Source organism: Colwellia sp. KS18-150, assembly GCF_057551365.1.
Genome location: NZ_BAAJMC010000002.1, coordinates 230,687 through 288,357, shown reverse-complemented (window position 1 = coordinate 288,357; position 57,671 = coordinate 230,687). Strand labels below are relative to the sequence as shown.

At 38.0% G+C, this 57,671-nt stretch carries 46 protein-coding genes (2 of these 46 running past the window's edge); 32 read left to right on the top strand and 14 right to left on the bottom strand.

Features of this window, described 5'->3' with window-relative positions:
* Positions 1-1,011, bottom strand: the 5' portion of a protein-coding gene (locus AC27IF_RS04575; protein WP_487052757.1) for an efflux RND transporter periplasmic adaptor subunit. It extends 264 nt beyond the left edge of the window; only the first 1,011 of its 1,275 coding nucleotides appear in the window; the start codon lies at positions 1,009-1,011; its stop codon lies beyond the left edge, outside the window.
* A gap of 362 nt (positions 1,012-1,373) precedes the next feature.
* Between AC27IF_RS04575 and AC27IF_RS04570 the strand changes: the two genes are divergently transcribed.
* From AC27IF_RS04570 to AC27IF_RS04535, 8 genes are all read left to right on the top strand, one after another.
* Positions 1,374-3,413, top strand: a complete 2,040-nt coding sequence (locus tag AC27IF_RS04570; RefSeq protein WP_487052552.1) for a methyl-accepting chemotaxis protein — start codon at positions 1,374-1,376, stop codon at positions 3,411-3,413.
* A 139-nt stretch (positions 3,414-3,552) separates the two neighbouring features.
* Positions 3,553-5,070 carry a S10 family peptidase gene (locus tag AC27IF_RS04565; protein WP_487052551.1) on the top strand — a complete coding sequence of 506 codons (1,518 nt, stop codon included), beginning with the start codon at positions 3,553-3,555 and terminating at the stop codon, positions 5,068-5,070.
* 523 nt (positions 5,071-5,593) lie between these two features.
* Complete coding sequence (locus tag AC27IF_RS04560; RefSeq protein ID WP_487052550.1) at positions 5,594-7,411, top strand: tetratricopeptide repeat-containing diguanylate cyclase; 1,818 nt, start codon at positions 5,594-5,596, stop codon at positions 7,409-7,411.
* A complete protein-coding gene (locus AC27IF_RS04555; RefSeq protein WP_487052549.1) occupies positions 7,411-8,586 on the top strand; it encodes a hypothetical protein in 1,176 nt (391 codons plus the stop codon). Before AC27IF_RS04560 ends, AC27IF_RS04555 begins: the two co-directional genes overlap by 1 nt.
* A gap of 27 nt (positions 8,587-8,613) precedes the next feature.
* Positions 8,614-10,764, top strand: a complete 2,151-nt coding sequence (gene ovoA, locus AC27IF_RS04550; protein ID WP_487052548.1) for a 5-histidylcysteine sulfoxide synthase — start codon at positions 8,614-8,616, stop codon at positions 10,762-10,764.
* A 267-nt stretch (positions 10,765-11,031) separates the two neighbouring features.
* Entirely contained in the window at positions 11,032-11,370 is a 339-nt protein-coding gene (gene glnK / locus AC27IF_RS04545; protein WP_487052547.1) for a P-II family nitrogen regulator, read from the top strand.
* 10 nt (positions 11,371-11,380) lie between these two features.
* Positions 11,381-12,661, top strand: coding sequence for an ammonium transporter (locus AC27IF_RS04540; RefSeq protein ID WP_487052546.1), 1,281 nt, complete (start codon positions 11,381-11,383; stop codon positions 12,659-12,661).
* A 232-nt stretch (positions 12,662-12,893) separates the two neighbouring features.
* Positions 12,894-14,930 carry a glycoside hydrolase family 97 protein gene (locus AC27IF_RS04535; RefSeq protein ID WP_487052545.1) on the top strand — a complete coding sequence of 679 codons (2,037 nt, stop codon included), beginning with the start codon at positions 12,894-12,896 and terminating at the stop codon, positions 14,928-14,930.
* Positions 14,931-14,999: 69 nt separating this feature from the next.
* Here the strand turns inward: AC27IF_RS04535 and AC27IF_RS04530 are convergent, their stop codons facing one another.
* On the bottom strand, positions 15,000-15,779 hold the full coding sequence (locus tag AC27IF_RS04530) for a peptidylprolyl isomerase (protein ID WP_487052544.1): 780 nt from the start codon (positions 15,777-15,779) through the stop codon (positions 15,000-15,002).
* A gap of 132 nt (positions 15,780-15,911) precedes the next feature.
* Positions 15,912-16,799 (bottom strand): glucosaminidase domain-containing protein, encoded by an 888-nt coding sequence (locus AC27IF_RS04525; RefSeq protein ID WP_487052543.1) that lies wholly within the window; start codon positions 16,797-16,799, stop codon positions 15,912-15,914.
* A gap of 127 nt (positions 16,800-16,926) precedes the next feature.
* On the opposite strand from AC27IF_RS04525, the gene AC27IF_RS04520 reads away from it, so the two are divergent.
* The 3 genes from AC27IF_RS04520 to AC27IF_RS04510 are packed head-to-tail and all read left to right on the top strand — an operon-like array spanning position 16,927 to position 21,663.
* Positions 16,927-19,761 (top strand): response regulator, encoded by a 2,835-nt coding sequence (locus tag AC27IF_RS04520; protein WP_487052542.1) that lies wholly within the window; start codon positions 16,927-16,929, stop codon positions 19,759-19,761.
* Positions 19,762-19,776: 15 nt separating this feature from the next.
* Positions 19,777-20,676: an RT0821/Lpp0805 family surface protein gene (locus AC27IF_RS04515; RefSeq protein WP_487052541.1), complete on the top strand. Its 900-nt coding sequence runs from the start codon at positions 19,777-19,779 to the stop codon at positions 20,674-20,676.
* A gap of 60 nt (positions 20,677-20,736) precedes the next feature.
* Positions 20,737-21,663 (top strand): Dyp-type peroxidase, encoded by a 927-nt coding sequence (locus AC27IF_RS04510; protein ID WP_487052540.1) that lies wholly within the window; start codon positions 20,737-20,739, stop codon positions 21,661-21,663.
* A 142-nt stretch (positions 21,664-21,805) separates the two neighbouring features.
* Here the strand turns inward: AC27IF_RS04510 and AC27IF_RS04505 are convergent, their stop codons facing one another.
* A complete protein-coding gene (locus AC27IF_RS04505; protein WP_487052539.1) occupies positions 21,806-22,780 on the bottom strand; it encodes a hypothetical protein in 975 nt (324 codons plus the stop codon).
* A 254-nt stretch (positions 22,781-23,034) separates the two neighbouring features.
* Between AC27IF_RS04505 and AC27IF_RS04500 the strand changes: the two genes are divergently transcribed.
* The 17 genes from AC27IF_RS04500 (at position 23,035) to lpxC (ending at position 43,897) form a co-directional block, all read left to right on the top strand.
* Positions 23,035-24,831, top strand: a complete 1,797-nt coding sequence (locus tag AC27IF_RS04500; protein WP_487052538.1) for an acyl-CoA dehydrogenase C-terminal domain-containing protein — start codon at positions 23,035-23,037, stop codon at positions 24,829-24,831.
* Positions 24,832-25,333: 502 nt separating this feature from the next.
* Positions 25,334-25,792, top strand: a complete 459-nt coding sequence (mraZ, locus tag AC27IF_RS04495) for a division/cell wall cluster transcriptional repressor MraZ (RefSeq protein WP_487052537.1) — start codon at positions 25,334-25,336, stop codon at positions 25,790-25,792.
* Between the two features lie 36 nt (positions 25,793-25,828).
* Complete coding sequence (gene rsmH, locus AC27IF_RS04490; protein WP_487052536.1) at positions 25,829-26,779, top strand: 16S rRNA (cytosine(1402)-N(4))-methyltransferase RsmH; 951 nt, start codon at positions 25,829-25,831, stop codon at positions 26,777-26,779.
* An 8-nt stretch (positions 26,780-26,787) separates the two neighbouring features.
* Entirely contained in the window at positions 26,788-27,111 is a 324-nt protein-coding gene (gene ftsL, locus AC27IF_RS04485) for a cell division protein FtsL (protein ID WP_487052535.1), read from the top strand.
* A 46-nt stretch (positions 27,112-27,157) separates the two neighbouring features.
* Positions 27,158-28,930 carry a peptidoglycan D,D-transpeptidase FtsI family protein gene (locus AC27IF_RS04480; RefSeq protein ID WP_487052534.1) on the top strand — a complete coding sequence of 591 codons (1,773 nt, stop codon included), beginning with the start codon at positions 27,158-27,160 and terminating at the stop codon, positions 28,928-28,930.
* On the top strand, positions 28,920-30,488 hold the full coding sequence (locus AC27IF_RS04475) for a UDP-N-acetylmuramoyl-L-alanyl-D-glutamate--2,6-diaminopimelate ligase (RefSeq protein ID WP_487052533.1): 1,569 nt from the start codon (positions 28,920-28,922) through the stop codon (positions 30,486-30,488). Before AC27IF_RS04480 ends, AC27IF_RS04475 begins: the two co-directional genes overlap by 11 nt.
* The gene (locus AC27IF_RS04470) at positions 30,485-31,987 is read left to right on the top strand and encodes a UDP-N-acetylmuramoyl-tripeptide--D-alanyl-D-alanine ligase (protein WP_487052532.1); all 1,503 of its coding nucleotides are present in this window, start codon (positions 30,485-30,487) and stop codon (positions 31,985-31,987) included. Before AC27IF_RS04475 ends, AC27IF_RS04470 begins: the two co-directional genes overlap by 4 nt.
* Positions 31,987-33,066: a phospho-N-acetylmuramoyl-pentapeptide-transferase gene (gene mraY / locus AC27IF_RS04465; protein ID WP_487052531.1), complete on the top strand. Its 1,080-nt coding sequence runs from the start codon at positions 31,987-31,989 to the stop codon at positions 33,064-33,066. The genes AC27IF_RS04470 and mraY overlap by 1 nt, the downstream gene beginning before the upstream one ends.
* A gap of 25 nt (positions 33,067-33,091) precedes the next feature.
* On the top strand, positions 33,092-34,525 hold the full coding sequence (murD, locus tag AC27IF_RS04460) for a UDP-N-acetylmuramoyl-L-alanine--D-glutamate ligase (RefSeq protein WP_487052530.1): 1,434 nt from the start codon (positions 33,092-33,094) through the stop codon (positions 34,523-34,525).
* A 4-nt stretch (positions 34,526-34,529) separates the two neighbouring features.
* The gene (ftsW, locus tag AC27IF_RS04455) at positions 34,530-35,762 is read left to right on the top strand and encodes a cell division protein FtsW (protein WP_487052755.1); all 1,233 of its coding nucleotides are present in this window, start codon (positions 34,530-34,532) and stop codon (positions 35,760-35,762) included.
* The gene (gene murG / locus AC27IF_RS04450) at positions 35,762-36,919 is read left to right on the top strand and encodes an undecaprenyldiphospho-muramoylpentapeptide beta-N-acetylglucosaminyltransferase (protein ID WP_487052529.1); all 1,158 of its coding nucleotides are present in this window, start codon (positions 35,762-35,764) and stop codon (positions 36,917-36,919) included. The genes ftsW and murG overlap by 1 nt, the downstream gene beginning before the upstream one ends.
* A 14-nt stretch (positions 36,920-36,933) precedes the next feature.
* Positions 36,934-38,379 (top strand): UDP-N-acetylmuramate--L-alanine ligase, encoded by a 1,446-nt coding sequence (gene murC, locus AC27IF_RS04445; RefSeq protein ID WP_487052528.1) that lies wholly within the window; start codon positions 36,934-36,936, stop codon positions 38,377-38,379.
* Positions 38,380-38,381: 2 nt separating this feature from the next.
* Positions 38,382-39,320: a D-alanine--D-alanine ligase gene (locus AC27IF_RS04440; RefSeq protein WP_487052754.1), complete on the top strand. Its 939-nt coding sequence runs from the start codon at positions 38,382-38,384 to the stop codon at positions 39,318-39,320.
* Between the two features lie 9 nt (positions 39,321-39,329).
* Positions 39,330-40,217, top strand: a complete 888-nt coding sequence (locus tag AC27IF_RS04435; RefSeq protein ID WP_487052527.1) for a cell division protein FtsQ/DivIB — start codon at positions 39,330-39,332, stop codon at positions 40,215-40,217.
* On the top strand, positions 40,210-41,445 hold the full coding sequence (gene ftsA / locus AC27IF_RS04430; protein WP_487052526.1) for a cell division protein FtsA: 1,236 nt from the start codon (positions 40,210-40,212) through the stop codon (positions 41,443-41,445). Before AC27IF_RS04435 ends, ftsA begins: the two co-directional genes overlap by 8 nt.
* 89 nt (positions 41,446-41,534) lie before the next feature.
* A complete protein-coding gene (gene ftsZ / locus AC27IF_RS04425; RefSeq protein WP_487052525.1) occupies positions 41,535-42,698 on the top strand; it encodes a cell division protein FtsZ in 1,164 nt (387 codons plus the stop codon).
* A gap of 278 nt (positions 42,699-42,976) precedes the next feature.
* Entirely contained in the window at positions 42,977-43,897 is a 921-nt protein-coding gene (gene lpxC / locus AC27IF_RS04420; RefSeq protein ID WP_487052524.1) for a UDP-3-O-acyl-N-acetylglucosamine deacetylase, read from the top strand.
* A 343-nt stretch (positions 43,898-44,240) separates the two neighbouring features.
* On the opposite strand, the gene AC27IF_RS04415 is transcribed toward lpxC, so the two are convergent.
* Positions 44,241-44,717: a DUF721 domain-containing protein gene (locus AC27IF_RS04415; protein ID WP_487052523.1), complete on the bottom strand. Its 477-nt coding sequence runs from the start codon at positions 44,715-44,717 to the stop codon at positions 44,241-44,243.
* Positions 44,718-44,796: 79 nt separating this feature from the next.
* Between AC27IF_RS04415 and AC27IF_RS04410 the strand changes: the two genes are divergently transcribed.
* The 3 genes from AC27IF_RS04410 (at position 44,797) to mutT (ending at position 49,031) form a co-directional block, all read left to right on the top strand.
* Complete coding sequence (locus AC27IF_RS04410) at positions 44,797-45,735, top strand: peptidoglycan DD-metalloendopeptidase family protein (protein WP_487052522.1); 939 nt, start codon at positions 44,797-44,799, stop codon at positions 45,733-45,735.
* Positions 45,736-45,811: 76 nt separating this feature from the next.
* A complete protein-coding gene (gene secA, locus AC27IF_RS04405) occupies positions 45,812-48,508 on the top strand; it encodes a preprotein translocase subunit SecA (RefSeq protein WP_487052521.1) in 2,697 nt (898 codons plus the stop codon).
* Positions 48,509-48,608: 100 nt separating this feature from the next.
* Positions 48,609-49,031 carry an 8-oxo-dGTP diphosphatase MutT gene (gene mutT, locus AC27IF_RS04400; protein ID WP_487052520.1) on the top strand — a complete coding sequence of 141 codons (423 nt, stop codon included), beginning with the start codon at positions 48,609-48,611 and terminating at the stop codon, positions 49,029-49,031.
* Between the two features lie 90 nt (positions 49,032-49,121).
* On the opposite strand, the gene yacG is transcribed toward mutT, so the two are convergent.
* From yacG to AC27IF_RS04355, 9 genes are all read right to left on the bottom strand, one after another.
* The gene (gene yacG, locus AC27IF_RS04395; protein WP_487052519.1) at positions 49,122-49,358 is read right to left on the bottom strand and encodes a DNA gyrase inhibitor YacG; all 237 of its coding nucleotides are present in this window, start codon (positions 49,356-49,358) and stop codon (positions 49,122-49,124) included.
* Positions 49,359-49,437: 79 nt separating this feature from the next.
* Positions 49,438-50,199, bottom strand: a complete 762-nt coding sequence (zapD, locus tag AC27IF_RS04390; protein ID WP_487052518.1) for a cell division protein ZapD — start codon at positions 50,197-50,199, stop codon at positions 49,438-49,440.
* A gap of 129 nt (positions 50,200-50,328) precedes the next feature.
* Positions 50,329-50,937 (bottom strand): dephospho-CoA kinase, encoded by a 609-nt coding sequence (gene coaE / locus AC27IF_RS04385; protein WP_487052517.1) that lies wholly within the window; start codon positions 50,935-50,937, stop codon positions 50,329-50,331.
* A 3-nt stretch (positions 50,938-50,940) separates the two neighbouring features.
* The gene (locus tag AC27IF_RS04380) at positions 50,941-51,825 is read right to left on the bottom strand and encodes a prepilin peptidase (protein ID WP_487052516.1); all 885 of its coding nucleotides are present in this window, start codon (positions 51,823-51,825) and stop codon (positions 50,941-50,943) included.
* A gap of 209 nt (positions 51,826-52,034) precedes the next feature.
* Entirely contained in the window at positions 52,035-53,282 is a 1,248-nt protein-coding gene (locus tag AC27IF_RS04375) for a type II secretion system F family protein (protein WP_487052515.1), read from the bottom strand.
* Between the two features lie 138 nt (positions 53,283-53,420).
* Positions 53,421-55,124 carry a type IV-A pilus assembly ATPase PilB gene (gene pilB, locus AC27IF_RS04370; protein ID WP_487052514.1) on the bottom strand — a complete coding sequence of 568 codons (1,704 nt, stop codon included), beginning with the start codon at positions 55,122-55,124 and terminating at the stop codon, positions 53,421-53,423.
* A gap of 234 nt (positions 55,125-55,358) precedes the next feature.
* Positions 55,359-56,039 (bottom strand): hypothetical protein, encoded by a 681-nt coding sequence (locus AC27IF_RS04365; RefSeq protein ID WP_487052513.1) that lies wholly within the window; start codon positions 56,037-56,039, stop codon positions 55,359-55,361.
* 27 nt (positions 56,040-56,066) lie between these two features.
* A complete protein-coding gene (locus tag AC27IF_RS04360; RefSeq protein ID WP_487052512.1) occupies positions 56,067-56,486 on the bottom strand; it encodes a pilin in 420 nt (139 codons plus the stop codon).
* A 76-nt stretch (positions 56,487-56,562) separates the two neighbouring features.
* The gene (locus AC27IF_RS04355; protein ID WP_487052511.1) at positions 56,563-57,000 is read right to left on the bottom strand and encodes a pilin; all 438 of its coding nucleotides are present in this window, start codon (positions 56,998-57,000) and stop codon (positions 56,563-56,565) included.
* A gap of 662 nt (positions 57,001-57,662) precedes the next feature.
* Between AC27IF_RS04355 and rplM the strand changes: the two genes are divergently transcribed.
* A protein-coding gene (rplM, locus tag AC27IF_RS04350; protein WP_487052510.1) for a 50S ribosomal protein L13 crosses the window boundary here: on the top strand, positions 57,663-57,671 show its 5' portion. 420 nt of this gene lie beyond the right edge of the window; only the first 9 of its 429 coding nucleotides appear in the window; it begins with the start codon at positions 57,663-57,665; the stop codon falls past the right edge of the window.

Genomic DNA, 57,671 nt, shown 5'->3' with positions numbered 1-57,671 from the left:
CAGTTTTTTCGGTGTTTCATCAATGAAGCGCACTCGCCCAGTAACCTGATTATTCAGTATTTCGGGGGAAATTGTTACCAGACGAGCGCTAAACTTTTGCTGCTCAAAACTGACATCGACATCCATGCCTATAGCTAAATCGTCAGCGTAGCTTTCAGGAATATCTATTTCTACTTCAAAGTTACTTAAATCAACTACCAAGAGAATAGGTTGGTTTTTAGCAAGAAAAGTTTTATTTTCAGTACTTAAGTTACCGACAATACCATTCACTGGTGAGGTGATAGTTAAGGCGTCTACTTGACGTTGTAGCTCGGCAACATACAATGTTTGTTGATGTAACTCTAACGAAATGGCTTTACTTTCAAAGCTAAGACTTTCTTTGTTCAACTCGGCATCTTGCACTGCATGTTGATATTGCAGTGAGGCATTTTCTAAATCGTCTTGAGCCTTTTCAAAATCGATTTGATTAATAACACTTTTTTCATAACCAAGATCAGAGCGTCGTTTTTCTCTTTTTGCCGTGGTTAATTTTACGTTGGCAAGATCCACCGCTTTTTGATCTATTAACTGTTGTTTTTTGGCTTGAATTTTTTGTCTTGCTAAGCTTGATTGTAATTTTTCTAAGATAGCTTGTTGCTGAAACAATTGATTCGTTAACTCAGGACTGTCTAACTGTGCTAACACTTGACCTTTAGTCACTTCATGACCAGCTTCCACAGCCAAGGTTATAGTACCGTCTGCTGGGCTATATACTGTTGGACGGACGGCTGCGATCACTCGCCCTAATACAGAAATGTCGCGGACGAAATCTCCACGGGTTATTGTGGCAATGCGTACTCTATCGAGTGAGACTGACTTTTGTGCTTGGCTCCATCGGCTAAAAGCCGGTGCGGTTTGCCAAATAAGTGCAATTAATAGTAAGACGCTAATTGAAATTATTAATAAGCGCTTGGTTTTTTTTTGTGGTGCTGCAATCGAGACATCTTGATTGCTCGTATCTTTAATCATAATAATTATTCCCCCGAATAGTTACTGTTAAGTAGTAAGGTTTACAAAAAAGGTTTAAATAAACTAAAAAATTAAATTTATTTACTTTTTATTGGGGGAGTAATAAATAGGTGATTTATGCCAAGTAGCGTGTCATTTTACTTGGCTGTAACCAGCAGATATAACGGCATTAAGGTTTGTTTTGGCGAGGTTAATCTTTGATTGCTAGAATAATTAAGACGTTTTTTAGAAAAATAATTTAGCTTGCCTATACTGAAATAGCTAACTAATAACATTTTCATAAGACTTGATTTACTAGTCGATAATTTATTATTATCAATAACTGGTCGGATGTTTGTTCTTTATTTTTTATAGAGTTGTTACCTATGCTTTTTAATATAAAAGTTTTAAAAGTTGCCCATAAAGTAATTATCGGATTTGCGGTGATTTTACTATTACTACTTTTTTCTAGTATCAGCTCTGTGGGAATTTTAAGTGATATCAAAACAGCAACCGCTAAAGTAGATGATTTCGCACTACCTATCCAAAAGCATGCAAACACAGTACAAAAACAGTTATTAAAACAGGCTAAATCTTCAGCTTTTATCGCTACATCAGCCACTGTTGATGACGTTGAGCAGTTGAAATCTTCATTTGCACAGCAAGGAAAAATATTAGCTGAGCAAGAAAAAATCATTGCACAAATGTTGTATGTATTTCCCAATATCACCAATTTGAATAGCTTTAATTTAGCCTATCAGCAGTATAAAGAAGCTGTGTCATCAATGTTTACTCATCGCATTGCAGAAATTAATCAAACGCAAGCCTTTGTTAAGCAACAGCAAGCTCTTGATGATGTTCTTTATGAAACAGGCGCATTTTTGGGGGACTTAACCTATTTAGAAGACCCTGACAATCAAGCTCAAATTGACCGTATAGTTGGTTCAGCCAGCCAAGTTGAAGGGTTTATTTTCAATTTGACCGATGCCACTAAAACCATATTTTCTATCAATACGATTGAAGAAGTTGCAGAGTCACAACAAACAATCGAGTTTGCGATTAGCAATGTAGAGCAGTATTCAGTGTTCCTAGTTAACTTAGGGCAAGAATATAATACCGATGGCTTAATTGAACAGTTTATCGATGAGTTTGATAAAGCAAAAACTATGTTACGTGGTGAAGGGAATTTATTTCAGTTAAAAATCGCCCAACTTGAACAAAGAAACTTACTTAATGCTGCTTTTATTGCTTCTGAGCAACATATAAATGCGTCAATAAATGCCATTGATATCTTCTTACAAGCGGTAGATCAGAACTTATCAAGATTACAGGCTGATATTTTCGACAATGTAGAACAAGGTAATTTAGAAACACTGATTATTTTCGTTATTTTGTTTGCGGCCGGTGTCATGATCGCTTTAACCACCATTAGAGCAATGATTGGACCGTTAAAAGGAATTAACAAAGTGTTATCGCAAATTGCCAAAGGAGACTTATCGCGCCAGCTTACCGTGCGTTCAGAAGATGAGTATGGCGAATTATCGAAAAACGTTAACTTAGTGGTTGCAGATTTAAGAGCATTAATCACTAATATTTCAGATAACACTCACTTGTTAAATGATGCTGCAGAGCAATCGAGTAAAAAAATAGCGCAGGTTACGGATTCTTTAGCGACCCAAAAACAAACCATTGAGCAAGTGACTATACAAACAGATGAGTTAGGGCAAAGTGCTGATCATATTTTAGCAAAAGCAAATAATGCCGAAGAAAAAATGACCAGTGCTTTGAAACAAAGCGATGAATTGGAAGGAACGGCGAATACCACTAACGAGCGAATGCAAAATTTAGTGGCAATGTTAGATAGCACTTCCAAGGTGATGACCGTTTTGCAAAAAGAGTCTACTAACATTAGTGGTATTTTAGATACTATTCGTGGCATTTCTGATCAAACCAATTTATTAGCATTAAACGCTGCAATTGAAGCTGCTCGAGCAGGAGAAGCAGGGCGAGGCTTTGCTGTTGTTGCTGATGAGGTGCGTTTACTTGCCAGTAGAACTCAGGAATCGGCCACTGAAATTCAAACCATGATTGAATCACTACAAAGCCAAACAGAAAAAGCGGTTTTAGATATTTCTCAAGGAAAAGATGAAGCGAATAATTGTCAAGATCACACCAATCAATTACTACAAACCTTATTACATATAACCAGTGCCATTGAACAAATGCATGAAATGAGTAGCGATATCTCTCAATCAGCTACGCAGCAAAACAGCTTAAGTAATGACATTAATCAAAGTATTCAAGAAGTTGTGAACTTAAGTCAGCAAAGTAGTGATAAGTCATCATCAACCTTAACTTACAGTAATCAAGTTGCTGATTTAGCCGCTAAGTTAGACGATTCTATCGGAACTTTTAAAGTCTCTTAACTTAGCAATAGCTTAAATGGGTTAAGATAATCAGCCCTAGGTTATTCATCGACGTATTTTGCAATTTAGTCTTAATTATCTGATTATTATCAAAAGGCATGCTAGTTTAATCAAGATAAAATTATTTTAGGGCTAATTAATGAAACTTCTAATAAAATTCAGTGTTGTGCTTTTCGCGACAAGTGTTTTGTTCACCCAAAATTCGCATGCGGAAAATGAGCGTACACTGGTTGTTGATGAACAACAAACTACCAAACATACCACCAAGATTAATGGTGAAAAAATTAAGTACTCTGCAACTACAGGAACTCAGCCTGTATGGGATAAAGAGGGGCATGCCAGCGCAAGTTTATTTTATACCTATTACCAGCGTACTGATATTGACAGTCAGGCAGAGCGTCCTTTATTAATCTCCTTTAACGGTGGACCGGGTTCAGCATCTGTGTGGATGCATGTCGCTTATACTGGCCCTCGAGTTCTTAATGTTGATGATGAAGGTTACCCATTACAACCTTATGGCGTTAAAACCAATCCTTATTCAATTTTAGATAAAGCAGATATTGTTTTTGTCAATCCAGTCAATACGGGTTATTCACGAGTTTTGCCTAACAAAGACGGTAAAATGCCCACCAAAGAACAACAAAAGAAAATGTTCTTTGGCGTCAATGCTGATGTTAGTTATTTAGCCGATTGGATCACAACATTTGTTTCTAGAAACAATCGCTGGCGCTCACCTAAGTATTTAATTGGTGAAAGTTATGGAACAACACGGGTTTCAGGGTTAGCTTTAGCGCTACAGCAAAGACAGTGGATGTATATTAATGGTGTTATCTTAGTTTCACCGACCGACATTGGTATTAAGCGTGATGGTCCGGTGAAAGCTGCTAACCGCTTACCTTATTTTGCTGCCGCCGCTTGGTATCATAAAGCGCTGACTTCTGAGCTTCAAAGCAAAGGTTTAATTGAGTTATTGTCAGAAATAGAAACTTATACTGTTAATACCTATATGCCTGCTTTGGCAAAGGGTGGTTTCATTAGCGAGGAAGAAAAACAAGCTGTTGCAACGCAAGTTGCAAAGTATTCAGGGTTATCCGTTTCTGCTGTACTGGCTAATAATCTTGATATTGACAATAATTTCTTTTGGAAAGAGCTACTGAGAACACGTAAACAAACGATTGGACGTTTAGATTCTAGGTATTTAGGCATAGATAAAAAAGTCGCAGGCTCGAGACCTGATTATAATGCAGAGCTAACCTCATGGTTGCACAGTTTCACACCAGCAATTAACTATTATTTACGTGAAGAATTAAACTACAAAACCGACATTAAATATAACATGTTTGGTGATGTTCATCCTTGGGATCGAAGTAATAACCATACCGGTGAAAACTTACGTTTAGCCATGGCACAAAACCCTTATTTGAATGTGATGATCCAATCAGGCTACTTTGATGGTGCGACTAATTATTTTGATGCCAAATATACCATGTGGCAGTTAGACCCAAGTGGTCAAATGCGCGATCGTTTATCATTTAAGGGCTATGAGTCTGGGCATATGATGTATTTACGTCGTGAAGACTTAAAGCAATCGAATCAAGATATTCGGGAGTTTATTCAGCAAACCTTACCAACTAAGACACAAGCGGCCAAATATTAATCATTAGGCGTATTCATAGCTAGTGGGTTGCAAAATCCGCTAGCTATTATTGAGACTGTCGCCATGTTCTTAGTCAGAGAATATACAATCTCATCGAATTAAAAGTCTCATCATTTACTTGCTATCATTGAGCAAAGTATCCATACCTCTTTACCGTTCTGGTAATATGTAACGCCTGAAAGGGAGAAAAGCTTCACTCGTATTGGCGTTTGTACTCAACATTCGCGAAGAATTACTAAATGGCTTTTCAGCTCCCCCATTTTAATAAGCCTTTCAACAGCGAATAATTTATTGAATGAAAAACTAGCGATTTACATCGAACTACTGGTTCTTTATGGTAGAGTATTCATGAGTGGGCAATTAGTGAGTCCAACGAAGTGTGAATTTTGAAATGTAAAATTACATGTTTTAAGGAAGAATAGCTTTGTTGTTTGCTTTTAGAGCGATATTTTTAATTATTATCATTACTGCTACTTCTGTCGTTAATGCTCAGGCATTAAATGATTTATCGAGGCTGAAAAATATGAGCCACGAATTAAATCAATACCCCTGGAAAACCTATCAAGAACTTTTATCTCAAGAACAATATAGTGCAGATATGTCTGCCAACTATTATCTTTGGTGGCTTTTACGCAAAGCCCAAGCTGAAAATATACTTTTCATTTTTGATGATTTCCAGAGCACAGTTGCCAAAGCGCAGCAGCTGATAGATCAAAACACACAAGCTCTACTTATCTCTCACTTTACTATTTATAGAGGTGTCATTAGCCAACGCAAAGGTGAGTATAAACGTGCGCAAATGCTACTAAATACCGCTATGAAAATTGCAGAAGATAATAATTTTACTTACCTTGTGGTGAGAGCTAAGCAAGAATTAGCTTACACCCGAAGCTTAACTGAGCTTTATGAGTTGTCATTAACTGAACTACAGCAAGCCTATGTTGAAGCTGTGGCTTTATCTGATGTTTACATGATTGCCAAAATTAATGAAGTTTATGGTGCCATCTATGGCTATATGGATGACTATGAAAAATCGATTGAATACAGTAAGAAAGCATTAACGAGTTATCAACAATTAGCCTACCCTTCTGATATATCTGAAGCACTTAATGGTATTGCCGCAACTTATCGTTATTGGAAAAAATATGATCTAGCTATCGAGTATTATCAGCGTTTACAAAAGGCCTTAGAATTTAGCCCTGAAAATATTGACGGTAAATTTTACGCTGCTTATGGAATTTCTATGAGTCAAGCGGGTCAACGACATTGTGATAAAGCCATCGCGTCTATTGATGAAACAATTGCGATGGCAGGATTAATTGATTATAAAGCCGAACTATATAAGCGCAAAGCTGAATGTTTAATTGAACAATCTCGGTTAGATGAAGCAGAGATTGCACTTGATAAAGCGTCAGTCATATTTGCAGATATTCCGGAATTAATTGGCACACATTGGCAAATTGATGTGCTGAAAATACGTGCTGAATTAGCTCAAGCGAGTGGGCATAGTAGCCAAGCTTATGAATTATTAAAAGATTTTAATGAAAAACAAGTGATATTAATTAAGAAGAACTCTTCTGATAGGTTAATTCGTGTGCGAGGAGCATTAGAGCAAGATAAGCAAAACGCTGAAATTGCTCTATTACAACAAAGAGCTAAAGTGCAAGACTTATTGTTTGAGCAACAAAAACAAGAAAATACTTTTCAAAGTTATGTGATTGCTTTTGTTATTTTATTAATTTTTATGGCGTTAATTTTTGTCTTTTATCAACGCCAACATAATAAAAAATTGTTAGCACTTTCAATACGTGATCCTTTATCAGATTTATTTAATCGTCGTTATGCTTTCAGTTTCTTAAATAAATTAGTTAGCTCAATAAACCATGATAAAAATAGTGTTTCAATTATGGTGATAGATATTGACAACTTTAAGCAGGTTAATGATATGTATGGCCACCCCTTTGGCGACTACGCTATTCGAGAAATAGCTAAGATTGGCAAAGAAACATTAAGAGTGGAAGATGTCATGGGTCGTGTTGGTGGTGAAGAGTTTTTATGTATCTTGCCGAGAATTAATGCTGAGCAATGTCTGAAAATAGCTCAGCGGTTTGTGGAAAATGTGAATAATCATCAATTTATTGTCGACTCAAAAGCTGAGAATATCGAAACAGTTAATATCACCATTAGTATTGGTGTTTCAGCCACTTCAGAGCAAGGAGAAGACTCAACTCAGCTATATGTTCAAGCCGACAAAGCACTATATCAAGCTAAAAGTAACGGTAAAAATTGCGCAGTACAATATCGTGACTATATGATGCTTTCCAGTACGATAGTTATGTAATGAATGCAGAACGAAAAACACTAAAAAACGATTACAACTTACCTACAGCTCTATTTAAAAGTGCCATTACATTATTGCAAAATTATCTAGAGCATCTAGGTTATCGAGCGCAAATTCATTTCGAGTTAGAAGGGTGCTATCAACTTCATAAATCAGCCAACCTTAATAAGGCTGAGTTGAATTACAATCTTATCAACCAGCATTTACAAAAACTAAATATTGATGGTGAACTGGTTAGCGAATACTGGCGTAATCAATGGGAATATGTGTCTTTATTTAATGGACAGACACCATTAAAAGAAGCAGAGAACCTTGCTCAAGCCTTACAACAAATACCACAGTTGCTACCCATATTGTACGGCTATCAAGGGCTTGAGAAGGCTTTAATTCAACCTGTTGTTTGGGGGGGAGATCAAGGGAAATTAGCTCTTGGCTCTGCGCAAATATTTAGTGATGATACGCGTGCCGTACATATTCCCAATGCAGTGCAACTAAACGTTAGCGTGTTAAATACTAATGCTGAAAACTTATTAGTTTGTGATGGCTTTGGCGAATACTTACAACATTGTTTTTTAAATACTAGTTTAGAAAGCGCTTTACTCTATTTACCAGAAGAAGCAGCTTTTGATCGTTTCGCTTTAAAAACGCGTTATGGCCTAGCACAAGAATTATGCTCCCCGATAGACATTTCTGGCGGTCATCAAGGGAGTGTTGCCTTATATAAAAAACTTGGCAAACATAACCAAGAAATGGGCGAAGAGCCACTGTTGTATAATCAATTTAATCAAGTTATCTCAGTACAGCAAGATTGGCATAAAACTGCTCGTATCGAGCACAGGTTAGGTGCTTCTAGCTTACAATATAATCCTTACCTTAATATTATTTATGCCTTAATAAACGTTGTTGATGCTGTCCATGCTTTTGAGCAACAAAAACTTTCTATCCCTCAAGCTTTTACAGCCATTGATTTACCGACAAGTTTATATGGCACTGACGAAGAGATGGGCGCTGTAGAGTTATTTGAACAAGGTCGTTGGTTCAACGAGAGCCTTAATAAGATTCAAGAAAAATATATTTATTTGAAATCAATGCCAAGACTTGACTGTCCTATACAATTAGGCGATAAAATAAAACAAGCTATTCTAGCTAAATACCAAGTTTCATTAGCTCACTAACGGGCCAATATAAATAAGATATTGAATATGGATGTTATTAATAAAAAAATCATTAGACCGCCGAGTCTCAATGGCAACAATATCAGCGATAAGCGGAGAGAATTAAAAAATTATTTTTTGCAAACTTGGGCTGATTATGAGGCTTTATTTGCATTAATTAATAATGATGATGCTTATTTTTTAAGACCCGAGCCGTTACGTCACCCGCTTATATTTTATTATGGCCACACCGCGACTTTCTATATTAATAAGCTCATCTTAGGTAAGTATATTACTCAACGCATAAACGGCAGGCTTGAAGCTATTTGTGCTGTTGGTGTTGATGAAATGAGTTGGGATGATCTGAATAGTGAGCATTATGATTGGCCAAGTGTTGCAGAAGTTAAGGATTACAGAAAACAAGTATCAACACTAATTGAAGAGATTATTGATACCATGGAGCTGACGCTTCCCATTAAACAGAATTCATTAGCTTGGATTATATTAATGGGCTGTGAACATGAGCGTATTCATATAGAAACATCCTCAGTGATTATGCGCATGCTACCGCTAACTCATTTAACCGCTGATGATTTATGGCCAACATGCAGCGAAACTGGGATGGCACCTGAGAATGAGGTTATTGACGTTGTCGGGCAAACAGTTTCTTTCGGCAAGCCCGAGAATGATTGTACTTTTGGTTGGGATAATGAATATGGTTTTGATGAAATTGATCTAAATACTTTTTCAGCCAGTAAGTATTTAGTGTCGAATCAAGAATATTTAGCTTTTGTTAAAGATGGCGGTTATCAAAGTAGGGAGTTATGGACTAAAGAAGGTCAGCAATGGCTAACGTTTTCTCAAGCGACTATGCCGCGATTTTGGCTTGAAAAATTAAATTGTGCTGGAGAAAAAAGCTATTATCAGCGTAACTTTCTTAATGAGATCCCATTACCACTAAACTGGCCAGTAGAAGTAAATTACCTTGAGGCGAAAGCGTTTTGTAATTGGAAAAACAATAGCCAAGTCGATGCTAATATTCGACTACCTACCGAAGGTGAGTGGTTATGTTTGCGTGAGCAAGTGCCGGGAGATTTAGCTAATTGGCAAAAGATACCCGGTAATGTCAATTTATCTCAGTATGCATCCTCATGTCCTGTTGACCTATTTGAGCAAGGAAATGGGTTTTTCGATATTGTAGGTAATGTTTGGCAGTGGACAGAGTCAAGCATTGATGGCTTTCAAGGTTTCAATGTACACCCACTGTATGATGACTTTTCGACCCCTACTTTTGATGGTAAACATAACCTGATTAAAGGAGGCTCTTGGTGTTCGACAGGCAATGAAGCGATAAAGCATTCTCGTTTTGCCTTTAGACGTCACTTTTTTCAACATGCTGGATTTCGATACGTAAGTAGCCCATCCTCAGAAATACCTAACTTAGCGCCTAATTATTATGAAACTAATATTGATATTTGCCGTCAGCTACATGCTCACTATGGCGCGGCTAGATCGGCAATGCCTTTGGCGGCTAAAAATTACAGTCAGCAAATTGCTGAGCATGCGTTAGCTTGTATTGATAAGTATCAACTCAACAAACAGAAATGCCTCGATATTGGTTGTAGTGTTGGTCGAGCGAGCTTTATTTTGGCGCAACATTTTGATTGTGTTGATGCCGTTGATTTTTCTGCCGGTTATATTCAACATGGCGTAAATCTTCAGCAAGGAAAATCAGTTCGTTATACACTTGAAAACGAAGGCGATATAGTTGATTTTCATGAAGTTAAACTTAGCGAATTAAAGCTCCCTAACCTTAATAATATTAAGTTTAGTCAAGGGGATGTTTGTAATTTAAAAAGTATATTTACCGGTTATGATCTTATTGTTGCACAGCATATTTTAGAACAAAGTTATGATCCACACTTGTTCCTACAAACGATACATCAACGACTAAATGCTGGCGGACTACTGATTATCGTATCAAATTATAATTTTGGTGAAAAACAAAATGCGAATCCTAGCAGGCTAGGGGGCATTAAAATAAACGGTGAGAATGTTACTGGTTTTGATGGTTTATCAACTATGTTAACACCTTATTTTAAACTGATATCACAACATCAGTTAACGCGCGCTTTAAAAATTAATCGTCGCAACTTTGACTTATCTTTTCCACATTTGACTGTTTGGCAATTGCGATAGTTGATACATTCAGTTTTTAGCCCCTTTTAATTCATAGCAAGTCAATGAACACTGTGTCGTTACTTCTAGAATTACTTATCGAAGAGTCATTTAGATATGCACCAAATCATCTCGCACGCGCTTTAGGATGTGCTATTTTGGTGCACAAATGCTATTCATATTAATTATACCCTCTATAACACATTGAAAAATAGTTGTTAATTATATTGGCACATGATTTGTACTATAGATGTCAGTAATTCAAAATAACTATAAAAAGAGGTCCACATGAAGATAGTTAACGCAATCATTAAACCATTTAAACTTGATGATGTACGTGAAGCCATTTCTGAAATTGGTGTTGAAGGTATCACAGTTAGTGAAGTAAAAGGGTTTGGTCGTCAAAAAGGTCACACTGAGTTGTATCGTGGTGCTGAGTATCAAGTAGACTTTTTACCAAAAGTTAAATTAGAAATCGCCGTAAACGACGATATCGTAGAACGTTTAGTCGAAACGATTACTAAAGCTGCTTATACAGGCAAAATTGGTGACGGTAAGATTTTTGTTTATAACCTTGAACAAGCCGTACGTATTCGTACTGGCGAGTCAGATTCAGAAGCTTTATAGGAGATAGACAATGGAACAAAATATTTTTCAACTTCAATATGCAATGGATACGTTCTACTTCCTAGTTTGTGGTGCGTTAGTTATGTGGATGGCAGCAGGCTTCTCAATGTTAGAAGCGGGTCTTGTTCGTGCTAAAAACACCACAGAAATTTTGACTAAAAACGTCGCGTTATATGCAATTGCTTGTATCATGTACTTAGTCGTTGGCTATGACATCATGTACGGTGGTGGTGTTTTCTTAGACGGTATCGCACTTGATGGCGCTGCTGATGCTGATGCACTAGTTGGTGCTGTATTAGCTGAGTCTGCTGAAGCCGGTTTTGGCGGTGGTGCAGTATACTCAAATGCTTCTGACTTTTTCTTCCAAGTAGTATTTGTTGCTACAGCAATGTCTATTGTTTCAGGTGCCGTTGCTGAGCGTATGAAATTATGGGCTTTCTTAGCGTTCACAGTTGTATTAACAGGCTTTATCTATCCGATGGAAGGTGCTTGGACGTGGAATGGCGATTCAGTTTTCGGTCTTTATACGTTAGGCGACCTTGGTTTCTCTGATTTTGCCGGCTCTGGTATTGTACATATGGCGGGTGCTTCTGCTGCATTAGCAGGTGTATTATTACTAGGTGCTCGTAAAGGTAAATATACTCAAGACGGTAAAGTAAATGCTATCCCAGGCGCTAACTTACCTATGGCTACCTTAGGTACATTCATTTTATGGATGGGTTGGTTTGGTTTTAACGGTGGTTCTGTATTGAAACTTGCCGATGTAAACAGTGCTAACTCAGTTGCAATGGTGTTTTTAAACACTAACGCAGCAGCAGCTGCTGGTGCAATTTCAGCGCTAATTTTTGCTAAAATCTTATTTAAGAAAGCTGATTTAACAATGACCTTAAATGGTGCATTAGCTGGTCTTGTTGCTATCACTGCTGAGCCATCAACTCCTTCACCATTACAAGCTACTATTTTTGGTGCTATTGCAGGTGTGATTGTTGTACTTTCTATCTTAGCGTTAGATAAAGTTAAGATTGATGATCCAGTAGGTGCTATCTCAGTTCACGGTGTAGTTGGTTTATTTGGCCTACTTATCGTACCTATTACTAATTCAGGTTCAACATTTAGTGGTCAGCTAATTGGCGCAGCAACTATCTTTGTTTGGGTATTCTGTACTAGTTTTGTAGTATGGTTTGCACTGAAGAAAATCATCGGTATTCGCGTAAGTGAAGAAGAAGAGTACGAAGGTGTTGATAAAGCTGATTGTGGTATGGAAGCTTACCCAGAATTCACAAGAGGTTAATAACTCCTTAAGTTAGTGGCTTCGTTAAGTCGAATTCACTAACTAACTCAAGAGTTAAAATAAAAAGCAGCTTATAGCTGCTTTTTTTGTGCCTGAAATTGGAGTACTTAAATTAACGAATCATTAAATATTGTGACAATTTTTTGTTGTGAATACGTATGTAAGACCATGATAATTTACTCAAAATCGGTATGCTAATTTCTATGAATTTTAATTTTACAATTAGGCAGCCATGAAAAACCCATTAATACTTCTATTATTGTCGCTATTACCGTTCAATTTACTCGCTAAAACAGTGCAAGTTAGTTCACCTGATGGTGAGATAAATTTAACGGTTAATGATGACGATGCTCAGCCAAGCTACCAAATAGATTTTGCTCAACAGGAAATTATTGCACCTTCCCAACTTGGTATGGAATTTAAAGACACTCATAGCTTTGCTCAAGGCTTTATTATTGAAAAAGTTGTGAAAGCTAGTGCTGATGATACGTGGCAGTTACCTTGGGGGGAACGCAAACATGTACTAGACAAGCATAATGAAATTGCGGTTACGTTTACCGCCAAGCATAGTAGTAATAGTTACACGGTACGCTTTAGAGTGTTTAACGATGGTATCGGTTTTCGTTATGAAGTACCGAAACAGCCTGGCTTAGAAAACGAAGTCAACATTACTAATGAACTGACACAATTCTCATTAGCAGATGCTGAAGACGCAACGGCTTGGTGGATCCCTGCTCGTGGTTGGAATCGTTATGAATATACCTATAAAACCACTACTTTAGAAGATGTTGATAGAGTGCATACGCCATTTACTTTTAAATTAAAGTCTGGTGTACATTTAAGTATTCATGAAGCAGCTTTAGTTGATTATGCCGCGATGACACTCGATCAGCGCAGGCCGGGTTTATTTAAAGCCGATTTAACTCCTTGGTCTGATGGTATTTTGGTAAAAACTAGCGGGGATTTCAAAACACCTTGGCGTACCATTCAAATTAGTAAAGATGCGATAGGTTTACTTAACTCTGATTTAATTCTCAACCTAAATGAGCCAAATAAATTGGGTGATGTTTCTTGGGTCGAACCAGGTAAATATGTCGGTATTTGGTGGGGAATGCATGTTAATGAAAATACTTGGGCCAGTGGCGAAAAACATGGCGCAACAACGAGTGAAGCAAAACGCTATATGGACTTTGCTGCTAAATACGGTTTTAGCGGTGTCTTAGTTGAAGGCTGGAACATTGGCTGGGATGGTGAGTGGTTCTTTAATGGCGATTTATTTAATTTTACTAAAAGTTTTGATGATTTTGATATCAAAGCCGTCACTGATTATGGCAAAAAGAAAGGTGTTGATTTAATAGGACATCATGAAACATCAGGTAATGTCAGTAATTATCGAGATCAAATGTCAGCGGCGTATGCACTATACCAACAACATGGCGTTAAACAGATCAAAACCGGTTATGTGGCGGATGGTGGCAATATAAAGCGTATCGATGAATCAGGCATTGTACGTAAAGAATGGCATGATGGTCAGTATATGGTAGCAGAGTATTTACACAGCGTAACTGAAGCTGCTAAGCATAAAATAAGCATTAATACCCATGAGCCAATCAAAGCGACAGGGCTGCGACGTACTTACCCTAATTGGATTTCTAGAGAGGGTGCTAGAGGTCAAGAGTTTAATGCTTGGGGCTCACCACCTAATCCACCTGAGCATACCGCTATTCTACCATTTACAAGATTACTTGCCGGGCCAATGGATTTTACTCCAGGTATATTTGATATGGGCTTTAATGGTTTAGGTGATGAAAGTAATCGACCGCAAACAACACTGGCCAAACAATTAGCTCTTTATGTTGTGTTGTATAGCCCGATACAAATGGCCGCTGATTTACCACGTAACTATGTTGCTAATTTAGATGCCTTTCAATTCATTATTGACGTGCCAACCGATTGGCAAGAAAGTAAGGCGGTAGCAGGTGAAGTAGGTGATTACGTGGTTTTTGCCAGGCAAGAACGCGATGGCAATGATTGGTATTTAGGAGCACTAACGGATGAAGAGTCTCGAGAAGTAACCATTAAATTGGACTTTTTAGCGACAGGTAAAAAATACCAAGCACAAATTTATCGAGATGGTGAAAAAGCGGAATGGAAAAATAATCCGTATGACATGATTATTGAGCAAAAGAATGTCACTGCAAAAGACATGTTAACGTTAAAACTTGCCACCAGTGGTGGTACTGCAATTCGCTTTAAAGCGCTTAATTAAAATTGCATAAATAGGCCTTAACCTAACTCGCGATGGACTAACATTTAGCCCATCGCAGTTTAAGTTATATCATGACGCTTTTTTTAAGATGACTTTTCTTAGAGAAATTAAAGATAAAATCAATAATGATACCCAGCCTAAAGAGCCACCGCCACTGCTATCACTATCAGGCGTAGTTGGCTCATCAGGGGTAGAAGGAGTATTAATTAAAGTATTTTTTATCGGCGTTAAATCTGCATCCGTAACTTCTGATGAATCGATAACGATTATTTGATTGATAACAACAAAATTTTCAATACCCGGTGTGCTTAAGTCGCTACAATTTTGACTAGTATAATCTGGCATTGGAATATCTTGGCAAAGATCTATACTCGCAATCTGCTCCACTACAGCCATACCATCACCAATAACTTGGCCAAAAACAGTAAAACCATCATTTTGCAAATCTAAATTACTGGCGTTATTTGCTAAATTAAAAAACCATTGATTCGTGGCGCTGTCAGGTTGACCGCCAACTTTCGCCATGGCAATAGTGCCCGTAACGTTGGAGTATATCGGCTCGTTTATTACTGAAGGGTTAGTGACTTTGGCTGTTAGTGGGAATTCACCATCAAAAGTAAAGCCGCCACCTTGCACAACAAAGTCTGGTACTGAACGATGTATTACCGTATTGGTATAGTGCTCTTCTTCAACATATTGAAGAAAATTAGCAACCGTCTCAGGGGTAGTTTGGTCAAATAGGTTTACTTGAATATTACCTTGTGAGGTTTGAAATTCAACGATGGTAGCATTAACTGAACTGCTATAAGTTAGTATAACTAGGATGAGAGCAAGTGATTTATTGAACATATGTTTATAAGTGTAATTTAAAGTATCCCCGCATCATAAAGAGTGTTGTTTGGTAATTCAACAATCATTCGCCTGAGTTACCAAACAATAACATTTTAAAAAATAACGATGTCATCAAAATTAGAGTTAACGTTATTTCGGTGTGATGAGCTTAATTAAAATCTCATCTGATAAGTAAGCTTCATCCACATCTTGCAATTTGTTGTAGCGGATCATGGAGCGTAGGCCATCAATATAAGCTTGGCCTCGCTCAGAGTATTTACCTAAAGTACCCGCTAATTCTAAACCTGTGATGGGCTTGTTTTCTTTTCTTAACTTAGCCCTTAAGGTTCGTAACTCTTGATAAGCAGAAGTGATATTAATATTTAACATATAGCCTTCAACAGACGCTAAAGGACTGTTAAATCGAGCTAAACCATAATTTCCTAACTCTTTACGTTGTTGTTTTGGGGCCATACCTTTGCCAGAGAAATCCCATTGACCGAAAAAGGCATTACCTTCCTCAGTAAAACGTGATGTTGCCCAACCACTTTCTTCTGCTGCTTGCGCTAATGCAAGCGAAGGAGGCATGATATCTACTTGAGATAATAGCTTATCCCGCTGCTCAGACGTGATTTTGGTGATACCAGCTTTGGCTTGACGATATTTAACAGCAATTGCTAATAGCTCAGGCGAATCTAGAGGGGCAGATTTAATAACAGCTCGCTCTTTTACAATGTTTTCATTAGACATTAATACGAGTGGCGCCATTAACCTGAAAAACACCGCTTTTTTTTGTTGTACTGGAATGTGGTTTGAGGTCTCCTTCCAGCGCTCGCTCACCGAGCTAAATGTTAAACGAGGTACTTCTCTATTGCCGGTCTGCCAGTCTTTGTTCGTGTAGTGGTGCTGCTTAAATAGTGAAATTAATTCATCAAGTGAATTGATTTCAATACTAATATAGTCTTTCGCCTGGCTGACATTACTAAAGTGTAAATTACTTATTAGTAGGCTAATGAGTAATGCTGATCTTTTAATCATGACTTCCCTCTCTATTAATATAAATTCTTTTTATCATCATTAGATGGTATAAATTACCAGTTCACTTTTGTAACGTTACATTACAAAAGCTAAATAGTGTTGTTTTAGGTTGAGTTAAGGTTGTTATATGCCTCGTATATTATTGTTGCTGCTGTTTGTTTCTGTTGAGTTATTAGCTCAACCGGAAGAGGTTAGCCTGCAACTTGATAAGTTAGCGCAACTCGAAGATAAAACGGTTGTCACAGAACAATTATCTCTATTACTGGATCAGAACAATCTAACTGTACCGCAACGATTTGAAGCCTTGTTACTCCAAAGCCAAAGTTACTTATCCTTGAATAACTTTGAACAAGCGATGCTTGTTAGCCAAAAAGCAAATCACTTAGCCAGACAAGGAAAATTATTTGCTCAACAAGCTAAAGCGAATAAATTACAAGGTGTTATCGCCTACTACCAAGGTCACTATAAAAAGGCGTTACATTTTTATCAAGCTTCATTGGCTTATTTTCAAAGCTTATCAAATTTTAAATCTCAACTTGCACAAGCTGAAATAGCAATAAGCCAAGCCAATCTATTAAATAATATTGCCTTAGTACAAACTTCTCAAGGAGACTCAATTGCCGCGCTAGCTAGTTACCAACAAGCAGATTCATTGTATCAACGTTTTGGTAATGAAGAGGATAAAGTAGATGTTAGGTATAATATTGCTACCTTGTATATCAGTTTGCGCCGCGATGAATTAGCAATCTCAATGTTAAAGCAAGTTATTGATAAACGTGTGGAGCTTGCTGATGATTATGGTGTAGCAACGGCATCGGCAGACTTGGGGGTTGCTTATAAATACTCAGGTCAATTACAAGAAGCCAAACAATATAATCTTGAGGCACTTCATTATTTTCAACAACATGAGCATGAGTACGATGTTGCGGCACAATTGCATAATATTGCCGAAATTTATTATGAATTAGAGCAAGTAGACAAAGCCGTAATTTATGCTAGCCAAGCGGCTAAAAAGAGTAAAGCAATTGGCCACCAAAAAGCTTATGGCGGCTCTTTACATACGTTAGCCAAAACGTATTTTTATCGAGAAAAAATCAACCAATCTTTAGAGCATTTGCAACAATCGAATATTGTCGCAGATAAAATGGGCTATCAAAAATTGCTTGATAATAATTTACGCTTGCAAGCCTTAATTTTTGCTGCTCAAGGGAAAGCGGCGCAAGCGTTAGAATCTCAATATAGTTATGAGAACAGACGTCTTGAACAAGTAAATGAAAAGTTAAATGAGCAGTTAGCTCGTTTTGAATCTGATCAATTGTCACAGCAGGTTGAAAGTTTACAGCAAAGTAAAAAATTACAGCAATTGCAAAATATTAAAGATGAACAGCAACGAAACTTTATCATTATTGCCGTTATTTTTATCATGATAGTGTTGTTCTTAGTTTACCGTAGGTATCTAGAAAGTCAGTTAACAAAGAATTTAGAAGCGGGTGTAAAGCAGCGTACTGAAGCATTAGAGTTTTTAACGAAAGAGCTGCAGCAAGCCAACCAAGTTAAGAGCCAGTTTTTGGCGAATATGAGCCATGAGATCAGAACACCGTTAACTGCCATTATTGGCCAATCTGAAGCCATCATTCATGGAGACTTTAACGGTGAATCACTCACTGAAGAAGTTGAAATTATCCATAGTAATAGCTTGCACTTATTGCAATTGATCAATGACATTCTCGATATAAGTAAAATAGAAGCAGATAAATTTGAACTAGAAGTTCGCCAACAGGATTTGCATGTCATCATTCATGAATTGAAGGATATGTTTACTAAGCAAGCGAAAAGAAAAAACCTAGCATTTACGGTTAGTCATCACCTACCAACACCTTTTCTTATTAATGTTGATGGTTTAAGGCTAAAACAGATTTTAATTAACTTATGTTCAAATGCGATTAAGTTTACTAAAGAAGGTTGGGTGACTTTAGATATTTCGTTGGTTGATAAAAAGCTCTTGTTCACGGTAACCGATACCGGTATTGGTATGAATGAAGGGCAAATTGCTAAAATCTTTAAAAGTTTTACTCAAGCAGACAATAGTATCAGTAGGCGTTTTTCCGGCTCAGGATTAGGTTTGTTTTTATCTATGCAGTTAACTAAGGTGATGTCTGGAGATATTAGTGTTACCAGTCAATTAGGGCAAGGTAGTACTTTCATATTGAAGATCCCCTTTAGTGATGATCTGCTACCTCAACAACTTCCTAATGCTAGCGAAACAATAGCATCACATACTAAAATAACTGGTTTTGTCGGAAAAATACTGCTGGCCGATGATCATGAGGATAATAGACGTCTTATTACTCGACTATTAACTAGTTTAGGTCTTGAAGTTATTGAAGCTAGAAATGGTAAAGAAGCCGTTGAGCAATGTATGCAGCATCAACCTTCATTAACCTTACTTGATATACAAATGCCAGAAATGGATGGCATTCAAGCTTTACAAAAACTAAGGGAGTTTGGCTGTACTCAACCTATTTACGCACTTACTGCAAATGCCATGTCTCACGAAATAAGACAATACTTAACCCTTGGTTTTGATGGTCATTTAAAAAAGCCAATTGAAAGAGATAAGTTTGTTGCCGCTATTGCTCATTATTACCCTAATATAGAGAAATCGACACAACAAATTTCTGAAGAAATTATTGATGTTGATATCGATGATTTGGTACTGACTTTTCAACAGCACTTAAATCAAGACAGCCAAGAGATAAGTGAATTCTTTGAACAAGGCGATAATATCAACCTTGCTCGAGTAGTGCATAAGTTAGCAGGGGCGGCAAAAATGTTTGGCTTTGCTGAATTGTCTCAAAGTGCACAGGAGCTAGAAATAGCCATTAAAACGCAACAAGATGAAAAAATTGCTGATTTAACTCACTGTTTATTAGATGAAATTAACATAGTAAAAATTTCATGATCAAGGTTTAAATAAATGTCCACAAAGTTTTCATATTCACAAGCCCTATTGGCTGTAGCTATTGCTTATTTTGCTTACGCTTTACTTAGCTTTACTAAAGAGATTCCTGATTTTATTAATGCGGTTGATAGAGCAACCCCTCATATTGAGGCCATTGTTAAAGAAGTGAATACTGTTAGTGATGAAGTGACTCAGGTTAGGCTGGTCGTCAATGAACAATTACCTGCTATTTTATTGCGAATTGATAATACTTTACCTTTGCTAGAGCGCGGGCTTGCTCAAAGTGATTATTATTCACAACAGTTACCAGAGTTATGGCAGCACTTGACGAAAATCGAAACTCAAATAACTCAAATACAGCAGGATTTACCAAATATATTAACCCGGGTAGATGATGTGGTGTTAATGACAAATAATACCACCAAGGAGTTAGCAAAATGGCGACCGCATTCGACTGAGTATTTAGCTGAATTAGAGCAATCTCGAACGGATATCCCTGAGTATTTAACACGTATTGAATATATTGTTAGCGATGCCAAAACCATGGGCAAAGAAGCGAGTAGTGGTTTAGTTTCAGGCTTCTTTAAAGGTGTTATATCATTGCCTTTTGAGGTTGTCTCAGGTTTGACTGGTATTGTAGACTCCGATTCAAAATCAGCTAAGTTATTAACTACAGCCGATGTCACTATGCTACAGGAGCAGACCATTGCACTGCTAGGAAATAGTCAGCAAAGTACCACGCATTGGCAAAACCCTCAAAGTGGTAATCGCGGACAAATTATCAAAGGCAAGCAATTTAAAAAATCAGGCTCAATCTGTCATAGAGTTACTTTTATAAATAACCTTAAAGGTCAGCAAGAAACATTAAAAGAACTTATGTGTGAAGATAACAAAGGTTTATGGCAGGTGATGTAAGCAAATTTATTTTTATTGTGTACAATAACGCAATATATAATTTTTCGATAGGAATCTCATATGGCTAGAGAACAATTTGGTATTTGCGCAGAGCCTAATTTACACGGTAGTTACTTATTATTTAACGCTTTGGATGATAAAAATTCTTTTATTCGCACTGCCTTGTCTCGGTTACCGGCTTTATTTGAAGATTACGCTGATCAGTTCTCTGAAGCGAACTTAACGGGTGTTATTGCCATAGGTGCAAATTACTGGGATGAATTTTACCCTCAAGCTCGTCCTGCGCTTCTTAGCCCATTTCCAAGTATGAATAGTGATGATAGGTTAGCCCCAGCGACTAGTGTTGATATTTATATTGAGATTCGTAGCGACCGTGGTGATGTTAATCATATTGTCAGCTCTAAAGTTTGCCAACTGTTGGCAGACAGCGTTGAGCTTATCGAACATATCCAAGCGTTTAGGTTTTTAGATGGACGTGATTTAACTGGCTTTGTTGATGGTACTGAAAATCCACAAGGTATGCACAGACGTGAAGTTGCGTTAGTAAAAGAAGCTGATGATGCAACATTTTCCAGTGGTAGTTATTTACATACTCAACGCTACCAACATAACTTAACACTATGGAATGCTTTGCAAAATAAAGAGCAAGAAGATGTTTATGGACGTACTAAGCTTGATAATATTGAATACCAAAGTGAAGACAAGCCATTAACAGCTCACACTAAACGTACTAGCTTAAAAGATGAAGATGGCAATAGCCTTGAAATTGTCAGACAAAGCATGCCTTATGGTGACATGAAACGCCAAGGGTTGTTTTTTGTATCCTACTGTCATTCTCCTAAACCTTTTGAAATAATGTTAAAAAGTATGATTCATGGTGATGGGCATGGCAACGTTGACCACTTACTTAAATATACTCAAGCTGAAACAGGTTCCGCATTTTTTGCGCCGAGTTTAACTTTTTTAGCGGGCTTGGCTGAGCAATAAGTATTTTTAAACAGCATCTAACTAGATCGTTTTACTTAATTCAAGGAAAATTTCGCGTCAATAGCTGGTTTATTGCAAGACAATTTCACGTAGAAGTCTATAAAATAGCTGTTAGAGAGACATGTGTTAAGCCGAGTTCAGGTTAATTACTGGGTAGCTCTATTGAACCATCAGAATGATAGGCCTCGATCACATAACGGCCTTGGTTAATGGCTAGCTCAGATTCAGGGGCTAATTTACCTAAGGGATATAAAGCAGGGCCGGTTGGCTCTGCTAATACATATTTTATCCCTTGATGTTCCACCACCATTTCCCCTGGATTTTCAGGAATAGCTATACCAATAAATGCGTGTTGATCAATATATATCATCGCCATATCTATGCGTGGCATCAAAGCACGTAATAAAGTGGCAGTTAGCGTCATTTTACTATCACAATCTCCTTGGTTCTCCCAAATTAGTTTAGCAGGAGGATTAAACCCAGCGCCTGATGAGCTGATACGGGACTCTAAAGTAGAGTAAGGAATACTCTGGACAAACCCTAATACATAGTTGGTGACTTTACGTATGTTTTGTATAGATACCTTCTCTAAAATAATACCTTTTAGAGATTTAAAGTCAGCCACCGAGCTATTGGCAATATCGATATGATTAATTTTTATGCCGGTGTGATTGTCATGATCAGTAAAGGCTTGAAAGTAATTCTTTTTAAAGTATTTATCTGTCTCTTTTTGCTCTAGCACTTTAACTTGTCGGTAGGCTTTCGTGACAGCCTCATCATCAAGCCCTTTCACTTGTATACTTATATTACCATTTTGATGTTGAAAAAAAGCTTGGGCTCCTTGAAGAGGCTGTTGCTGTAGTTGTTTCTTTACCGCTCTTAAAATTGATCTTTGTGCATATTCACTTTTATAACTCTTTAGCATTCTAAAACGCTCAAATAATGCCGCTTTGCTTAAGCTAAAGCGAATACCTTGAGGAGTATTTTGATGATCTAGCCAAGCGTAATTAAATACATGCTCTGATTCTTGTATTTGTTTAGAAAAGCTAATTTGTTCAGCTGATAATGAGCCAACAAGAAAGAGCCATGCGTAACAGACAACCTTAATAATTTTCACTGCAGATACTCGTAAATTTTCTATACTTTATGTATTAAAAGTAAAAAGCGTATAACCTTTGCGCTAGATGGCAGAGATACTATTACTATAAGACTAACGCAACCTAGAGACGAACAGCAAGTTTTGTCACTTTTAATTTACTTGCTGGCTTTACTTTTCTACTCAATAATGTATATTCAAACAACTGTTTTAATTGTTTGTTCGAATAGAATTATAACTAACGTTGTACGAAAATAAATTGATAAGGGGTTATTGTGGCCGAATATAAAGTTCCATTAAAAGATATGAGTTTTTTACTACATGAGGTGTTTAAAGCTGATGAAATGTGGCAACAATTACCCAAGCTTGCTGAGCAAGTTGATAAAGATACTGCCCAAGCTATTTTGCAAGAATGTGCAAAAATTGCTGAGCAAGAACTAGATCCTATTGCGCGTCAAGGTGATGAAATTGGCGTGAGTTTTAATGAAGGTGTGGTCACAACAGCGCCAGGTTATAAAGAAGCCTTTAACACTTATGCCGAAGGCGGTTGGACGGCACTGGGCGGCGATGTTAATTATGGCGGCATGGGCATGCCAAAAATGTTAACGGCTATGCATGAAGAAATGCTATGTAGTGCTGATATCTCGTTTGCACTTTATCCAGTATTGACTGCTGGAGCTGCTTTGTCTTTAGCAAAACACGGTAGCGAAGAGTTAAAACAACGTTACTTAACACGTATGTATTCAGGTGAATGGTCTGCATCAATGTGTTTAACGGAAGCACACTCTGGCTCTGATTTAGGTATTATTCGAACGAAAGCAATTCCACAAGAAGATGGCAGTTATAACATTACCGGTAACAAAATCTTTATTACCGGTGGTGAGCACGATCTAACTGAAAACATCATTCATTTAGTGTTAGCTAAATTGCCAGATGCTCCCGCCGGGCCTCGTGGTATTTCATTGTTTTTGGTACCAAAATTTCATGTTAACGATGATGAAACAATCGGCGAACGCAATCAAGTAAGTTGTGGCTCTATCGAGCACAAAATGGGTATTCATGCCTCAGCGACTTGTGTGATGAATTTTGATGGTGCGCAAGGTTACTTAATAGGTGAGCTAAATAAAGGCTTAGCATGTATGTTCACCATGATGAACTTTGAGCGTATTGGTGTTGGTATCCAAGGTCTTGGCGCAGCAGTTCGTTCATATCAAAATGCCTTAGAATACGCAAAAGATAGAATTCAAGGTCGCGCACTAACTGGCGCTAAATCGCCAGACCAAGCGGCCGACTCTATTATGGTACATGGCGATGTTCGTCGTATGTTATTAAATATGAAAGCCTTAAACGAAGGCTCAAGAGCTTTATCATCATACATTGCCATGCAATTAGATTATGCTACCTATGCTGAAGGTGATGAACAAGTTAAAGGTGAAGCACTAGCAGCGCTAATGACGCCTGTTGCCAAAGCTTTTTTCACCGACTTAGGTTTTGAAAATACAGTAGCTGGGCAGCAAGTACTGGGTGGTCATGGTTTCATACGTGAATGGGGTCAAGAGCAGTTAGTACGTGATGCACGAATTACGCAAATTTATGAAGGAACTAATGGTATTCAAGCCATGGATCTCTTAATGCGTAAAATAGCGGGTTCAAAAGGTAGCTTATTTAAAGTATTTATCGACGAAGTGAATACTTACATCGAAGAAAATAAACCTGATGCTGCTATGGCGGAGTTTATTACGCCACTTAAACAAGCGACCGCTGATTTGACTGATTTAACTGAAGATTTATTAACTAAATCTCAACATGATATCAATGAGCTTGGCTCATCAGCCAATGACTATTTACATGTATTTGGCTATACGGCAATGGCATATATTTGGGCGAGAATGGCACAAGTTTCTCAATCAGGACTTGCAAATAATGGTGAAAGTGGTGCTGAATTCTATCAAGGAAAGTTACATACAGCCCGTTATTACTTTACTCGATTATTGCCACGTAGACTGTCATTAATTGCTAGTGCGAAATCAGGCTGTGATTGTTTGTTTGATATTGAAGATGAGTTATTTTAATTTCTTTTAGTGATTTAATCGGGGCAGCTAGGATTTATAATCTCTGTCTTATTTAAAAAGCGAATAAAGTGATGTAAAAGCAATCAATACTCTCAATTTTTAAGTTATAAACCCTGCAATAAATGCGGGGTTTTTTGTTTGGTGAAATGAACAAATATATAAATAAATCACAAACCAATAAATTCCCTTAAAGTAGTTCGATGACACAACTGAGTGCCTAAAAACTATTTTTTACGGCTATTTTTCCCTAAATTATGGGGCAGTGTTCCACAAAACCCCACAAATTCATTCACTTCCTTGAAATTCTTACCCAGCCCTTAATTTTACTGATGTTTTGACCAGTGCTTCTGACAACATTTTTACCGAATATTAGCTTGACATAAGTTTGCATTAGTCACTAAACTGTATCAATGTGGTAAAAAGTGGGTAATTGTGGATCGAAGTCGATTGCTTAATTAAAAATGCATTAAAAAATTTAACCCAAAAAGGTTAGCTTAACGATATGTTTAGAGGCGCTAGCGCAATCACGCTTGATAGCAAAAACAGAATCACCATACCAACACGGTATCGTGAGGAGCTATTGAGTGATTGTGAAGGGAAAATGATTTGCACGGTTGATATTCAACATTCGTGTTTATTGTTGTACCCATTGCCTGAGTGGGAAGAGATAGAGCTGAAATTATGCAACCTATCAAGTATGAACCCGCAAGAGCGTCTTTTGCAACAGGTGTTGTTAGGTAATGCTACCGAGTGCGATATGGATAAAAATGGCCGTCTACTGATTAACGGACCATTAAGACAACATGCGAATTTAGAAAAATCCATCATGCTTGTTGGTCAATTGAAAAAATTTGAAATTTGGTGCGAGTCGGCATGGCAAGCTCAAATGCAACAAGGTATTAGTAAAATTCAATCGGGTGAAATTGAATTGACAGATCGTTTATTAGATTTATCCCTGTAAATTAACAACAATAATTAAGAGTATAAAAATAACAACATGGAATTAGATAAAACACATATCTCTGTTTTATTAAGCGAGGCAGTGGAGGGATTAAGTATCAATCCTGACGGCTGTTATATCGACTGTACTTTTGGTCGTGGCGGTCACTCGACTCTAATTCTATCTAAGCTTTCAGAAAAAGGTCGATTACTGGCTATTGATCGAGATCCGAGCGCGATTGCTGCAGCAGAAAAATTCAAAGATGACGAGCGCTTTCATATCGAGCATCAAGGTTTTGCTCATTTAGCCGATATTGCCGCTCAACATAATCTAACCGATAAAGTGGATGGCATTTTACTCGATCTAGGTGTTTCTTCACCGCAATTAGACGAGGCTGAACGTGGCTTTAGCTTTATGAAAGATGGTCCGCTAGATATGCGTATGGACACATCACGCGGTCAAACTGCTGCGCAGTGGTTAGCCGTTGCTGATGTTGAAGATATTACTTGGGTATTAAGAACTTTCGGCGAAGAAAAGCATGCATGGCGTATTGCAAACGCCATAGTTGATGCACGAAAAGAAACTCCTTTTACTCGTACTGGTGAGTTAGCGAAATTAATCAAAACCACGGCACCACAACGAGAAATCAAAAAACACCCAGCAACGCGTAGTTTTCAAGCAATTCGTATGTACATCAATAGTGAATTAGAACAAATAGAAAAGGCATTAGCAGCCTCTCTTGACGTTTTACATAAAGATGGGCGTTTAGTGGTGATCAGTTTTCATTCTCTGGAAGACAGGTTGGTTAAGCAGTTTATGAAAAAGCACTCTCAAGGTAAAAAGGTGCCTCGTGGATTGCCTGTGAGTGAAGCAGAATTGAATAAAGGTAAAAAGTTACAGTTAATTGGTCGTAAATTAAAGCCGAGTAAATCTGAAGTAGAAGAAAATGTTCGCTCACGTAGTTCAGTGTTACGTATAGCTCAACGTTTAGAAAAACTTGCTGATTAGCGATGCCAATGCAAAAAGTTACACCACGAAAAAAGGTGCTAGCAGTTGATATTTGGCAAGACATTTTACGGTATTTTGTTTGTTATTTACTGTTAGCTATGGTGGTTGTGTCGGCATTTTCGGTGATTTATTACACCCACGTTAACAGACAAACTACTAGTGAATTAGAACTATTGTTAACCGAGCGAGATGAGTTAGATATTGAGTGGCGTAATTTACTTTTAGAGCAGAATTCTCTAGCAGAGCATAGCGCCATAGAAAGTAAAGCGAAAAAATTACTGAACATGAAACGGCCAGATGCCAATTCAGAAATAATTATTACTTTAAAGTAGCACAACAATAATTACTAACTAAAAGAAAAACACCAATGAGTGAAAAGTGAGTAACAGCGTGAGCAAAAAAGCAAGCAATCGCAGCAGTCAACCAACAACTACCGCATGGCGTTATTACGTAGTGCTGGCTATTGTTGCCTTGATTTATGCCGGTTTGTTAGCGCGCAGTGCTTATATTCAAATTATCGAACCTGATATGTTGAAAAAGCAGGGAGATATGCGTTCGCTTCGAACGGCTGCAAAAACAGTACAGCGTGGCTCTATTGTTGATAGAAATGGTGATGAGCTAGCGATAAGCGTGCCAGTAGAAACCGTTTGGGCAGACCCTAAAGTGATTATGGATAATAATGCACTTGCGATGACTGAACATTGGCAAGCGTTGGCTGATGTTTTAGGCCAAGATGTTAATAAACTAACGACACGCGTAGTACGTAATCCGAGAAAGCGATTCACTTATCTTGAACGAAAAATCTCCCCGGCAATGGCCAACTATATTCGTGAATTGAAGATCCCAGGAATTCATCTTCGTAAAGAATCAAAACGTTTTTATCCTACCGGAGAAATTAGTGCACATGTTGTTGGTTTTACCAATGTCGATGATAAAGGCATTGAAGGTATTGAACGGGTATATGATCAATTACTGACTGGTAAAGGTGGTGCGAAACGCTTTAGAAAAGATGCGAAAGGCCGGAAAATTGAAATTCTATCAGAGCAAGTGGCAGAAGCAGCACAAGATGTCACTTTAACCATAGACCAGCGTATTCAAGCGATTGCTTATAAAGAATTGAAGGGGGCAGTGCAAGCTTTTAAGGCCACATCAGGCTCAGTTGTTGTTGCAGATATTCATACCGGTGAAATCTTAGCGATGACGAATAGCCCTTCATATAATCCTAATAATCGCAGTAATACCGCTATTCACCGTTTTCGAAATCGCGCTATTACCGATATCTATGAGCCGGGTTCAACCATGAAGCCACTAACCGCTTTAACAGCGTTGGAGTTTGGCTCAGCAGAAGCGAATACGGTTATTGATACCAACCCTGGTTGGATGCGTTTAGGTGGAAGGCGTGTTAATGATCCAATCAATCGTGGCAAGTTATCCATTGAAGATATCTTAGTGACGTCTTCTAACATGGGCACCACCAAGTTAGCGCTTTCTGTGCCAAAAGCCTTTTTACTGGATAAGTTCTTTGATGCAGGTTTTGCCGATAATACTGGCACAGATTTGATTGGCGAAAGTTCAGGCATGATGCATGACAGGCAGCGTTGGTCAAAATTTGAATTAGCGACGCTTTCTTGGGGCTATGGTTTAGCCATAACGCCTATGCAATTAGCTAGATTTTACGCAACGCTAGCAAATGGCGGTATCAAACGCGAATTGTCTATTGTTAAACGAGAGCAACCTGCTGAAGGTGAGCGAGTATTTTCTCAAGAAAATTCACAAGCTATTACCAATATGTTGGAAACGGTTGTTGATGATCACGTCCAAAAAGCCAAGGTTGATGGTTACCGAGTTGGTGGAAAAACCGGAACTTCATTTAAAGCTGTTGCCGGTGGTTATGGTAATGATTATGTTGGACTATTTGCAGGTGTAGCGCCAATTTCAGATCCCAAGGTTGTGGTTGTTGTAGTAATCAATGATCCAGGTGGTGATCTCTATCACGGCGGTGAAGTAGCAGCGCCGGTATTTTCTCGAGTGATGAAAGGTGCATTACAGGTTTTAAATGTTGCCCCTGATAATGGTGAGCGCATAGTCTCTAGCCGAAATAATAAAAGCCAATCACAGAAGGTATTGAAGAAGGAGGCTAATGATGTCTAAGCCTCAACTATCCAATATCAAACAGTCATTAAGCGCTTTTGATATCAAGTTATCATCATCAATCAACTTTGCTGATCATCAAGGAAATCTAACTAATGATAGCCGCTTGATTGGCCAAGGTGATATTTTTTGCGCCATTATTGGACAGGCGGTAGATGGACGTGAGTTTATCAATACGGCCATTGAGCGCGGCGCAAGTTTAATTATCAGCGAATGTGAAAATCAAACTGAACATGGTGTTGTGAAAACCGCTGTGTTTAAAGAGCAATCAGCCAATGTTGTTCACTTTTATCAATTAAATAAACATCTTTTCGAGCTTACCAGTGACTATTATCAAGCGCCAAATAGCATGATGACCATGGTTGGCATTACGGGAACTAATGGTAAAACTAGTACTAGTCAATTATTAGGGCAAGTGTTAACACAATGCGAGCACCCAAGCGCCATCATAGGTACTAATGGTGCAGGTATGGTTGATACCAAAGGTGATAGTAAACTTAGTGAGCTCGCGAATACCACGCCAAGTGCGACTGATTTAGTGCAATTATTTGCTGATTTTTCAGCCCAAGGGGCAAGCCATTTAGTGATGGAAGTATCCTCGCATGCTTTAGAGCAGAAGCGGGTTAGTAGCAACATTTTTGATATCGCTGTATTTACCAATTTAAGTAGAGACCATCTAGATTACCATGGCTCGATGGCAGATTATGCTCAGGCTAAAAGGCAGCTGTTTACTAATACTGAAAAGCAGATCGCCGTTTTAAATGGTGATGATAAACAAGCACAAGCTTGGTTAGCTTCATGGACTAATAAAGATAAACTTTGGCTGTATGGTCGCAGCGATATTGTTAAACAGCATGCACAATTTGTGAGTTGTCATTCGATTAAACATCATAGTCATGGTGTTGAGTTCACTTTGCATACCCATATAGGTGATATTGCAATTAATAGCCCACTGCTGGGAGATTTTAATATCGATAACTTGATGGCTGTTATTAGCGTCTTGATGATAGAAAAATTATCTCTTAGCGACATTGCTGAAAAAATCCAAGGGCTTAAAGCTATTGCTGGTCGCATGGAAAGTTTTTCAGCCAATGGTACTTTAAGTCATACGGCTACTGCTGTGGTTGATTATGCCCATACCCCTGATGCTTTAGAAAAAGCGTTAATCGCGTGTCGTCAGCATTGTCATGGCAATTTATATGTTGTCTTTGGTTGTGGTGGTGATAGAGACAAAGGCAAGAGACCATTAATGGCACAAGCGGCCGAAAAACATGCAGATGTCCTAGTCGTCACTAATGATAACCCGCGCACTGAAGCACCATTAAGCATTATTGATGATGTTGTTGCAGGGCTCACGAGTAAAGCTCAAGTCAGTATTATTGAAAATAGAAAGCAAGCAGTCCTAACTACCTTAGCTAAAGCGCAGGAAGAAGATGTGGTTTTGCTTGCAGGTAAAGGGCACGAGGACTATCTGATCATTGGTAAAGAAAAAATTGCTTATAACGAGCGCCAAGTAGTACAAAGCTTCTTCAATAACTTGCAAGGCGAACTAGCATGATTGAACTTGATTTAACTAACTTGGCGATAGCCGCGAATGGCAAATTAGTTTGTCAGCAACCTTTAACGTCTTTGATCGTTGATAACCTAGTAACAGATTCACGTGCAATTAGAGAAAATGATGTTCAGCAGCAATCAACAACGGTATTTTTAGCACTCAAAGGGCCTAACTTTGATGGCCATCGCTTTGCTAAACAAGTCTGTGAAAATGGTTGCCAAGTGATCATAGTTGATCATCTCATTGCTGATATTGATACCAGTAAAGTAGCACAGATTATCGTTGACGATACTCGCATAGCCCTAGGTAAAATCGGCGCGTATGTTAAGGCTAAAGTTGCACCAAAAACCATTGGTATCACAGGCAGTAGTGGTAAAACAACCGTAAAAGAAATGCTCGCTGCAATTTTATCTCGTCTTGGAAAAGTACTTGCTACCAATGGTAATTTTAATAATGACATTGGCGTGCCACTTACCTTATTACGCTTATCTCATGATGATGATTTTGCGGTGATTGAGATGGGAGCAAATCATATTGGTGAAATCGCTTACACCACAGAGTTGGTAAAGCCAGACGTTGCCATGATTAACAATATAGCCGCTGCGCATTTAGAAGGCTTCGGTGATTTATGTGGTGTTGCGCGCGCTAAAGGTGAAATATTTGCAGGATTAGGCGAAGAAGGTGTTGCTCTATATAACAAAGATACCAAGTATACCAATAAGTGGCAGTGGCGATTAACAGACAAAAAGGTAGGGACATTTTCATGTATGAACCCAACCAATGCTGATGTATCAAGTAGTGATGTATCACTAGATGATAATGGTTGTGCTAGTTTTTCGTTACAAACCTCCATTGGTACATGTGATATCTCTTTAACCGTACCAGGTAAACACAATGTTTGTAATGCGGTAGCAGCGGCCTCTGCGGCAATAGAGTGTGGCGCTACGTTAGAAGATATTCGACTTGGTTTAGCAGAAATGACACCAGTGAAGGGGCGATTGAATATTTATCAGCTTGGTGAACAGATCAAGTTAATTGATGACACTTATAACGCGAATGTTGAGTCAATTAAAGCGGCCATCACGTTACTGGCAAATTACCCTGGCCAGCGGATATTAGTTTTAGGTGATATGGCTGAGCTAGGTAGCGAAGCTAGAAGTTACCATCAAGAAGTCGGTGAATATGCCAAAGAGCAAGGAATCGACGTTTTATTTACTTTAGGAGTACTAAGTCAAAATACCAGTGATGCTTTTGCTAGAAAAAACAGTGCGATAAGTGAACATTTTAGCGATAGAACTGAGCTTTCAAAGCAGGTTTGTACTTTATTAACAAAACAGTTATCGACTATAGCAACCGATGAAGATCACTGCCAAATTTTGGTTAAAGGCTCTCGTAGCGCTCATATGGAATATGTCGTTGAAGATATTATTAGTTGGCACACTAAATATAAAGAAGAAATAAAAAGCCAACTTACCAATCCTAATAAACAGGACAATTCATAATGTTACATTGGTTAGCTGAATACTTAACCCAATACTATAGCGCGTTTAACGTTTTCTCATACCTAACTTTTCGCGCGATAGTTAGTACGTTAACGGCTTTATTTATTTCGCTTTATTTTGGTCCAAAACTGATTCGCTATTTACAGAAAATGCAGATTGGTCAAACGGTACGTGATGATGGTCCAGAAAGCCACTTATCAAAATCAGGTACTCCAACCATGGGTGGTTTACTTATTTTAGCAGGTATCGTTTTTAGCATTTTACTGTGGGCTGATTTAAGCAACACCTATGTTTGGGTGGTGTTATTTGTGGTGGTGAGTTTTGGTCTTATTGGTTTTGTCGATGATTATCGTAAAGTTATCCGTAAAGATTCAAATGGACTCATTGCTAAATGGAAGTATTTTTGGCAAACAGTGGCAGGCCTTGCTACGGCAATATTTCTGTATCAAATTTCTCATCCGGATCAAACCTTTTTACTGATCCCGTTTGTTAAAGATGTCATGCCTCAATTAGGCATATTTTACATAGTAATGACCTATTTTGTGATTGTTGGAACGAGTAATGCGGTTAATTTGACTGATGGTTTAGACGGTTTAGCCATAGTACCGACCATTATGGTAGCAGGGGCCTTTGCCTTATTTGCATATGTTACCGGCAATGTAAATTTCGCCAGTTATTTACATATTCCTTATATTTCCATGACCAGTGAGTTAGTGGTTGTTTGTACCGCAATTGTAGGTGCAGGTTTAGGTTTCTTATGGTTTAACACTTACCCAGCACAAGTATTTATGGGTGATGTTGGCTCATTAGCACTTGGTGCTGCACTAGGTGTCATCGCTGTTTTAGTTAGACAAGAATTAGTGCTCTTTATTATGGGCGGAGTATTTGTAATGGAAACCGTATCGGTAATCTTACAAGTAGGCTCTTATAAAATGCGTGGTCAACGTATATTTAGAATGGCGCCAATACACCATCATTATGAATTAAAGGGTTGGCCAGAGCCACGCGTGATAGTACGTTTTTGGATTATTTCGCTTATTTTAGTACTCATTGGTTTAGCAACATTGAAACTTCGTTAAAAAACGAAAAGGACATTTTAGGTAAATGACATTGTTAACGGCAATTGAACATAAACAAATACTTGTGCTTGGCGCTGGGCTGACAGGATTATCCTGCGCGCGCTATTTAGCATCGCAAGGTTTGTGTTTTGCTGTTAACGATTCTCGTCTTAATCCATTTACTCATCATTATGATGAACAAGCGTTTAGAGCTGAATTTAATCAAGCGACTCTATCGTTAGGTAAGTGGGATTCAGCCTTAATTGCCAATGCTGATGTAATTTTGATAAGCCCTGGCATTGATAGCTCGATTGCACAGATAGCACAATTTATTAAAGCCGACTGTCAGGTGATGGGAGATGTTGAATTATTTTGCCAAATAAATAATCAAGCGGTTAAGCCAATTAAAATGCTGGCAGTCACTGGCTCTAATGGCAAGTCGACCGTGGTTTCATTATTAGATCATTTAGCAAAAAAATTATCAGTCAATGCTCAGCTTGGCGGCAATATCGGTCAGCCAGTTTTAGATTTATTAACCACTTCATCAACGAATGAATTGGCGAACTTGCCCGAGCTATTAATACTAGAGCTATCGAGTTTTCAATTAGAAACGTTACATAGCATGCAAGCAATTGCTAGCACTGTGTTGAATGTCAGTGATGATCATTTAGATCGTCATCAAACTATTGAGAATTATCAATCGATAAAGCAGGGTATATATCCTCAAGGTGGATTGGCTATTACTAATCGTGATGATCAAGCTACATCGATATTAAATAACACACAACAGTCTATTTCATTTGGAAGTGATGAGCCTGAAGTAGGGCAATTTGGTGTTCGATTTATAGAAGATAATAAGCCATATCTTGCCTTTGGCGATGAGAACTTAATCGCATTAGCGCAATTACCACTTGCAGGAATGCACAATGCATTGAATTACTTAGCGACTTTAGCTTTAGGGCAAAGTGCTGGTTGGCCATTGATGGCTATGATTGAAAACCTAGCAAGCTTTACTGGTTTGGAGCATCGTTGTCAGCGTATAGCTACCAATGACGGCATCACTTGGATTAATGACTCTAAAGCTACTAACGTTGGCGCTACCTTAGCGGCAATTAATGGTTTAGCAAAAACTTTAACTGCGGAGCAAAATTTATTACTTATAGCGGGTGGTGATGGAAAAGGGGCTGATTTTACACTATTAACGGAATCATTTGCGAAAAGCGTAAGTCAAGTAATTACCTTAGGTAAAGATGGCAATGAGATCGCTGAATTAGCAGAGACAGTCACTCAATCAACACGAGTTAAAGATCTTAAAACCGCGATTGAAGTCGCAAAAGAAAGCGCTAAGACTGGCGATATTGTTCTTCTATCTCCTGCATGTGCCAGTATTGATATGTTTAAAAACTTTACTCAACGCGGTGAACAATTTATCAGCCATGTTGAGCAGTTAACTGAGGTGAGCCATGACAACCTCAACTAACCAAATGAAATTGCCATTTAACCTAATTAAAAGCTTCTTTGCACAGATAGGAAGTAATCTTGCTGAAGTCTTTAGTGTAGATCAAAAACAACTAAATCAGAGTAATGCAATCTTTGATAGAAGTTTTATTATTATTGCGTTAAGCATGTATATGATTGGCTTAATCATGGTGGCGAGTTCGTCGATGCCAGTGGCTGAGCGATTATTCAATAACCCGTTTCATTTTGTTATTCGCCATGCAATTTATATTGTTTTAAGTTTAGGTATTGCTGGAGTTGCATTACAAATTCCTATGTCATGGTGGCAAAAAAATAGTAGTTACTTGCTGATTTTTGGCATCGTTTTATTGGTGACGGTTTTATTGATTGGTCGATCTGTCAATGGTTCAACCCGTTGGATTGTTGTTGGGCCAATTACAGTACAAGCTGCAGAGCCGGCGAAGCTTTTCTTCTTCTGCTATTTGGCTGCTTATTTAGTGCGTAGACGAGATCAAGTAATGGAAGACTGGAAAGGTTTTGCTAAACCCTTAGTGGTTTTTGCGGTACTTGCAGCTTTATTATTAAGACAACCAGATCTGGGCACTATCATTGTTATGTTTGTGACGACTTTTGGACTGTTATTTTTAGCAGGAGCCAAGTTGTGGCAATTTATTAGTCTGGCCTCAGTAGGGGTGGTATTACTGTCATTACTAGCGATATTCGAACCCTACCGTTGGCGACGAATTACAAGTTTCTTAGACCCATGGCAAGATCCTTTTGGCAGTGGTTACCAACTAACGCAATCGTTAATGGCGTATGGTCGCGGTGAGATTTTTGGTCAAGGCTTGGGTAATAGCATTCAAAAATTAGAATACTTACCTGAAGCACATACTGATTTTGTTATGGCGGTGTTGGCTGAAGAGTTTGGCTTTGTCGGCATTGCTGTTATTTTACTGTTAAGTATGGTGTTAGTTTATAAAGCGCTTATTTTAGGTCGAAAAGCTTTAGCAAAAGAGAAATTTTTTGAAGGTTTCTTCGCATATGCTATTGGTATTTGGATGTGCTTTCAAGCGGCTGTTAATGTTGGCGCAAGTGCGGGTATTGTTCCAACAAAAGGTTTAACCATGCCTTTAATTAGTTATGGTGGCAGCTCAATGATTATCATGACCATAGCGGTTGTTATCCTTATTCGCATCGATCATGAATTACGCATGCAAAGTATTCAGGCGACGTCCTCTAAAACTAGAGGAAATAAATAATGTCGATAATAAATACCGCAAATGCTCCAAAGCTATTAGTTATGGCGGGTGGTACTGGTGGACATATCTTTCCTGGCTTGGCTGTGGCAGACCTACTAAAAGAGCAAGGTTGGAATATACATTGGTTAGGCACGCCTGAGCGCATGGAGGCGAATATCGTACCAGAGCATGGTTATGATATTTCATTTATTAATATTAGCGGCATGCGAAACAAAGGCTTATTGTCTTTGCTGAAGTTACCTTTTAAGTTACTGCATTCGTTATGGCAGGGGATTAGGGTAATAAAAGCGACAAAACCAGATGTGGTTTTAGGTATGGGCGGTTACGCTAGTGGTCCAGGTGGTTTAGCAGCATGGCTGATGAGGAAACCTCTCGTTGTACATGAGCAAAATGCAGCAGCAGGTTTAACCAATAGATTGTTAACGCGTATTGCCAGTAAAGTTTGCAGTGCTTTTCCAAATGCCTTTAACTCGAATGTGACTGTTGATGTAGTGGGAAACCCATTAAGAACAAGTATTTCTGAACAAAATCATCCAGAAAGTGATGATGACAATACTAAAGATGTTACAAAATTGACAAATAATATTCTTGTCGTTGGTGGTAGTTTAGGGGCGCAAGTGCTTAATCAAACGGTACCGGAAAGCTTTGCCCAGTTAACCAAACAGCAAGAAAGTGAATTACCTTTTAATATTTGGCATCAAACAGGTAAGGGAAATCAAGAGCAAGTCATAGCGGCCTACAATCAACACCATTTTGATGACGAGCAAGTGAGAGTCACTGAATTTATTAAAGATATTGCTAGTGCTTATCAGTGGGCTGATTTGGTGATATGTCGTGCTGGTGCGTTAACAGTTTCAGAGTTAGCGATGGCTGCAAAACCGGCAATATTCATTCCGTTGCCTCATGCGGTAGATGATCATCAAACTAAAAATGCTCAATATTTGGTGGCACGTGGCGGAGCAATGTTAATTAAACAAGCTGAACTAAACAGTGAAGGTTTGGTTAAAACATTAAAAAATTTATTTAGTGAACAACAAGTATTAAATGTTATGTCAAAAGCGGCTTTTGCTGCAGCTGATATAAACGCAACCCGTAAAGTTGCACATATTTGTCAGCAGTTGATACCTGCTAGCAAGCAAAATGAAATTTCGAGTTAAAACAGAGTAATACTATGAGTATATCAGCAAGAAAAGACAGTTTAACCAAAGTACCCGAAATGCGTCGAGTAAAGCGTATTCATTTTGTCGGTATTGGGGGTGCTGGTATGGGCGGGATTGCTGAAGTACTGTTAAATGAAGGTTATCAAATATCAGGCTCTGATATTGGTGAAAACCAAGTGGTTCAACGTTTGACTAAGTTAGGTGCTACGGTCCATATAGGACATGAGAGTGAAAACATTAGTGGTGCAAGTGTCATTGTAGTCTCCACCGCGATTGATGAAAGTAATCCTGAATTAATTGCTGCAAAATCAGCACGTATTCCCGTTGTTCGACGCGCTGAAATGCTTGCCGAGTTAATGAGGTTTAGACACGGTATTGCTATTGCGGGTACTCACGGAAAAACCACTACCACTAGTTTAATCGCGAGTATTTTTGCTCAAGGGCAATTAGATCCTACTTTTGTTATTGGTGGATTACTCAATAGTGCTGGTACTAATGCACGACTAGGTAGCAGCCGTTATTTAGTAGCTGAAGCTGACGAAAGCGATGCTTCATTTTTACATCTACAACCTATGGTGTCGGTCATAACCAATATTGATGCTGATCACATGGAAACGTATCAAGGTGACTTTGAAAAATTAAAAGATACCTACATTGAGTTTTTACATAATTTACCTTTTTATGGCTTGGCCGTCGTTTGTATCGACAACCCTGTGGTACGTGAGCTATTACCACGTATCAGCCGACAAGTAATTACCTATGGTTTTTCTCAAGATGCTGATATTCGAGCAGTAAATTACCAACAAGATGGCGGTGTAAGTTACTTCACGGTAGAAATGGATGGGCAACCGCCACTTGATATGAGTGTTAATTTACCTGGGCAGCATAATGTTCTTAATGCACTAGCAGGAGTTGCGGTAGCAAAAGATGAAGGTATTAATGATGATGCTATTTGCCAAGCACTTACTGAGTTCGCAGGTATTGGTCGTCGTTTTGAGCAACTTGCTGATTTAAGTACTAGCGCAGGTGATATGGTACTCGTAGATGATTACGGGCATCACCCAAGCGAAGTAAAAGCAACTATTTTGGCTATGCGTACTGGTTGGCCTGATAAACGTTTAGTGATGGTTTTTCAGCCGCATCGTTATTCACGAACACGTGATTTGTATGAAGATTTTGTGGAAGTATTGTCTGAGGTTGATTGTTTGTTTTTACTTGATGTTTATGCCGCTGGAGAAACACCCGTTGCATCAGCAGATAGTAAAAGTTTAGCGCGCTCTATTCGTCAAAGAGGTCAAATTGAACCTGTTTATGTTAGCGATGTTGATAAGTTACCTGAACTTTTAGCGGCTCAATTACAAGATAACGACATGGTCATCACTCAAGGTGCCGGTAATATTGGCGCAGTTGCAAGGTCATTATCGAGCAATACCTTATTACAAGTGAGTAAGGGTTAATGATGAATCTTGCTGATGTAAAAAAACAACCAATAGCAGTGTTGTACGGTGGTAGCTCAGCAGAGCGAGAGGTATCGCTAAACTCAGGTAAAGCCATAGCACAAGGACTGGAGCAAGCTGGCTTTAATGTTGTATTAATGGATACTAAAGAGCAGCCATTAACCGGTTTGGTCGAGCAAAAAATCAAGCATGTTTTCATTGCCCTGCATGGTCGCGGTGGAGAGGATGGTTGTTTACAAGGTGCATTGGAGTCGTTGGGGATTACGTACACAGGCTCTAATGTTTTAGGATCAGCATTGTCAATGGACAAGGTGCGCAGCAAACAAATTTTTAAAGCGTGTGGTTTGGCCACCGCGCCATTCGCTGTGGTTAGTAAGGCTGAATTTGAAGTATTAGATATTGACAGTTTACTTAATGATTTGGGTGGAAAAGTCATGGTGAAGCCTGCTCATGAAGGCTCAAGTATTGGCATGGCGATGGCTGATACCAATGAGAAACTTACCAACGCATTAGTTGAGGCATTTGGTTTTGACGGTGAAGTATTGCTTGAAGCTTGGATTGATGGACCAGAATATACAGTGGCTATTTTAGGTGATGAAGCGCTACCTGCAATTCACATGGAAACTCCGAGAGAGTTTTATGACTATGAAGCTAAATACCAATCTACTAGCACACAGTACCATTGTCCATCGGGCTTAGAGCACGATGCAGAAGAGCAAATTAAAGCATTATCGTTACAAGCATTTAAGGCAACAGGAGCAAGTGGCTGGGGACGCGTTGATATTATGCAAAACAATCAAGGTGAATGGCAGTTACTAGAAGTTAATACCGTACCAGGCATGACAGAAACGTCATTAGTACCAAAAGCTGCCAAAGTTTACGGTTTATCATTTAGTGAATTGGTTGAGCGAATAGTGATGCTCAGCGTAGAAAATAGGTAATAAAATACTATGACGAATAAGTCATCAGCAACAAAAAATCAGCAAGCTTGGGCGTTTGGCCTAGGCTTAGCCTTTTTTGTTACTGTGCTTATTGTTTTGATCAGTACAGCTTGGTGGTTATCGCAGCAAGTATTTGGGCAAGAGAATTCACCAGTCAATTCTGTAGTGATCAGCGGTGAAATGCCATTTACTCAGGAACAAGAAGTTATGGCAGCGATGAATGACATTGATTTAGGCAATTTTTTTGAAGTCGATGTAAATAATATTCAAGCCCAAGTTGCGGCGCTTCCTTGGGTGTACTCAGTAGCAGTGCGTAAGCAATGGCCTGATGAAGTAAAAATTTATGTTGTTGATCAAACACCTGTTGCTTTATGGAACGGTGACTTTTTACTAAATCAATTTGGTAAGGCGTTTCAAGCAGATACATCAAGAATTAATGATGCTTTACCGCAGTTCTTTGGTCCAGAAGGTAGTGAGTTGTTGGCGCTAGAAAACTATGGCGATTTGAACGGTTTACTTGAGTACAGTGAGTTGGCAATTGAAGAGTTAGTGCTAAGTGAACGTTTTTCATGGCAACTAACATTAAATGATGGCGTAATGCTGAATTTAGGCCGTGAAGAAAGGGTAGAGCGTATTCAGCGGTTTATGGACGTCTACCCATTAATAAAGTTGCATTTAAAGCAAGAAGCACAAGAGAAAAATAATAACAAAAAACAGCCGAAACAAGCAGTGGATTATATCGATTTACGTTATGATACCGGGTTGGCGGTTGGTTGGAAGACTATAGCTAATAAAACGTATAAAAAACAAACAAATAATTGGGTTGGATTACTAAAAAGCGCCCAATTTGATAATAAAATTAAAATAACGAAAAAAGAGTTTACCTTAAATGCCTAAAGTTACCGAAAGAAATTTAGTCGTTGGATTAGATATTGGAACGTCCAAAATTTCCGTTGCCGTTGGCGAGATCACGCCTGATCATCAGCTGAGCATCGTTGGGGTTGGTAATCAACCTGCTAGAGGTATGGATAAAGGTGGAGTAAACGATCTTAATTTAGTTATTCAATCAATTCAGCGAGCAATAAATGAAGCTGAATTGATGGCAGACTGCCAAATTAGCTCAATATATTTAGGAATTTCTGGGAAGCATATCAGCTGTCAAAATGAAAATGGCATGGTACCCATTAATGATAAAGAAGTTATCCAAGAAGATGTGGACAATGTTATTCATACAGCTCGCTCTGTACCGATTTCAGCAGAACGTCGTATGTTGCATGTATTGCCTCAAGAATACAGCATTGATGTTCAAGACGGGATAAAAAGCCCTATTGGAATGTCGGGTGTTCGAATGGAAGCCAAAGTACATATTATTACTTGCGCGAATGACATGGCAAAAAACTTAGTTAAGTGTGTTGAACGTTGCAATTTAAATGCCGATCAACTGATTTTTTCTGCACTTGCTTCAAGTTATTCAGTATTAACGGATGATGAAAAAGAGTTAGGTATCTGCGTAGTAGATATGGGCGCAGGCACTATGGATATTTCAGTGTTTACTGGTGGTGCATTAAGACATACCGCAGTAATACCGGTAGCGGGCAATCAAGTTACCAGCGATATCGCGAAAATATTTCGTACTCCACTTAGCCATGCTGAAGACATTAAAGTGCAATATGCTTGCGCATTAAAGCATTTAGTCAGTATGGAAGAAAGTATAGAGGTGCCGAGTGTTGGCGGTCGTCCAGCGAGAAGTATGTCAAGACATACCTTATCGGAAGTGGTTGAGCCAAGATATCATGAATTATTTGAGCTTATTCAAGAAGAAGTTCGTGAAGCCGGGTTAGAAGATCAAATAGCTGCCGGTTATGTGCTCACAGGTGGTACTGCAAAAATGGAAGGTGTAGTTGAATTTGCTGAAGAAGTTTTTCAAATGCCAGTACGATTAGCAAAGCCATTAGCCGTACAAGGGTTAAAAGAATATGTTGATGATCCAAGTTATGCGACCGTAGTTGGTCTATTGCATTATGGGTTGCAAGCGCATGAATCAGGCGTACAAGAACAAACAAAGGTTGAAGGTGTTACCGGTTTATGGTCACGCCTTCATGCTTGGTTTAAAGGCGAATTTTAAGTTTAATCAATAACGAGGTGAGTAAATTATTCGTCTCGATAAAATTTTTATAGAAAATTAATTTTTAAGTGCAAAAACGGAGAGAAAAAATGTTTGAATTAATGGAAGACCATAACGAAGAAGCGGTCATAAAGGTCGTAGGTGTAGGTGGAGGCGGCGGCAACGCTGTTGAACACATGGTAAGTCAAACCATTGAAGGAGTTGAATTTACTACCGCAAATACAGATTCACAGGCGTTACGCAATTCGTCAGCTAATGTGACATTGCAATTAGGATCTGATGTTACTAAAGGGCTTGGCGCTGGCGCTAACCCTAACATTGGCCGTCAAGCTGCTGAAGAAGATAGAGAAACAATTGCGCAAACGTTACAAGGTGCCGATATGATCTTTATCGCTGCTGGTATGGGCGGTGGTACTGGTACCGGTGCTGCACCTGTTGTTGCTGAAGTAGCAAAAGAAATGGGAATTTTAACAGTGGCAGTTGTCACTAAACCATTCCCATTTGAAGGTAAGAAACGTATGAGCTATGCCGATCAAGGTATCGAGGCTCTAGCTAAAAGCGTTGACTCTTTAATTACTATTCCTAACGAGAAGTTATTAAAAGTACTTGGCCCTGGCACAAGCTTATTAGACGCTTTTAAAGCGGCAAATAACGTATTACTTGGTGCTGTTCAAGGTATTGCAGAGCTTATTACTCGTCCGGGTTTAATCAATGTCGATTTCGCCGATGTACGCACAGTAATGTCTGAAATGGGTACGGCTATGATGGGATCAGGTATCGCATCAGGTGAAGACAGAGCAGAAGAAGCAGCTGAAGCGGCAATTTCTAGTCCGTTACTTGAAGATGTTGATTTAGCTGGTGCTCGCGGTATTTTAGTTAATATCACAGCAGGCATGGATATTAGCATTGATGAATTTGAGACTGTTGGTAATGCGGTAAAAGCATTTGCCAGTGAAAATGCTACTGTGGTTGTGGGTGCAGTAATTGACCCTGAAATGACCGAAGAGTTGAGAGTGACTGTTGTTGCCACAGGTATTGGCGCAGAAAGTAAGCCTGATATTACCTTAGTGAACCCAGTACCTATGGTTGAGCCTAAAGTAGTTGGCGCTGATTATACGCCTGCAGCAGCACCACAAGTTGAAACAAGTGCTGAACCGGTGACTATGACAGATAGTAATGTACAAAAGGTTGCTCATGCTGATTTAGATAACTATTTAGATATTCCAGCATTTTTGCGAAAGCAAGCTGACTAGTAACAAATAACAGTAATAAATTTACAAAATGATACTGGCTAGCCAAGGATTGTCAGCGTAATCTAAAAGTTACCGTTTTGTAACTAGTAGATAATATTGACCTAGCATAAAGTGATATTTTGATTTTATTAGCTATTTTTGTTATATTGTGCGCCCGCCAAAATTGGGTGGTCTGATTTGTTGACGTTTGAATAATTTAATTTATTAAGTAGATTCAGTGTTACAAGTCTGTCGGTAAGTAATAGATACATAGCTAAAAGCGAAGAAACGAGGCTAATATGATTAAGCAACGTACACTAAAAACAAGCGTTTCAACCGTAGGTGTTGGATTACATAAAGGTGAAAAGGTACAGGTTACTCTCCGACCTGCGCCAGCAAACACTGGTATTGTATTTCGTCGAGTTGATCTCGATCCTGTAGTTGATATCAAAGCAACGCCTGATGCCGTGGGTGAAACCACACTGTGTACTTGTTTGGTAAATGAACAGCAAGTTAAAGTTTCTACGGTTGAACACCTGTTATCGGCAGTATCTGGTTTAGGTATTGATAACCTAGTTATCGATGTTGACGCTCCTGAAATTCCTATTATGGATGGTAGTGCACTTCCATTTGTATATTTAATTCAGTCAGTTGGCATCGAAACACAAAATGCACCTAAACGATTTATTCGCATTAAAAAAGCTATTCGAGTTGAAGAAGGCGATAAGTGGGCAGAGCTGTTACCTTATAATGGTTTTAGAGTTAATTTTGCTATTGAATTTGAGCATCCTGTTATCGCAACTACCTGTCAAACCATGAGTATGGACTTCTCTAGCTGTTCTTTTATTAAAGAAATTAGCCGTGCTCGTACCTTTGGTTTTATGAAAGATATTGAGTTTCTCCGTTCTCATAATCTTGCTTTAGGTGGCAGCTTAGAAAACGCAATTGTGCTTGATGATTATCGTATGCTTAATAAAAATGAATTACGCTATGATGATGAATTTGTGAAGCACAAAATCTTAGATGCAATTGGCGACCTTTATATGGGAAGTGCCAGTATCTTGGGTGAATTAAATGCCTTTAAATCTGGTCACGGTTTAAACAACATGCTTTTAAGAGAAGTGTTTAAACAAGAAGATGCTTGGGAATGGGTTACATTTGAGCAAGAAAATGCTTTGGCACCTATTGAGTATCAAGAAGTGAGCGCTAGCGCATTTTAAGTTATAAAAATTAATAAAAACCGAGTTGTTACTCGGTTTTTTGCGTTTATGGATAGCTATAAATACCTCTAATACCATTCCATCTAAGAAAGTGATCGCTTAGCGAGAATTTATAGGTTTAGAGGTAAGGCATTGATTGCAAATAATAGTTATTCTATTGTTAAAATTAATAACGCAGCATATAAGCCTTTAAAACTCGCCCTTTGGGAACGAATGGGCATCATGATAAAAGCACAAAATTTGTTTGATGTAGAATAACTATACCTAAACATATTTTTTTTGTTCTCATAACGCCCATGTCGTTCTAAGTGGTCACTTCTTTAGATGGATTGGTATAATGTAATCATTTGTTGGCGATTTTAGCTAACTTTTCTAATTTCTCTTTTAAACCTTGAGGTGCATTTTCAGCAACTTCAAGTAAATGTTTTGCCGTCTTTGTAGAAATGCTTTTAGCTGAAGGTGTTTTAGCTTTTCTAGCATAGCTTGCTTTTTTAGCTGCTTGTTGGTGGCCATAAGGGTTAATCTTTATATCTATCTGGTTAAATTGACCTTGAGTTTCTACTTGTAAAGATTGGCAGATATTGTTGCGTTCAAATTGTAATCTTTGCCCCCATACTGGTGATTTCACTTCAATAACTAAAGTATTATTAACGAAATTAGTAATATTAAGTGCATCTTCTGGTAGGTCAGGGCAAATTTGTCGTACAATGTCACACAATTGACTCAAAGAGTTGGTTTTTGCCTTGATTTGTGCCAAAGTGCCTGTCGTCGAATTAAATAGCGTTGACATATCTTTGGGAGCTTTGGGTCTGCGAGCCATATTAAAAACCTGATCTTGAGATTTTGTTAACCTGAACACTAAAATGGTGTGAGAGTATTCTCACTCTAAGTAATACAATATGAGTTTAACACTACTATACCGCGGAAAGAATGTTAGATTTTCAATGCGCCTAAATAAGCTGCATTGGCTTTCTGCTGTATTGGCATTTGCTTTCATTTCAGGCGTAGTTGTGCATTTGATGCTTTCATCAAGCGAACAACCTACAGAATCTAATGATTATTTGTCTGAGAACACGTCTCCATTAGATAACATCAATGTCAGTGATAATAAACAATCTTCAGATAAATTAGTTGCTTTAAAAAAGCAACAACTAACGGCATTAACAATCAAGCTTGCAGAATTGCAATCTCAAGTGTTACGTCTAAATGCACTAGGCGAGCGCTTGGCAGATAATGCCAATATACCTGAACAAGAATTTAATTTTCAACAGTTGCCACCAAGTGGTGGACCTGCTTCTTTTAATGGTGAGGCAGTTCGAAAATCATTTAAGCAGTTACTAAATGAAATCTCTGTTTTAGAGTCAACATTAAAACATGAAGAAAATCAGCTGCAAATGCTTGAATCTTTAAATTTAGGTCACCATATAGAAAATACACGCTATTTATCAGGTAGGCCAATCAGTAAAGGTTGGTTGTCCTCATATTATGGAATGCGTAAAGACCCTTTTCATGGTCGACCAGCGATGCATAAAGGAATTGATTTTGCCGGTAAAGAAGATGGAGAAATCATCGCGACAGCTTCAGGTGTAGTTAGTTGGGCTGATGATCGATATGGCTATGGGCAGTTAATCGAAATAAATCATGGCGATGGTTTGAAAACCCGTTATGGTCACAACAAAGTATTATTAGTTAATGTGGGGGATGTAGTTACCAAAGGACAGGTTATAGCACGTATGGGAAGTACTGGGCGCTCAACAGGCCCACACGTACATTATGAAATCTTGCATAATAATAAACAAATTAACCCACTTAAATTTGTTTATCGTAAAGCGAAATAACGTTAAAAAATATATAATATTCACTCAGTGTACAAAATGATTTGTACTCTCAATTTCAAAGAATGGTCTAAATAAGATGTTTGTAAACTTGTTAACTAAAATGTTTGGTAGTCGAAATGACAGATTACTAAAGCAAATGCGCAAAGAAGTAAAAAAAATAAATGCACTTGAGCCAATTCTTGAAGCATTAAGTGACGATGAATTAAAAGCAAAAACAGCTGAGTTTAAAGAACGTCTTGCCAATAATGAAACCCTAGATCAAATTTTACCCGAAGCATTTGCTGTCGTTCGTGAAGCAAGTAAACGTGTTTTTGATATGCGTCATTTTGACGTACAAATGATCGGCGGCATGGTACTTAATGACGGTAAAATTGCTGAAATGCGTACAGGTGAAGGTAAAACTTTAACTGCGACATTGCCATCATACTTAAATGCATTAACCGGTGAAGGTGTGCATGTTATTACCGTGAACGATTATTTAGCAACACGTGATGCTGACTGGAGTCGTCCGTTATTTGAATTTCTTGATTTAACTGTCGGTTGTAATATCGCAGGTTTATCTCCTCAAGATAAACAAGCGGCATACCAAGCTGATATCACTTATGGTACAAATAACGAGTTTGGTTTTGACTATCTGCGCGACAACATGGTGTTCTCTGCAGAAGAGCGAGCACAGAAAAAACTGAATTTTGCTATTGTTGATGAAGTCGATTCAATCTTAATTGATGAAGCTAGAACGCCATTAATCATTTCAGGACAAGCAGAAGATAGCTCTGAGTTATATAAAAGTATAAATACTATTGTACCTACCCTTGAAGTTCAAAATGAAGAAGACAAGGACGAGGATACAGGACAAAGTGAAGATTTTGTTGAAGGTGATTTCACCATTGACGAAAAAGCCAAACAGATCTATTTAACTGAGCGTGGCCAAGTACGAATAGAAGAGATCATGAGTGAGAAAGGCTTGCTTCAAGAAGGCGAAACGTTATTCTCGGCTTCTAATATCACTTTATTGCACCATGTAATGGCGGCATTACGTGCTCACAAACTTTTCCAAAAAGATGTCGACTACATTGTAAAAGATGGTGAAATTGTCATCGTTGATGAACATACCGGTCGTACTATGGAAGGCCGACGTTGGTCTGAAGGTTTGCACCAAGCTGTTGAAGCCAAAGAAGGTGTAAATATTCAAAATGAAAACCAAACATTAGCTTCAATTACTTTTCAAAACTTCTTTAGAATCTATCAAAAGCTATCAGGTATGACGGGTACGGCGGATACCGAAGCTTTTGAATTTCAACATATCTATGGTTTAGAAACCGTTATCATCCCAACACATAGACCTATGGTTCGTGATGATATGGCAGATTTAATCTACCTAACAACGGAAGAAAAATTTGAAGCTATATTAGATGACATTAAAGATTGTGTAGAACGTGGACAGCCAGTTTTAGTGGGTACAATTTCTATTGAAACATCAGAATTCTTATCAAGCTTTTTAAAGAAATCTAAAATAAAGCATAAAGTACTAAATGCTAAGTTTCATGCTCAAGAAGCAGAAATTGTCGCAGATGCTGGTAAAGAAGGCGCCGTGACTATTGCGACTAATATGGCCGGCCGTGGTACGGATATAGTACTTGGTGGTAATTTAGATGCAGCTATCAGCAAATTAAAAAATCCTACCGAAGAACAAATTGAAAAAGTTAAAGCACAATGGAAAATTGACCATGAACGCGTACTTGAACTAGGTGGTTTAAAAATTGTTGCGACCGAACGTCATGAGTCTCGTCGAATTGATAACCAGCTACGTGGTCGTTCAGGGCGTCAAGGTGATGCTGGTGCAACACGCTTCTATCTGTCGATGGAAGATCCGTTAATGCGAATTTTTGCATCAGAGCGTATTTCTAATATGATGCGCAAATTGGGGATGGAGCAAGGCGAAGCTATTGAGCACCCATGGGTTACTCGTAGTATCGAAAATGCTCAGCGTAAAGTAGAAGGGCGCAACTTTGATATGCGTAAGCAACTTCTTGAATACGATGATGTTGCTAATGATCAACGTGGTGTTATTTACGAGCAGCGTAATGAATTACTTGATGAAGCTGACATTGGCGCAGTAATTGACAACATTCGTGGCGATGTCATTAACAGTGTTATTGATGGTCATATTCCGCCACAGTCTTTAGTTGAAATGTGGGATGTTAATGCCCTTGAAGATCAGTTAAAAGGTGAGTTTAATACCGATTTACCCGTTTCAAAATGGCTAGAAGAAGATAAAAAGCTTCATGAAGAAAGTCTTCGTGAAAAAATTGTTGCTGAATTCGAACAGGTTTATAAAGATAAAGAAGAAGTGGTTGGCAGTGATGTATTGCGCCAATTTGAAAAAGCGGTAATGTTACAAAGCTTAGATTCTCACTGGAAAGAGCATTTAGCAGCGATGGACCATTTACGTCAAGGTATTGGTTTACGTGCACATGCGCAGAAAAACCCTAAGCAAGAATATAAGCGCGAATCTTTTGAGTTATTTACAGAAATGTTAGATAACTTGAAATTTGATGTGGTAGGTATTTTATCAAAAGTACAAATCCAAGCTGAGTCTGATGTTGAAGCGGTAGAAGAGCAACATAGAAAATCAGAAACAGCAACTGAGTTTCAACATCAAAGTGCAGCCGGTATTGATGAAAAACCTGTCATGCCTCGCGTAGGTCGTAATGAGCCATGTCCTTGTGGCTCAGGTAAAAAATACAAACAATGTCACGGGAAGTTGACTTAACCCTCTTCGCAAGCTCAGTATGAATGACAAAGCTTCATTCATACTGAGTATTTGATTTCTTCTAGAACACCTAATTACTCAAATTATCATTTGGATTTTTATGTCTAAAACTATTCATGTTGCTGTAGGTGTTATTGTTGCAAACAACGAACATCAACAACCTCAGTACTTTCTAACTAAACGCCTAAAAGAAAGCCATCAAGGTGATAAGTGGGAATTTCCTGGTGGTAAGGTGGAAAACAATGAAACTGTTGCTCAAGCGCTTGCAAGAGAGCTTAAAGAGGAAATCGCGATTGAAGTGTTGAGTTGCATACCACTTACCGTAGTAGAGCATACATATCATGGTAAAAATGGCAGTGGTGTTACCGTATGTTTAGAAGTTTTCGTCGTAGATAACTATAACGGTGAGCCAAGTGCCCAAGAAGGGCAAGGACAGGGATGGTTTTCACTGAATGAACTTAAAGAGTTAGATTTCCCAGCGGCTAATCAAGAAATAATTGCTAAATTACTTAATTTCCACTAAATGTCATTTAAGTCATTAATTACATTTTCCGTAGGCGGGAATTTATTCGCGCTTATTTAAATAATCCCTTCAATTATTGTCCTGACTAAATTATTCAGGCTCTACAAAAAACTTATTATTTAATAAAAACTCATCTTCCATTGCATCAAGCATCTCTTCCGTTAAAGGCGTTGCTCCTTGAATACTTTGGCTAATCTTATGCCCTTCTTCGGCCCATTCGCCTAAATCAATTAGCTGGCATCGTTTACTACAGAATGGGCGGAATTCATTGTCGGCATGCCAAACAACGTCTTTTGTACAGTTAGGGCAGGATACTTTTAAGGTCATGATCAGGATAAATTGTTTCAGTCTATAAGGTTATTATAGCAGTGTCTTTGCTTAGGGGTAAATTTATACTTGCTTCACGTTAACAACGAGCGAGTTGAAATTTTGTCGATTGATTTGAATATCTTCGTCCATCTTTTTCACACGGCAACATAAAGCGAATTGAATAACGAAACTTGTTACCGCTAACGGTAGGGTAATATTGTGCACTTTGTGCAACTTTAATACGCAATAACAGTAAACCCTCACCGTTATCTTGATAAAAACCACTTTCAGTTTCTAATGACTCAAACTCTGCGCGTTGTCGAATAAATTTTAGCACCAAAGCTAATGAGCATTTAATATCATCTAACAAAGTAAGCCAGTGTTTAATGTCAGTATGAATAATATCATTGCTTTGATGTAGCCAAAACTGTAACTGAGGTAAATCGAAACTTGAGCTACCACCTTGAATGGCAAAACGTTGCTTTAAACTGGCGAGCAATTTGTGCTCTTTCAATTGACACCATGTTTGTGTACTAGATTTTAAACCACTGTTTAAGGCGACAGTTTCTCGTAAAGTATCTTCTAATACGCTGGTATCAATATTCGGTGCTTGTGACCAAACGACTAAACTCTGTTGTAGTTTTTCTAAATCTTTAATTAAGTCGCCCCTAATATCACCACGATCTAGGGTATCGATAATGGCGAATAAGGCACTAAAAAACACCTGATAATTGTGTTGAATATTTTCAAGGGAGGCGTCGTCTTTAACACAACAATAAGCTTGAGAGAAAAGTTGCTCAAGTTTTAGATAATTACGAATCCGCTCGTTGAGGGGATGTTCATATAAAATCGTTGTCATGCAGAAAGTTACAAAAATAAAGTATATATTTTATTATATTAACCATAGATAAGAGAAATGGCGAATTATTTATGGGCTAGCGACATTATTTGACCTGCGCTTAGGTAATTTAGGGGGATATTTGAAGTATTAGGGGGTGTTGGCTAAATCTAAATAAGTTTGATGTAATTTAGCAACAGCAATACCAAGCTTTGCTATCGAACTGTGGTCATTATTAATTACATCATCAGCTTTTGCTATTCTAGCTTGTCTATCTATTTGACTATCGATAATCGCTTGAACTTGCTCAATGGAGTTGTTATCTCTTTGTGTTGTTCTAGCTATTTGAGTTGATACGCTCACATCAACGACCAAGAGCCTATTAACCAAGGTGGTTAAATTATTCTCAATTAACAGTGGCACTACTAATAAGCAATAAGGACTTTTTGCTGCTTTAGTTTGGAATACAAGTTGTTCTCTAATAAGAGGGTGTAAGAGGTTATTTAGCCACATTTTATCTTCTGCACAGCTAAATATTCTTTTGCGAAGTAGCGATCTATCTAATAATCCATTGGCTTGAATAAATTGAGTACCGAAATGACTGCTTATTGATTGTAGGGCAGGGCTGTCTTTTGCAACCACATCTCTGGCAATAATATCGGCATCAATAATATCAATATCTAACTCGGCAAATAAATTGGCGACAGTGGTTTTGCCACTACCTATACCGCCAGTAAGGCCTACAATGAAATTAGACATGATTTAGCTAATTTGTCCTAAATACCAAGTCCAAATACCTTCTCCCCATAAAAAGGTTATCCAACCAGCAACCGCAAGATAAGGACCAAAAGGTATAGCCTGCTCTCGTTGATGGTTTTTAAATATCATCAGGCTAATACCGACAATTGCACCCACAACAGAAGCCATTAAAATGAGTACAGGTAATAACTGCCAACCTATCCAAGCACCAAATAAGGCGAATAATTTAAAATCTCCATGCCCCATACCTTCCTTGCCAGTGAGTAGCTTAAATAGCCAAAAAACACTAAATAAACTCATGTAACCAACAGCTGCACCAATAACAGCATCACTTAGTGTAATAAAAGTACCATTTATATTGACTAATAAGCCAAGCCATAACAATGGCATCACGATTTGATCTGGTAGCAACATGTGATCAAGATCGATTAACGTAAGGCTAATCAATCCCCATGTTAGTATCAATACGAGTAAAGTTTCTATATTTACTCCAAAGTGCTGCGCCACTACGACACTTAATAATGCTGTTGCAGCTTCGACCATTGGATAGCGAATAGAGATAGATTCTTTACATTGACTACATTTACCTTTTAAAAATAACCAACTTATGACAGGAATATTTTCATAAAAACGAATTTTATGACTGCATTTAGGACAGGTGGAATCAGGCTTGGATAAGGTTAAATGTTCAATTTTTTGTGGGTTTATATCTTTAACTTCATCTGCTAAAAATTCACGGCATTCGTGATACCAACCATTGTGCATCATTTTAGGTAAACGATAGACAACAACATTTAAAAAACTACCAACCATCAATGAAAAAATAGCAACAAAACAATAAAAGCTAAATGGAGATTGTTGGAAAAAAATAACGGATTGTTCAAACATAATAACTCAAAATATAAAATTAGAAATCGTGCGCGATTAGAAACATGCGCGATTAAAATCCCGCCTACGAGTATTGATGGAAAAAGTAGGCGGGAACTTGTTCGCGCTTTTAAAATACATCTACTTTAATAGGTAATCGTTGCTCGATTAACTTCTTCAAGGTTAGTTATGCGCCATTAAAGTCCAAAACTATGCGCAATTATACCAATTTAAACAACCATCCCTATTTGGAATATTGGTAAGTACATGGCAATAATTAAACCACCAATGACAACACCTAAGACCGCCATGATCATAGGCTCTAATAGTGCGGTTAAATTATCTACAGCATTATCTACTTCTGCTTCATAGACATTGGCCACTTTCGCTAACATATCATCAACAGCGCCTGACTCTTCACCAATAGCAACCATTTGAATGACCATATCTGGGAAGATGCTAGCATTACGCATAGCGAGGTTCATTTGCATACCCGATGTGACTTCTGCTCTTACTTCTAAAATGGCATCGCGGAATACCGCATTACCAGAGGCGCCGGCAGCAGACTCTAAAGCATCAATTAATGGTACACCGGCAGCAAAGGTAGTCGAAAGGGTTCGGGCATAACGAGCAACAGCGGCTTTTTGTAATAAATCACCAATGACAGGCAGCTTTAATATTTGTCTATCTACTTGATCTCTAAATTTTAACGAGTTTCTATGGGCACGCTTAAAAAGAAAACCAGCCGCAAAGATCGCAGCTAAAGCCATATACCAATAGGCAACCATAAAGTCTGATATTCCAACTACAAATAAGGTGAAGCCAGGTAATTCTGCGCCAAAACCTGCAAATATTTCTTGAAAGACAGGCACAACAAAAATTAATAAAATGGATGTCACAACTGCCGCAATCACAAGTACAGCTATAGGATAAGTCATGGCTTTTTTTATTTTTGCTTTTAATGCTTCGGCTTTTTCTTTATAGGTGGCAATTCTATCGTAGATAGTTTCAAGTGAGCCCGATTGTTCTCCTGAAGCAACTAAATCACAGTATAAGTCATCAAAATATCTTGGGTGATCTCGTAAACAATCCGATAAGGGAATACCAGAAGCAAGCTTATTACCTATTTCACCCAATAGTTTTTGCATATTACCATTACTATGACCTTTACCTATCATTTCAATGGTTTGGACTAAAGGTACACCAGCGCCAAGCATTGTAGCTATTTGTCGAGAGATTACTGCTATATCAGCTGGAGTAATAGCTTTATCGCCTCCCATGCCAAATAAGGGGGTGGCTTTCTTCTTAACTTTGCTTGGGGTAATGCCTTGTTTGCGAAGTTGTGCTTTTAACTCAATGATATTCCCAGCGGACAATTCACCACTGATCTTCTTGCCTTTACGGTTAACCCCTTGCCAAGTGAAGACATCTAAAGCTTTAACCTTAGGAGTATTTTTCTTTGCGACTGCTGTGGCCATATCTATTGCCTATTGTTATTTTCGTTTATAGGGGCTATTTTTAATGCTCTAATTTTAATTTGTGATTAAAGTCTTAAAACTTGCGCAATTTCCAGCATTACCGGTAGGCGGGAGCTTGTTCGCGCTTTTACTATTTATCTAAGCACTCGTTACACGATTAATTTCTTCAAGGCTCGTCATGCCATTCATTGCTTTTATTAATCCCGATTGTCTTAAATTATTATAACCTTCTTTTTGACATTGCTGAGCAATATCCAGAGAGTTGCCCCCTTCCATAATAATAGACGAAATTTCAGGGCTAATTTTTATTACTTCATAAATACCGACTCGGCCTTTATAACCACCAGTGCATTGCTCACAACCAATAGCTTTGAATAACTTTATTTCACTTAATTTTTCGGCAGGGAAACCTTGCTCAGCCAATTGTAATTCAGTGAGCTCTTCATGCTCTTTACATTGTGGGCATAATCGCCTTGCTAGACGCTGAGCAATAATAATACTTACTGAGCTGGCAACATTATAAGAGGGGACGCCCATATTAAGTAATCGTGTTAGTGTCTCTGCGGCAGAGTTGGTATGTAAGGTGGATAATACCAAATGACCGGTTTGTGCTGCTTTAATGGCTATTTCGGCAGTTTCTAAATCACGTATTTCACCCACCATAACAATATCGGGATCTTGACGTAGGAATGAGCGTAATGCACTAGGGAAAGTTAAGCCAGCACGGTTATTTATTTGTACTTGGTTAATGCCTTCAAGATTTATTTCTACTGGGTCTTCGGCTGTTGAGATATTACGCTCGGCGGTATTAAGTATATTTAAACCTGTATAAAGAGAGACTGTTTTACCTGAACCCGTTGGGCCTGTAACTAATATCATACCTTGAGGCTGATCTAGTGCTTCGGTATAAATTTTCTTCTGCTCAGCCTCATACCCGAGCATATCAATACCTAGCATGGCACTGGATGAGTCTAAAATACGCATTACGATTTTCTCACCCCACATGGTTGGCAATGTGCTGACACGAAAATCGATTGATTTTTTCTTAGAAAGGGCTAATTTTATCCGACCATCTTGTGGTACACGGCGCTCGGCAATATCAAGTTTGGACATAACCTTTAAGCGTGCCGCCATACGTGAAGATAAGGTTACTGGCGGCCTAGCAATTTCAGTTAATATACCATCAATACGAAATCGGATACGAAATGCTTTTTCATAGGGCTCAAAATGTAAATCTGAAGCGCCTTTTTTAATGGCATCTAGTAATATTTTATTGATAAAGACTACAATTGGCGCATCATCTTCACCGCCACCACCAGCATCATCTTCTTTTTTCTCTTCTTGAACCTCTAGTCCAGATAATTCTTCTGAATCAATATCGGTAATATCAAGGGCATCACTTTCATCTTCTAATACTTTTTCAATACAGGCTTGCAAGCCATGTTCATCAGTCAATATTAGCTCTGTACTATAGCCAGTATTAAATTGGATTTCTTCTAAAGCGTCGAGGTTAGTAGGATCTGACATGGCAACAAACAATACCTTGCCACGTAAAAACAAAGGCAAAGCATTATGCTTGGTGATCAGCTTTTCGTTACGAACACCATCGGGAACCAAGGTTGTATCGAAATTAATCAGTTGAATATAAGGATAACCGAATTTATTGGAAAGGATTTGGGCAATTTTCCTGCCATCATAATTATGATCTTCAACAAGGTAGCGAATAAAAGGTTTATTTTTACCAGAAAAATCATCAAAAATATCATCAATACTTTCTATAGGAATTAGTTGCTCTTTAGATAAGGCAGATAAAACACTTGATTGTTGATGATTTCCTTTCATGATTTTTCAGGTAACCTTTTGAATAAACTCATTGAAACAGATGATCTGAGTGTAACGTACATTTATATAAAATAACAAAAGTTTCTTTGATTAACCCCCAAACCTAAAAATAATTATTATCTAAAAAGTATGATGACATTAGTTCTATTCGGACAGTTTTCATTTCGCAGAAGTTTATCATCCGATATTTTAGGTTCTTAATTCAACTTTAATAAATGCTAGCTAACTTATTAATTAGCTATAACTTTTTGGAATCAATATTATGTCAATAAGTTCCATATGACTATTTAGAACTACAACTGCAGAACGCTTTTTTCCTGCAAGAACTTTAAAAGTGTATTTGGAGTTATATTTTTGTTGTACTTCTATTGGCAAGTTTTGAAAAGGGAGAGCTGTAATTGACATCTCTTTTTGGGATACTTTGCGGAACCTATTAGGAGAATATAACAGAGGAGTTGTATTATTATCGTGTTCAATTAATTGTGAATTTAACACCATTCCATAATATACGCCATTATACATTGGTAAATCATGTTTTTTTGACAGCTGAAATTCTGAAACTTCTTTTTTAGCTACTAAATTAAAGGCACCATCTAGGTGTATTATAGCCCAAACTTGTTCTTGTTTTATTTGAGATAGCCCATAACCTAACGCTGTTATTTGGATTGAAATAATAATTAAAATATCAATACATAATTCTTTTCTTGATTTTTTGGAGGATACAGTTAATAACGTTAAAAGTGGTCCTAGAGCAATGTCCACGCCTGATAATATAAATAAGGCTATCCAGGTACCATCAATTTCTAGAAAAGGACTGGGAAACCAAATGAATTGGCATATTAAAGCAATACTTATCACTATAAAAATACTTATAGCAAGGTGATAGTAAAAATACTTTAATTTTAATTTATCCATTAAATTTTAATGCACCTTAACTACTACTTAGCAAACCCCAGCACTGATGCAACTACCTGATTCCTCCCATTGTATAGGGCTTACAGCTACATTTGGTGTTAATATATAAGTATAAGAGCCAACTTCAGCCGTCCCTGTTGCAGTAATCACACCATCTGTCATTGTTACACTAGCGATAACCCCACTAGGTATAGCTGCATTAGGAATACCATTTGTACCGCTATTTACCCCCGCTAATGAGTTGAATCGCCCTGACTGTGAAGCCACTTCAAAAGCAACTGTGTAAGTAGTTGTAGCTAATATTACCTCTGAAAAGGCTGATTTTTGTATGTATGTCCTATATGCTGGTATAGCAATCGATGCAAGTATTCCAATTATGGCTACTACAATCATTAATTCAATTAAAGTGAAGCCATTACTTTTTGAAGAATAACCAATACTTTTCATTACAGCCTCATTTCAATACTATTAAACAAAAAAGCTCCTATTATAGGAGCTTTCAAAGACTTCTAGCTTTGTTGTATTAACAAAGGCCAGTCGTAATACAAGTGCCTGTTTGTTCCCACTGTATTGGAGCAACAATTCCATTTGGAGTAAATATTACAGTTGCACCGCCTACATCAGCAGTTCCTGTTGCTGTAATAACACCATCAGCCATAGCTACACTTGCTACAACGCCGGATGCCGCAGGAGCTGCAGGGATACCATTTGTTCCGTGATCAGCATCTCCAATTGCAGCTATTCGTCCAGTTTGTGCTGCAACTTCAAAAGCACTTTTGAAAGGGGTTGCTGCAAGTACTACTTCAGAAAATTCAGCTCTTTGTGTATAAGTTTGATAAGCAGGCAAAGCCACAGCCGCCAAAATACCGATAATGGCAACAACGATCATTAATTCAATAAGAGTGAAACCCTTTTGGGCTTTATTCATTGCGTTTAAGTTTTTAATAGTTTTCATAGTCATAATTTCCATCAATTTCTACGGGGGCTGTAGTTAATATGCGACATAAATTTACAAATGTAAAATTATGTGGCGACTTTTTTAGTTTTTAATAGGCTATTTACTTAGCGGATAACAATAATTAATCATCAGTTCGCAAAGTTAACACCTAGTTAACCTATCGCTTGTAGCGTTAGCTTTCAATATAGCAAGTACAGCTAGAATTACTGGAAGCTGTTTTTAATATAAACAAGTTAAAGGACTTGTAAAGCCTAAATGTAAAATAAACGTCGATATTGCCTTTAAAATGAAGGAATTGATGAATTTGGCAGCATATTTAGTCTAAAAATAAACAACGTGGTTATTCGTACTTCTTATTATGACATCTATATGACTTGATTAAGTTATATTAGAATTGGTAGATAATAAGTAATCAGGGGTAAATTGTGCAAATTATTTACACTTTATTGTTAGAAGATAGGTGATTTTATATTTATTCTTCTGTATAATCCGCGCTCCCTACGTTACAAACTGTCTTTTTATTGTTTTAGTTAATGATATTAAAGGCGTTAGGCTCGATACTCGAAGGGGTAATTGCGTGGTCTATTATTAACCGACAGGGCAACTTTATTTTTTTAGAGATTTGTACTGTTATTTAAGTAACATTTATAAGATTGGGTTTTTTAATGAAAACT

Excerpts from the sequence above, each read along its gene's own strand:
- AC27IF_RS04435 (WP_487052527.1), top strand. The coding sequence starts at position 39,330 with ATGACGAATAAGTCATCAGCAACAAAAAATCAGCAAGCTTGGGCGTTT.
- AC27IF_RS04530 (WP_487052544.1), bottom strand. The coding sequence starts at position 15,779 with ATGTTCAATAAATCACTTGCTCTCATCCTAGTTATACTAACTTATAGC.
- AC27IF_RS04415 (WP_487052523.1), bottom strand. The coding sequence starts at position 44,717 with ATGGCTCGCAGACCCAAAGCTCCCAAAGATATGTCAACGCTATTTAAT.
- AC27IF_RS04365 (WP_487052513.1), bottom strand. The coding sequence starts at position 56,039 with ATGGATAAATTAAAATTAAAGTATTTTTACTATCACCTTGCTATAAGT.
- zapD (WP_487052518.1), bottom strand. The coding sequence starts at position 50,199 with ATGACAACGATTTTATATGAACATCCCCTCAACGAGCGGATTCGTAAT.
- AC27IF_RS04525 (WP_487052543.1), bottom strand. The coding sequence starts at position 16,799 with ATGATTAAAAGATCAGCATTACTCATTAGCCTACTAATAAGTAATTTA.
- ovoA (WP_487052548.1), top strand. The coding sequence starts at position 8,614 with ATGGATGTTATTAATAAAAAAATCATTAGACCGCCGAGTCTCAATGGC.
- glnK (WP_487052547.1), top strand. The coding sequence starts at position 11,032 with ATGAAGATAGTTAACGCAATCATTAAACCATTTAAACTTGATGATGTA.
- AC27IF_RS04535 (WP_487052545.1), top strand. The coding sequence starts at position 12,894 with ATGAAAAACCCATTAATACTTCTATTATTGTCGCTATTACCGTTCAAT.
- AC27IF_RS04510 (WP_487052540.1), top strand. The coding sequence starts at position 20,737 with ATGGCTAGAGAACAATTTGGTATTTGCGCAGAGCCTAATTTACACGGT.
- murC (WP_487052528.1), top strand. The coding sequence starts at position 36,934 with ATGAGTATATCAGCAAGAAAAGACAGTTTAACCAAAGTACCCGAAATG.
- mutT (WP_487052520.1), top strand. The coding sequence starts at position 48,609 with ATGTCTAAAACTATTCATGTTGCTGTAGGTGTTATTGTTGCAAACAAC.
- AC27IF_RS04470 (WP_487052532.1), top strand. The coding sequence starts at position 30,485 with ATGATTGAACTTGATTTAACTAACTTGGCGATAGCCGCGAATGGCAAA.
- AC27IF_RS04380 (WP_487052516.1), bottom strand. The coding sequence starts at position 51,825 with ATGTTTGAACAATCCGTTATTTTTTTCCAACAATCTCCATTTAGCTTT.
- rsmH (WP_487052536.1), top strand. The coding sequence starts at position 25,829 with ATGGAATTAGATAAAACACATATCTCTGTTTTATTAAGCGAGGCAGTG.
- pilB (WP_487052514.1), bottom strand. The coding sequence starts at position 55,124 with ATGAAAGGAAATCATCAACAATCAAGTGTTTTATCTGCCTTATCTAAA.
- murG (WP_487052529.1), top strand. The coding sequence starts at position 35,762 with ATGTCGATAATAAATACCGCAAATGCTCCAAAGCTATTAGTTATGGCG.
- mraY (WP_487052531.1), top strand. The coding sequence starts at position 31,987 with ATGTTACATTGGTTAGCTGAATACTTAACCCAATACTATAGCGCGTTT.
- AC27IF_RS04565 (WP_487052551.1), top strand. The coding sequence starts at position 3,553 with ATGAAACTTCTAATAAAATTCAGTGTTGTGCTTTTCGCGACAAGTGTT.
- ftsA (WP_487052526.1), top strand. The coding sequence starts at position 40,210 with ATGCCTAAAGTTACCGAAAGAAATTTAGTCGTTGGATTAGATATTGGA.
- AC27IF_RS04560 (WP_487052550.1), top strand. The coding sequence starts at position 5,594 with ATGAGCCACGAATTAAATCAATACCCCTGGAAAACCTATCAAGAACTT.
- lpxC (WP_487052524.1), top strand. The coding sequence starts at position 42,977 with ATGATTAAGCAACGTACACTAAAAACAAGCGTTTCAACCGTAGGTGTT.
- AC27IF_RS04520 (WP_487052542.1), top strand. The coding sequence starts at position 16,927 with ATGCCTCGTATATTATTGTTGCTGCTGTTTGTTTCTGTTGAGTTATTA.
- AC27IF_RS04355 (WP_487052511.1), bottom strand. The coding sequence starts at position 57,000 with ATGACTATGAAAACTATTAAAAACTTAAACGCAATGAATAAAGCCCAA.
- AC27IF_RS04375 (WP_487052515.1), bottom strand. The coding sequence starts at position 53,282 with ATGGCCACAGCAGTCGCAAAGAAAAATACTCCTAAGGTTAAAGCTTTA.
- yacG (WP_487052519.1), bottom strand. The coding sequence starts at position 49,358 with ATGACCTTAAAAGTATCCTGCCCTAACTGTACAAAAGACGTTGTTTGG.
- coaE (WP_487052517.1), bottom strand. The coding sequence starts at position 50,937 with ATGTCTAATTTCATTGTAGGCCTTACTGGCGGTATAGGTAGTGGCAAA.
- ftsZ (WP_487052525.1), top strand. The coding sequence starts at position 41,535 with ATGTTTGAATTAATGGAAGACCATAACGAAGAAGCGGTCATAAAGGTC.
- AC27IF_RS04440 (WP_487052754.1), top strand. The coding sequence starts at position 38,382 with ATGAATCTTGCTGATGTAAAAAAACAACCAATAGCAGTGTTGTACGGT.
- ftsW (WP_487052755.1), top strand. The coding sequence starts at position 34,530 with ATGAAATTGCCATTTAACCTAATTAAAAGCTTCTTTGCACAGATAGGA.
- AC27IF_RS04555 (WP_487052549.1), top strand. The coding sequence starts at position 7,411 with ATGAATGCAGAACGAAAAACACTAAAAAACGATTACAACTTACCTACA.
- AC27IF_RS04570 (WP_487052552.1), top strand. The coding sequence starts at position 1,374 with ATGCTTTTTAATATAAAAGTTTTAAAAGTTGCCCATAAAGTAATTATC.
- AC27IF_RS04410 (WP_487052522.1), top strand. The coding sequence starts at position 44,797 with ATGAGTTTAACACTACTATACCGCGGAAAGAATGTTAGATTTTCAATG.
- ftsL (WP_487052535.1), top strand. The coding sequence starts at position 26,788 with ATGCAAAAAGTTACACCACGAAAAAAGGTGCTAGCAGTTGATATTTGG.
- AC27IF_RS04475 (WP_487052533.1), top strand. The coding sequence starts at position 28,920 with ATGATGTCTAAGCCTCAACTATCCAATATCAAACAGTCATTAAGCGCT.
- murD (WP_487052530.1), top strand. The coding sequence starts at position 33,092 with ATGACATTGTTAACGGCAATTGAACATAAACAAATACTTGTGCTTGGC.
- secA (WP_487052521.1), top strand. The coding sequence starts at position 45,812 with ATGTTTGTAAACTTGTTAACTAAAATGTTTGGTAGTCGAAATGACAGA.
- AC27IF_RS04540 (WP_487052546.1), top strand. The coding sequence starts at position 11,381 with ATGGAACAAAATATTTTTCAACTTCAATATGCAATGGATACGTTCTAC.
- AC27IF_RS04360 (WP_487052512.1), bottom strand. The coding sequence starts at position 56,486 with ATGAAAAGTATTGGTTATTCTTCAAAAAGTAATGGCTTCACTTTAATT.
- AC27IF_RS04515 (WP_487052541.1), top strand. The coding sequence starts at position 19,777 with ATGTCCACAAAGTTTTCATATTCACAAGCCCTATTGGCTGTAGCTATT.
- mraZ (WP_487052537.1), top strand. The coding sequence starts at position 25,334 with ATGTTTAGAGGCGCTAGCGCAATCACGCTTGATAGCAAAAACAGAATC.